Here is a 42116-nt window from a genome sequence, read left to right as displayed (position 1 = left end):
GCCGCCCTGTGGGGCGCCTCCTTCCTGTTCATCCGGATCGGCGTGGTCGATTTCGGCGTCGCGCCGCTGATGGCACTGCGCGTGGGTATCGGCGCGCTGTTTCTCGCGGGCTTCGCGCTGACGCGCTTCAAACCGGCCGATCTCGGCGCCCGGTTGCGCCGCCATGCGTGGCCGCTGTTTGTCGTCGGCGCGCTGAATTCCGGCATCCCGTTCTGCCTGTTTGCGTTCGCCGAACTGACGCTGTCGGCTGGCGTCACGTCGGTGATCAACGCGACCACGCCGCTGTGGGGCGCGCTCGTCGCCTACCTGTGGCTGAAGGACAAGCTGTCTCTGCCGCGCGCGCTCGGTCTCGTCATCGGGTTTGCGGGCGTGCTCACGCTCGTGTGGAACCAGATCGCGAATGCGCACGGCGACACGGGCGCCGGCGCGACCGCGCTCGCCGCCGCGGCCGCCCTCGGCGCGACGCTGCTGTACGGCATCGCGGCCAACTATACGAAACGCAAGCTCAGCGGCGTCGATCCGCTCGTCAACGCGGCCGGCAGCATGATCGGCTCGACCATCCTGCTGCTGCCGTTCGCGATCGCGACGTGGCCGGCCGCGCCGGTCGGCGTGCACGCATGGAGCGCGGTGCTCGCCCTCGGCGTCGCATGCACGGGCATCGCATATTTCATCTTCTTCTACCTGATCGCGCATATCGGGCCGGCCCGCGCGATTACCGTGACGTTCGTGATCCCCGTGTTCGGGCTGCTGTGGGGGGCGCTGTTCCTCGGCGAACACGTGTCGGCCGTGATGATCGAAGGCTGTGCGATCGTGCTCGTCGGCACCGCGCTCGCAACCGGCGTGATCAAGCGGATCCCCGGCGTGCGCCCGCGCGGCGGCGAAGCGGCCTGACGATCGGCGCGCCGGGCGCACGAACTGCCGCCGGCCGCCCGTCACGCGGTAATGCCGGCGGCGAAGCGACGCGGGTGTGCCAACGGGCTGCGAATCGCATCGTGACGCGCGGGCATTCGCCCCATTCGTCTGACGGCGGCGGCCACCGCCGGGATTTCCCGCATCAGCCTGCGCGTCGCGCCGCGGCGACGCACGGTCATGCCGAGGCCCTGTCGCGAGATTGTCATCTGCCGCTGCGGCGCGCTTCGTTTCGCGACGGTCATGCACCGCGCGCATGCACGCGGCGCCCCTCGCTGCACCGCCGGGCACGGGCCGGAATCGCGGTGTACCGTTTGCGTCTGGAGTTACCCTGATACGCGCGCCGCGGCAATCCCGTTACACTCGGAAAACTGATCCGCAGAAGGCGGTCTCGATGCCCCACGTTCTTTTGCGTCCGCCTGCGCATGCGGCTGCATCGGCGTGGCGATGCGCCGCCGCCCCGCCGTCCGCTCCCGGGCACCGTTGACATGAAGTCCACCCGCGACCTGTCGCTCGACGCCCTGCTCGAACGCCTCACGCCGACACCCCAGGGCTGGCTCGCCACCTATCGCACCACGACCTTGCGCAGCGTGTTCCAGCCCGTGCTGTCGATCACGCACAAGCGCGTCGTCGGCTACGAGGCGCTGCTGCGCGTCGTCGACGGGAACGGCACGCTGGTGTCGCCCACCGCGCTGTTCGACAAGACGCGCGGCGACGCCGACGCGCTGCTGCTCGACCGGCTCGCGCGCTGCCTGCACACGGCCAACTTCGTCGCGCAAGGCATCGGCGACGGCTGGCTGTTCCTGAACGTGACGCCGCGCGTGCTCGATACGGGCCTCGTGCAGCGCGAGTTCGTCGAAGCGCTATGCCGGCATTTCGCGCTGCCGCCGAATCGCATCGTGCTGGAAGTGGTCGAGCAGCCGGCGCGCGACGAAGCCGCGCTCGCCCGCACGATCGACATGATCCAGCATCGCGATTTCCTGATCGCGATCGACGACTTCGGCACCGGCTTCTCGAACTTCGACCGCGTGTGGCGCGCACGGCCCGACATCGTGAAGCTCGACCGCTCGCTGGTCGAGCGTTCGACCGGCTCGGCCGACGATCGCCGCATCATGCATCACCTCGTGTCGATGCTGCACCAGGCCGGCGCGATGGTGCTGGCCGAAGGCGTCGAAAGCGACGACGCACTGCAGGCGCTGATGGAAGCCGACATCGATTTCGTGCAGGGTTTCCAGTTCGGCCAGCCCGATGCGTCGATCGCGCACGCGAGCGCGGCGGCGCCCGCGATGCTCGACGCCGCGTGGCGACGCTTCATCGCGCGCCGGCACACGCCGGCGGTCGCCGAACAGCCCGGCTTCGACGCGATCGAACGGCTGGTGCTCGGCGGCGCAGCCGCGTTTTCGGCAAGCGGCAACCTGCACGACGCCGCGCAACGCGTGTTCGCGGTGCCGGCCGCGCGCCGCGTGTTCGTCACGGACGAGACCGGCGAACAGTTCCTGCCGTCGATCGGCGCCCCGCTCGACGACAGCCAGGCGAGCGTCACCCGTCTCGCGCCGCTGTTCCCGGAAACCCACAGCAACTGGTCGCGGCGCCCGTATTTCCAGCGTGCGATCGCCGCGCCGGGACGCGTCGCGCTGATGGGCCCGCACTTCTCGCTGACGGAAGGCCGCGACTGCTATACGGCCGCCGTCGCGATCCGCGCGCAGAGCCGGCTCGTCGTGTTCTGCGTCGATTTCGTGCTCGACAGCGCGGGAACCGTGATGCGCTAGCCGGCGCACTTAGCGCGCGCGTCGCAGGTTCGCCGGCGACTGGCACTGGCCCCTCGCTCGTCAGTCGATCACCTTCCCGCGTCCCGACTTCACCACGCTGCGGCGTGACTTGTGCTCGAGCCGCCGCTCCTTCGACGCGCGCGTCGGCCGCGTGGCGACCCGGGCGCGCGGCGTGTACGCGACGCTGCCGATCAGCGTATCGAGCCGGGCCAGCGCGGCCTCGCGGTTTTTCTCCTGGGTCCGGTATTCCTGCGACTTGATCACGACGATGCCATCGCGGGTGATGCGCTGGTCCGACAGCGCGAGCAACCGCTCCTTGAGGACCGGCGGCAGCGACGACGCGCGAATGTCGAAGCGCAGGTGAATCGCGCTCGATACCTTGTTCACGTTCTGGCCGCCCGCGCCCTGCGCGCGCACGGCCGTCCATTCGACCTCGGCCGGATCGAGCGTGTAGCGGATCATCATCGCGAAGCCTCCGTGCGGCGCCGGGCGAGCGCCTCGTCGACGCGGGCCGCGAGCCCCGAATCGCGCTGCGTGCGCGTCGCGACCGCCTGCGCCAGCACGCGCCGCGGCCCGATTACCTGCACGCGCGTGCGGGCGCGCGTGACGGCCGTATAGACCAGCTCGCGCGTGAGCACCCGGCCGAACGACGCGGGCAACACGAGCGCCGCTTCGTCGAATTCCGAGCCCTGCGACTTGTGCACCGTCAGCGCGAACGCCGTTTCGTGCGGCGGCAGCGCGGCCGGCGACACCGCGCGCGCGGTGCCGTCCGCGCGCCGGAACCACACGCGCAGCACACCGTGTGCGTCGGGCAATGCAATGCCGATGTCGCCGTTGAACAGCCCGAGCGCATAGTCGTTGCGCGTGACCATGATCGGCCGCCCGGTGAACCAGTGCGCACCGACCGCGAGCGGCACGCGCGCCGCATGCCTGACGTGCGCGGCCACCAGCGCATTGACGTGCTCCGCGCCGCGTGAACCGCTGCGGGTCGCGCACAGGATCCGGAACCGGTTGAGCGCGTCGAACAGCGGCAACGGATCGGGCACCGGTGCGGCCAGCGCGTCGCGCAATGCGTCGAGGTATGCGCCGAAGCGCCGGGCGAGCCGCTCGACCGTCGACGACGCCAGCGTGTCGCCCGCATCGTCGTGAAACGATGCGGCCGCCGAATCGTCGGCGGGCAGCGCATCGAGCGCCGCCTGCACGTCGCCGCGGCGGATCGCGAGCGACAGCCGTCCGATCGGCGAATCGAGCCCGAAGCGGTAATTGCGTTCGAGCCACACGACGCAGTCGGCGAGCGGCGCCGCAGCGGGCGCGATGGCGGACGCGGCAGCCGCGGCGGCTTCGCCTGCCGACGGCGATGCAGCAGTCACCGATGCGAGCGCCGCGTCGCCCGCATCGAACGGCGGCAGCTCGACGGCGTCGAGCCACGCGAGTTCGTCGGCCTCGATCCAGGCGGGCGTATCGTCCGATGCGCTGGCATCGAGGAGCGTTGCCGACTCGGTGGGTGGCGGCGGCGCGATGTCGGTCGACGACACTTCATCGTCCTGCGGTTCGTCGTCGAACAGCGATGCCTGCCGCGTATCGACTTTCGACCGAGACGCCGATCTGCGCGAAACAGGAACGGATGCCGATGGCGGCGCCGGTGCCCGTGCGGCAGCGGGCACCGGATTCGCAACGGGAACCGCTGCCGGCGCCGCTTCGTCCGGCACCGGCAACGCGGCGACGAACGCCGCCTCGTCGACGCCCAGCGCCTGCGCGATGCGCGTGCGCGCCGTGGCGGTGAACGCCGGCCGCGCGCTCAGCTCCGCGAATACGGCGCCGGCCTCGACCGCGGCCAGTTGATCCTTGTCGCCCAGCAATACGAGCCGCGCACCCGGCGCGAGCGCGTCGAGCAGATGTGCGGCGAGCGCGACGTCGATCATCGACGCCTCGTCGACGACGATCAGGTCGTACGGCAACGGATTGTCGCGATGATGCCGGAAGCCGGCCGCCCCGCCGCCGCCCAGCAACCGATGCAGCGTGTACGACGTGTCGGGCAGGCGCGCCGCGAGCTCGGGCGGCAGATCGCCGGCACGCGCGTGCAGCGCCTCCTGCATCCGCTGCGCGGCCTTGCCGGTCGGTGCGGCCAGCGCGATGCGCAGCCCCGGATGCGCGTCGAGCAGACAGGCGAGCACGCCGACGACGGTCGTCGTCTTGCCCGTGCCCGGCCCGCCGCTGACGATCGTCACGCGGCCGGTCAGCGCGACGATCGCCGCGACGCGCTGCCAGTCGACTTCGCCGGTAGCCGGCCCGAAGTAACGGGCGAGACTGTCGCGCAACCGGTCGGGCGACAGGCCTTCGTCCGGCGCGGCGACGCCCGCCTGCGCGACGAGCGCATCGGCGAGCCGCCGTTCGTAATCGAAATAGCGCGACAGGTACAGATGATCGTGCCGGTCGACGATCAGCGGCCGTTCGTCGCCGCGTGCCAGCGTGCCGAACGCGACCACGCCGCTCGCGGCAAGCGCCGCGCGGACCTCGTCGAGCGGCGCTTCGTAACGCTGCGCGAGCGCAGCAAGCGCGACGCACACGTGGCCACCGGCGGTCGCGCGGCTCGTCGCGAACGCGGCGCGCGCCGCCCAGCGTGCCGATGCGGACGGCGCACCGGCACGCCGCGCGAGATCGCCGATGCGGCGCGCGAAGCCTTCCGCGAGCGCGATGCCGAAATCGGCCGGCTCGGGCAACCGCGCGACGAGGCCGCCGGTAAATTCGAGCATGTCGTCGGATGCGGTCATGCGCGGCCCCCTTCCATCATCCGGTCGAGTGCGTCGACCAGCGCGCGGGCGGGCCGCCGTGCATGCACGCCCGCCGGTTCGCCGCCGCTGCGCCAGCCGGGCCGCACGCCGCGCACGAACAGGTACAGGTAACCCGCGATGTGCGTGTCGTAGTCGTAATCGGGCAGCCGGCCGCGCAGGTAGCGATGCAGCGCGACCGTATAGAGCAGCGCCTGCAGGTGATACGCGTGATCGGCCATCGCAATGTCGAGCGCGCGCGGGCCATAGGCGTCCGGCGTCGTGCCGAGGTGGTTCGACTTCCAGTCGACGATCCAGAAACGGCCGTCGTGTTCGACGATCATGTCGATGAAACCCTTGATGAAACCGGCGAGCGTGCCCGCCTCCAGTGCAACGTCCGGATAGCCGTGCGCGACCAGCAGCCGGCGCAGCGCCATCAGGTCGAGCGACGGCGCCGGAAACAGGAAACCCATTTCGTCGAGCCGCTTCGCCGGATCGAGATCGACGAGCCGCATGCCCGGCACCAGCTCGGTGTGCACGACGTCGTCGACGAGCCGCGCCATCATCGCCGGCAGGCGCGCGGCAAGCGCCGGCTCGGCCTCGACCGGCCGGTCGTGCAGCGCGCCGAGCGCGGCCTTGTGCCACGACTCGGGCTCCGTGAACCGGCTGAGCTCGAACAGGCGGTGCAGGCATTCGCCGGCCGCCGCGCCGCGCGGGAACACGAGGATGTCGTCATCCGGCGGCTCGGCCGCGACCGTATCGGCCAATATCAGTTCGCCGTCCGGCGTCACCGCGGCCAGCGCATCGTGATCGGGCCGCAGTTCGTCGTCGGGCACGGCCGCGACGCCCGCCTCCTCGCGCGCCATCGATGCGGTCAACGAACTGAAGCTCGCCATCCGCCATGCATCGCGCAGCACGCGCGTCGCATGACGCGCGGCGAGCGTCTGCGATGCGTCGTGCCCGGCCGCGACACGCTCGCGGCGCGCCGGCACGGGCAGCGGCGCGACGCACACGGGGCCGCCGGCGAGCGCGCGCCATGCCGCCTCGAGCGCGGCTTCGTCGGGCGGCTCGTCGAGCCACGCGTCGAACGCATGGCCGGCACCGGCGACGAGCCAGTTGAGCACGCTGCGCCGCGCTTCGCGCGTCGAGCGCGACGACAGGTACGGCCCGGCGACGACATAGCAGCGATACACGGCGCGCGTGAGCGCGACGTAGACGAGCCGTGCGCGTTCCGCGGCCTGCTCGCGCAATGCCTGCCGCGCCGCGTGCGCGGCCGCTTCGTCATCGCACCCGTAATGCAGCACCGCATCGCCCGCCTCGTCGTGATACTCGCGCGCATCGGGCAACGCGGACGACGGCGGCTCACGCAGCGCACCGTCGTTCAGGAACGGACAGAACACGATCGCGTACTCGAGCCCCTTCGACTTGTGCACCGTGACGATCTGCACGAGATTGCGATCGGATTCGAGCCGCAATTGCGCTTCCTCGCCGCCGCCGTCGAGCCGTTGCGCGGCGAGCCAGCGCAGCGTCGGTGCGATGCCGGGCTGCGCGGACGCACGCGCCTGCGTCAACTCGGCCAGATGGTTGATGTCGGTCACGCGGCGCTCGCCGTCCGCGCCGGCCATCAGCCGTTCGGCGATCCGCAGCTCGCGCGTGAACGTGCGCCACATCACCGCGAAGCCGCGTTCGCGCCACAGCAACCGATACCGCGAGAAGCGCTCGACCCAGCTCATCGCATCGGCACTGTCGGCCGCCGACGCGCCGGGTGGCGCGCCGCCGTCGCCCTGCTCCATGCGCCACAGCGCACCGGCATCGAGGCCGAACCAGTCGGAGGCGAGCGCCGCGCGCAAACGCCGCAGGTCGCCCGGCGCATCGATCGCCGCCAGCACGCGTTCGAGCTGCTCGGCGTCGCCGGTCGAGAACACCGACGCCTGCGCGAGCTCGACGCTGCCGATGCCCCACGTCGCCAGCACGCGCTTCACGAGGCTACCCTGCCGGTGCGTCTGCACGAGCACTGCGATATCGCCCGGCGACAACGGCGTGTCGCCCAACCGCACGCGCCCTTCGCGTGCGCCGCGCATCAGCCGCGCGATCTCGGCCGCGCAAGCCTGCGCGGCCTGCGCCTGCGCTTCGCGCTTGAGCAGCGTGCCTTCGCCGCCCGGCAGCGCCCACACCCGGAAATCGCCGGCCGGGCCCGGATCGGTTTCGTCGACGAACGGCGCGCGCACGCGCGTGCCGGCGCGCACCGCGTAGTAGTCGAGCCCGTCGAGCACGAACGCGCGCGGATTCGACAGGAAGAAGCGGTTGCACGCATCGACGATCGCAGGCGTCGAGCGCTGGTTGACCGCGAGCGTGTAGCACGCGCTCGCCCGTGCGCGCGCGGCGAGATAGGTGTGCAGATCGGCCGCGCGGAAACTGTAGATCGCCTGCTTCGGATCGCCGACGAGGAACAGCGGGCCGCCCGGCGCGAAGATCCGGTCGAAGATCGCGAACTGCAACGGATCGGTATCCTGGAACTCGTCGATCAGCGCGGCCGGATAGCGCGCGCGCAGCGTCTCGGCAAGCCACGGATGCGCGTGCAGCGCGTGATACAGGTTCGCGAGCAGATCGTCGAACGACACGACGCGTCGCGTGCGCTTGCGCTCGGCCAGCTCGGCCGGCGCCATGTCGAGCCATTCGGCGATCAGCGCGAGCCAGCGGGCGCGCTGCGCGGCCTCGGCTGCGGCCACGGCCGCTTCGAGCGCGTCGGCCACGTCGAAGAACGCGTGCGCGGGCGTCGTGCCGCCTTTCTTGGTCGCCTTCGTCAGCGCGGTTTGCGTGAGCTTCAGCGCGGCCTTCGGCAGCGCGGCCGTCGCGTCGCCCTGCTCGAAATGCACCGTCCACGCGGCGAGCGCGTCAGCGACCGCGTCCGGCTTGTGCGAGCGTTGATTCAGCACGGGCTGCGCGGCGCGCAGCAACGCATCGATCGCGTCACGCTCGGCCGCCCACATCCGCGCGGCCTCCGCGAAGCATTCGGCTGCGGCCGCTTCCGCCGCTTCGTCCGGCTCGGCCACGCCGTCCCAGCGCAGCGCGGCGAGCGGCTTCTTCAGCCGGCGTGCGAGCTGCGCATCGAGCGCGGCCGGGCCGGCCCCCGATTCGACGAGCCAGGTCGCGAAGCCCGGCCAGCGCGCGGCCGCCGGTTCGACACGCGTGCGCCAGAAATCCGCCGCGAGCTCGAAGCGCAGCGACGCATCGTCGGCCTCCATGTCGAACGCGAACGGCATCGCCGCCGCGAACGGCGCTTCCTGCAGCGCGCGCTGGCAGAACGCGTGGATCGTATGGATCGCGGCTTGGTCGAACGCCCGCAACGCGCGCCGGATTCGCTTCACGGCCGTCTCGGGATCGAGCGCGCCGCCGTCGCCGAGCGTGGTCTCGAGCAGGCGCGCGATGAACGGATCGCCGCCGTCGTCGCCCGTATCGAGCGCATGCGCGAGCTGCGCGAGCCGGCCGCGAATCCGCTCGTGCAGTTCGGCCGTCGCCGCTTTCGTGAAGGTCACGACAAGGATTTCGTCCGCGCCGAGATCCTTTTCGAGCAGCAGGCGCACATACAGCGCGCAGATGTTCCAGGTCTTGCCGGTGCCGGCCGACGCCTCGATCTGATTGACGCCGTCGAGCGGACACGCGAACACGTCGAGTTCGAGCGCCTGCGGCTGCGACACGGCGCTCATGCGACCTCCTTCAGATGCTCGACGAGCGGCTCGAACACGAGCCGCGCGAGCGTGCCGAACGGTTCGTCGAGCGACGGATGCGCGCCACGCCACGCGATCGCGATGGCCGGATCGTCGGCTTCGCTCACGACCCGCTCGTTGATCCACACGCTCGCGGCCTTCGCCTCGCCGTCGGACACCCGCGCCCATGCACTGCGCGGGAAAAACCGCAGCGGCATGCGCCGCCCCGCGCGAAACAGCGCGGCAAGCGGCGCGAGCCGCTCGAGCGGCGCCGCGACGGGCGTCAGCTCGAACGCACCGCCGCTGCCGAACCACAGCGTGCGGCGCGGGCCGCCCGGCTCGATCGCACAGTAGACGAGATGCGCGAGCCACGCGGACAGGTAGTCGCGCGCACTCGGCCGCGCATAGCGATAGATGACCTGCCCGGCCGCCGTCAGCCGGTTCAGCGTGCCGTGTAGTTCGAGCGGCGCACTCACCGCGTCGGCCGCCAGCATCGCGTCGTCGGCGCCGAACAGCGCCTGTTCGGCGTCGGGCCACTTCGGCACGACGGTGAGCGAGAACGGCCGCCGCTCGATGCCGTCGGCCAGCGCACGACGCACGTTCGACGCAAGCTGCGTCATCGAACCGAGCGCCTGGTCGCGCCACACCGCGCCCGTCGCGCCGCCGGGCAGTTCGGGGCTCGCGTCCGCGATGCGCAGCGCGTGATCGTACACGCCGCCGTCGCCCGCTTCGATCAGGAGCGGCAGCACACGTTCGGCCAGCGCGTCGCTGCCGGCAAAATCCAGCGCGAACGGCTCGGTATCGAGCAGTTCGGCCTGCGCGTCGGCCAGCATGATGCCGAGCCGGCCGCGCAGCAATGCGCGTGCCGGATGCCGCCAGAAACGTTCGAATTCGCTGAACGCAACGGGCTCGACCGGTTCGGCCGGCAGCGGCTGCGCGAAGAACGGCTGCTCGCGCGGCCCATCGCGCGATGCTTCGGCGGCCAGCAGCGACGCGAGCGTGGCCCGCTCGGCGTCGTACGAAACGAGTTCGCTGCCCGGCTCGAAATACGCGGCCGCGAACGGTTGCAGCGGATGCTCGACGATGAACGCGCGCCGCGCGGCTTCGACCGCATCCGGTGCGGCGTCGGGCCCGGCCGTGACGAGCGCCAGATGATCGAGCAGCTCGTCGACGAGCGCCGCGGGCGGCAACGGCGCGTTGTCGCGGATGCTGCGGCCCGTATAGGCGATCAGCAACCGGTCGCGGGCAGCCAGCAGCAGGTCGAGGAACAGATTGCGCTCGTCGTCGCGGCGCTGCCGGTCGCCCAGCTTCGGCAGCACGGCCATCAGGTCGAATTCGTCCGCGCGCGCTAGACTCGGCAGCACGCCGTCGTCCATCCCGAGCAGGCAGACGACGCGATACGGCAGCCCGCGCAAGCTCGTCAGCGACGAGAACGTGACGCCGCCCCACGGCACCCCGCCGCGGGCCGGATCGTCGAGCGCCGCGGCGAGCCCCGCGCGGACGACGGCCGCCGGCAACGCCTCGTCGGGCGCGCCCTCCGTCATCGCGGCCAGCATCGCATCGAGCGCGTCGCGCACGCCGGCCAGCGCGTCGGCATACGCGGCGCCCGAATCGAAGAAGCGCGCGAGCGTGTCGGCGAACAGTTCGCTCCAGCCGCGCGGCGTGTGCGACTCCTCGAGCCGCCGCGCGAAGCCGTCGAGATCGTCGGTGAACCGTGCAAGCCGGCCGAGCAGTTCCGCCTCGCTGCCCGTGGCCGCCTCGATCGGCAACCACGCACCGATCGGCGCCGCGCCTTCGGGCATCGCATAGCCGAGAAAGAGCCGCGCGAGCGCATCGGAGAACGTATGGCGCGGCGCGGGCACGGCCGCGTCGTCGCTCGCGCGCGGCGACAGCCCGCGCCGCGCGCCGGCGGCCGCGAGCCAGGTCTGCACCGTTTCGAGCGCGGCCGCGTCGATGTCGTAGCGCGCGGCCACCGCATCCACGCGCAGCCATTCGACCAGCTCCGGCGCGCCGACCTGCCGCTCCGGCAATGCGAGCCAGTCGAGCAGCACGCGCGCGACCGGGTTCGCCTGCGACGGCGGCAAGCCGGTGATCCGGTAAGGCACCCGCGCGCCGCCGGTGCCGGCCGTGCCGAACACCGCGTCGATCAGCGGCCCGGCCGCGGCCAGATCGGCCACCGCGACGAGCACGTCGGACGGCTGCAGGCTCGCATCGGCGTCGAACCACGCGAGCAGCCGGTCGTGCAGCACCTCGAGCTGGCGCGCGAGGCTGTGGCACACATGCACCTCGATCCCGCGCTCGACCGGCGTGTCGCCGGTTTCGGCCTCCGGCTGCAATTCGAGGATCGCGTTCTGCACGCGCGCGAGCCAGGTGGGCGCGGGATTCTCGACGAACCGCGACGCATCGCCCGACGCCGCGCTTTCAGTCAGCTCGTGCAGCATGTGCAATTGCGCCTGTGTCTGCCTGCCCCATTCGGCGAGCAGCGGATGACCGACTTCCTGATAGTCGAGCCGCCCGGCCGCATCGAGCGCCTCGGCATGCGCGGCGGTCACGATGTCGAACCAGAATTCGCGGCACGGGTTCAGCGCATAGACGCGCACGTCGATCCAGCGCGACAGTTCGCGCAACAGCGCGACGTGCAGCGGCGGCATCGTCGGCAGCGCGAACACGCTGACCGATTCGGGCCAGTCGGCGCGCGCAACCGTATCGGCATCGAGATGGCGCGCTTCGACGAGGAAGCGGTGCGCCGGCGGCGTGCCGCTGTCGCTCAGCTCGGCGAGCAGCGCGCGCCACAGCGCGGCCTGCCAGCGCTCGTCGTCGCGCGCGGCATCGCTGATCCCGCGCGGCGCGCCGTCGCCCGCGAGCACCGACTCGCCGGCCTGCCACGCGGCCAGCCATTCGGGGCGATAGGTCAGGTAGTGATCGAGCACGGCCGCGACACGATGGGCCAGCTCGTAGCGCATCGCGTCGTCGGACGCCGACAGATAGGCGGCGAGCCGCGGCGATGCGAGCCACGGCGCACCGTCGGCCGCCTGCGCGAACAGCCGGTAGCAGCGCCACACCAGCCGGTCGGGCGCGAACGGCGAGCGCGCGGGCACCGTCAGCACGCGGCCGATCTGCGCCCACAGCCACTGCGCGAGATAGGTGAACTCGACGTTCGCGCACACGCCATTGCGCGCGGCGATGTCGAGCTCGAGGCGGCGACGCAGCGCCGCGCTCGGCACGATGACCTGTTGCGGCGCCCACGGGCCGTTGCGGGCCGGGAACGCGGCCAGATCCTCGAGCAGCGCGTCGGCCAGCGTTTCGTGACGGTTCGAATAGAAGAGATGGAGCATGAGGCGGGCGTCGGAACCTCGCACCGACGGGGCCGGGCGAACACAATGACCAAGGATAGCAAAGGGCTGCAGCCGCGACCATCGTCCGGAAAGCCAGCTTTTGCGAGCCGCGAAATACGATAGACTCGTCGCCAGTCAATACGCCGCCCCCGGGCGTCTTCGTCTGCCATTCAGCCCATCGATGCGCTATTCGGTCGAAATCAGAAAGTTTTTCTACAGCCAGTACTTTTTCGGCGGCCTGCGGATCGCGGTCGGCGTGTCGCTGCCGGCCGTGTTGTGCCTGATCGTGTTTCACAACCGGGAGCTCGGCTTCACGATCTCGACGGGCGCGCTCGGCGCATGCGTCGTCGACATGCCGGGCCCGCTGAAGTACAAACACAACGAAATGCTCGCGTGCAGCGTGATCGGCTTCCTGGCCGCGCTCGCCACCGGCCTCGCGACACCGAATATCTTCGCGCTGTGGCTCACGATCGTGCCGCTTACGTTCGTGCTGTCGCTGATCGTCGTCTACGGCAACCGCTGGCCGCAGATCAGCTTCGCGACGCTGTTCATGATGGTGATGACGCTCGAGGAGAAGTTCACGCCGCTGCAGGCGTTCGTCAACGCCGGCTGGATTCTCGCGGGCGGCCTCTGGTACACGTACTGGGCCACGCTCGTGTCGCAATGGCAGGCGCGCCGGATCGAGCAGCAGGCGCTGGCCGAAAGCCTGTTCGCGTGCGCCGACTACCTGCTCGCCCGCGCGCAGTTCTACGATCTCGACGCCGATCTCGACGAGTGCTACCGCAATCTCGTCGCCCGGCAGATCACCGCGGTCGAAACGCAGGAAACCGCGCGCGACATCGTGCTGCGCAACCTGCCGAAGCTGCGGCGCGGCAAGCTCGATCCCGGCCGCACGACGATGTACAACCTGTTCATCAACAGCGTCGACCTGCACGAGCTGTTCGTCGGCGCGCACACCGATTACCCGCTGGTGCGCAACACGTTCGGCGGCACGGACCTGATCATTTTCTACCGCGACCTGATCCGCAAGGCCGCCGCCGATCTCGAGGAAATCGGCCTCGCGGTGCTCGAAAACCGCGCGCCCCATTCGCGCATCAGCGTGAAGGCCGAGCTGCGCGCGATCGAGTACGAGATCGAGCTGATGCGCAAGAAGAACTTCGCGGCCACCAACGCGGAAGCGTATGCGGCCGTGCTTGCGACGTTCCGGCGCATCTGGAGCGCGACGCGCCTGATCGACCGGATGCGCCGCAACCTGTCGGGCCACGCCGATCCACAGCAGACCGAACTGAAGATCGACAAGGCGCTCACGCGCTTCCTGCAGCGCCGCCGCATGTCGCCGCTGCTGATTTTCTCGAACCTGAACATGCGTTCGCCGAGCTTTCGCCATGCGCTGCGCGTGACGATCGCCGTGGCGGTCGGCTTCTGGATCGGCCGGCTGCTGCCGCTCACGAACGCCTACTGGATCGTGATGACCACCATCATCATCCTGAAGCCCGGCTACTCGCTGACCAAGCAGCGCAACGCGCAGCGGATCATCGGCACGCTGATCGGCTGCGCGGCGAGCATCGCGCTGATCTACACGGTGAAGGAACCGCACCTGCTGATCGCGATCATGTTCGGATCGATGGTGATGAGTTACAGCCTGCTGCTGTTCAACTACGCGGCGAGCGTCGTGTTCACGTCGTCGTACGTGCTGCTGATGTTCCACCTGCTCGCGCCGGGCAGCATGCGGATCATCGGCGAGCGCGCGATCGACACGGTGGTCGGCTGCATGATCGCGATCGCCGCGAGCCGGCTGTTCCCGTACTGGGAATACCGGCTGATGGGCAAGCTCGTCACCGACATGCTGACGTCCACGCGCAAGTATTTCGAGGCCGTGTGGCGCGCGGGGCGCGGCATGTCGCCGCCGCCGGTGCCGGCCGCCGACGGCGCGGCCGTCGTCGCGGGCGTGGCCGCCGCGGTCGAGGCGCCCGTGACCAGCCTCGACGACGACTACCGCTACCGCCTCGCCCGCAAGGACGTGCACATCGCGTTCGCGAACCTCGGGCAGGCATTCCAGCGGATGATGATCGAGCCGAAGGCGCACCAGCGCTTCGTGCCCGAACTGAACGACCTGCTCGTGCAGACGCACGTGCTCGGCGCGCAGATCACGGCCGCCGCGCCGCTGATCCGCAGCGCATGCGCGGCCGATGGCGGCCTGGTGCACGACGACGCATTGCAGCGCGGTCTCGCCGCCGTGCTCGACAATCTCGAGAAGGCGGAAGCCGGCGAGCCGCCGCCGGCCGATCAGCTCGAAGCGTCGAAGCAAATCACGCGCGATCTCGATGCGATGGTCGTGTCCGCGGAGCAATCCGACGCGGTCGGCGCGGAGCTCACGCACGACCTGAAGGTGCTCGCGCACCAGTGCAAGCAGATGCTCGCGTCGTCGCTGCTGATCCGCAAGGATGCGAGCGTGATCCGCCTGCCCGCCTGACCCCGCATCCCCGCGCCGCCAGGCCGACCCGCGCGCCGCGGATCGGCCACCGGCGCACTCCGGTTCAACGATTCCCCGAAGCATGCCCCACCCGCCCCACCCACTCCACGCGGCCCGCGCATCCGGCGCGCGAGCGCCCCACGCCCCATTCCATTCGCCGCGCCAGTCAGGGAATACCCGATTCCGGTCACCGGGTCCGGCTTGTTATCATTCGTTCACATTCAAGTTGTATAGACAACTTGAGCCAATCGGGCCAGCCCTGCTCGCCCGGTTCGTCGCATAACGATATCGGAGACTCGATGAAAAACTTGCAGCGCCATCTCAGCGCGCGGCACATCCGCTTTCTCGCGCTGGGCTCGGCGATCGGCACGGGCCTGTTCTACGGTTCGGCGTCCGCGATCCAGCTCGCGGGCCCGGCCGTGATCCTCGCGTACGTCCTCGGCGGCGCGGCCGTCTACATGGTGATGCGCGCGCTCGGCGAAATGGCCGTGCGCGAGCCCGTCGCGGGTTCGTTCGGCCACTACGCGACCGAGAACCTCGGCCCGTTCGCGGGCTTCGTCACGGGCTGGACCTATACGCTCGAAATGGTGATCGTCGCGATCGCCGACATCACCGCGTTCGGCATCTACATGGGCTTCTGGTTTCCGGATGTCCCGCAATGGATCTGGGTGCTCGGCGTCGTCGCGATCATCTGCGGGCTGAACCTGTGCCACGTGAAGGTGTTCGGCGAGCTCGAATTCTGGCTGTCGATCATCAAGGTCGGCGCGATCGTCGCGATGATCGGCGGCGGCGTCGCGATCCTGCTCACCGGCATGCACTTCGGCCATTCGGCCGACATGCCGACGTTCGCGAACCTGTGGAATCACGGCGGCTTCTTGCCGAACGGCGTCGGCGGGCTGATCGCGTCGCTGTCGGTCGTGATCTTCGCGTACGGCGGCATCGAGGTGATCGGGATGAGCGCCGGCGAGGCGAAGGACCCGGAACGCGTGATTCCGCGCGCGATCAACGCGGTGCCCGCCCGCATCCTGCTGTTCTACGTGCTGACGATGGTCGTGCTGATGTCGATCAGCCCGTGGACCGGCGTCGGCAGCGACGGCAGCCCGTTCGTCCAGATCTTCTCGGCGCTCGGCGTGAAGTCGGCCGCGACGATCCTGAACCTCGTCGTGATCAGCGCGGCGATCTCGGCGATCAACAGCGACATCTTCGGCGCGGGCCGGATGATGTTCGGGATGGCGCGGCAGGGTCAGGCGCCGCGCGTGCTGATGACGACGTCGCGCCACGGCGTGCCGTGGGTCACGGTGCTCGTGATGGCCGGCGCGCTGCTGGTGGGCGTGCTGCTCAACTACCTGATGCCGAAGGACGTGTTCCTGGTGGTCGCCGCGATCGCGACGTTCGCGACCGTGTGGGTCTGGCTGATGATCCTGCTGTCGCAGGTGGCGATGCGTCGCCGTCTGTCGAGCGCCGAAGTCGCCGCGCTGAAGTTCAAGGTGCCGCTGTGGCCGGTCGCGCCGGCGCTGACGATCGCATTCATGGGCTTCGTGATCGTGATGCTCGGCTGGTTCGACGATACGCGCGTGGCGCTGTATGTCGGCGCGGCGTGGCTCGCGCTGCTCGCGGCCGTGTTCTACGCACGGATCCGCCCGAAATTCGCCGCTGCGTCACGTTGACGCACGGCTGACCTGCGAGTGCGGCGCGCCGGTTCCGGCGCGCTTTCTACTGTCCCGGTTCCGCGCGGCGCCCGTCGCGCGAGAACCGCGGATCGACCCCGTTCGCCTCCCCCGCACGCGCGGCCCGACCGGCCCGCGCCCCGGCACGTCAGTGCGATGCGGCGCTCGCGGCCTCGGCCGGATGGGCCTCGTCGTACGCGTGCTTCTGCGAAATCGCGTTGTATAGGATCGTCCCGATCACGAGCAGCACGGCCACGACGATCAGGATGCTCACGTTGCGGACTGGGTTCTTCTTGCGCTGATCGTTCATGGTCGGTGCGGCTCCGTCAAATTCGTCGAAGCGGGCATTCTACGCGCTTGCGCCCGCGCTGCGCCGCCCGGTGTTCCGATCGCCCGTCCCTGTCCTCCCCGCCGCTTTCCGCAAGCTTTCGTTTGTTAATCGTTCCCATTTCGATCTAGAATCCTGAGTCTTTCATTTTGTAATGTTCCGGATCGCTCGGGCGGCAGGCGCGCCCCGGAACGCTCCCTCGTCCACCTGCCCCACCGGAGTCTTCATGTCGAATCCGCGCACCCGCCTGCTGCCGCTCGCCGGCGCCCTCGCCCTGGCTGCAGCCGCCTTCGCACCGCTTGCCCAGGCGGCCGAGGAAGTGAGCCTGTACACCACCCGCGAGCCGAAGCTGATCCAGCCGCTCATCGACGCGTTCACGAAGCAGAGCGGCGTCAAGGTCAACACGGTGTTCGTGAAGGACGGCCTGCTCGAACGCGTGAAGGCGGAAGGCGCGCAGTCGCCGGCCGACGTGCTGATGACGGTCGACGTCGGCAACCTGCTCGACCTCGTCGACGGCGGCGTCACGCAGCCGGTGCGCTCGAAGGCACTCGACGACGCGATTCCCGCGAACCTGCGCGCCACGAACGGCGACTGGTACGCGCTGTCGCTGCGCGACCGCGTGCTGTACGTCGAAAAAGACCTGAAGGTCGATGCGTTCCGTTACGAGGATCTCGCCGATCCGAAATGGAAGGGCAAGGTCTGCATCCGCTCGGGCCAGCATCCGTACAACACCGCGCTCGTCGCGGCGATGATCGCGCACGACGGCGAGGCCGCAACCGAGACATGGCTGCGCGGCGTGAAGGCGAACCTGGCGCGCAAGGCGACCGGCGGCGACCGCGACGTCGCGCGCGACATCCTCGGCGGAATCTGCGACGTCGGCCTCGCGAACGCTTACTACGTCGGCCACATGAAGCACGCGGAACCGGGCAGCGATGCGCGCAAATGGGGCGACGCGATCAAGGTCGTGCGCCCGACCTTCGCGAACGCGAAGAGCGGCGGCACGCACGTGAACATCAGCGGCGCGACGGTGGCGAAGCATGCGCCGCACAAGGCCAACGCGGTGAAACTGCTCGAATACCTGGTGTCGCCGGAAGCGCAGGCGCTGTATGCGCAGGCGAACTACGAATACCCGGTGCGCGCGAACGTGAAGCTCGACCCGGTGATCGCGAGCTTCGGCACGCTGAAGGTCGATCCGCTGCCGCTGGCGGATATCGCGAAGCATCGCAAGCAGGCAAGCCAGCTCGTCGACAAGGTCGGCTTTGACAACTGACGCCTCGCCCGCCGACGCCTGCCGCGAGCCGCGCGGCCCGCGTCAGTGGCCGCGTCTGCGGCCGCGCGCGGGCAGCCTGTGGCTGCTCGCGGCGCTGACGATCGCCGCGGCGGTCGCGGCGCCGCTCGCGGTGCTCGTGGCCGCCGCGTTCGACGCCGATCTCGCACACTGGCGGCATCTCGCCAAATTCGTGCTGCCGCACGCGCTCGTCAATACGCTGCTGCTGCTCGCCGGCGTCGGCGCGATCGTGTCGATCGTCGGTACGGGCTGCGCATGGCTCGTCACCGCCTACGATTTTCCCGGCCGCCGGATCCTGACCTGGGCGCTGCTGCTGCCGCTCGCGGTCCCCACCTACATCGTCGCGTTCGCGTATCTCGACCTGCTGCATCCGATCGGCCCCGTGCAGGGCGCGATCCGCTGGCTGCTCGGCTTCGACAGCCCGCGCCAGTTCCGCCTGCCCGATTTGCGCTCGCTGCCCGGCGCGATCTTCGTGCTCGGCTTCGTGCTGTATCCCTATGTCTATCTGAGCACGCGCGCGATGTTCGTCACGCAGTCCGCGAGCCTGCTCGAAGCCGCGCGCACGCTCGGCGCGGGCCGCCTCGCGACGTTCTGGCGCGTCGTCGTGCCGCTGGCCCGCCCGGCGATCGCGGTCGGCGTGAGCCTCGCGCTGCTCGAAACGCTGAACGATATCGGCGCGTCGGAATTTCTCGGCGTGCAGACGCTGACCGTGTCCGTCTATACGACGTGGATCACGCGCTCCGATCTCGCCGGCGCCGCGCAGATCGCGCTCGCGATGCTCGCGATCGTCGTCGGCACGATCGCGCTCGAACGCTACGGGCGCCGCCGCCAGCGCTATGCGCACGGCCGGCGCATGCGGCCGATCGCGCCGCGCCGCCTGACCGGCGCGGCCGCGCTGGGCGCCGCCGTGCTCGGCTGGCTGCCCGTCCTGCTCGGCTTCGGCGCACCGGCCGCGTACCTCGCGGTCGAAACGGCCAAGCGGCTGCACCTCGTCGGCGGCGTCTCCGCGCAACTGATGACCGGGCTCGCGAACACGCTGACGATCGCGACCGCCGCCACCGCCACGACGCTCGCGTGCGGGCTCGTCGTCGCGTGGGCCGCCCGCGCACAACGCGACAGCGCCCGTACGGGCCCTGCCCGCCTGTGCGCGCGGATCGCGAGCCTCGGCTACGCGGTGCCGGGCACCGTGCTCGCGATCGGCCTGCTGATTCCGTTCGCGGCGGCCGACCGGCTGTTCGGCGCGGCGCTCGGCCGCGACGGGCTGCTGCTGATGGGCTCGGCCACCGCGCTCGTGATCGCCTATACCGTGCGTTTCCTCGCGATCCCGGCCGGCGGCATCGAGGCCGGCCTCGCGCGCATTCCGCCGTCGCTCGAACAGGCCGCGCGCTCGCTCGGCGAGACGGCCGGCGGCACGCTGCGCCGCGTTCACCTGCCGCTGTTGCGGCCCGCGCTCACGACGAGCGCGCTGCTGGTGTTCGTCGACGCGATGAAGGAATTGCCGGCGACGCTGCTGCTGCGCCCGTTGAATTTCGACACGCTCGCGACCTGGCTGTATGCGGAAGCCGCGCGCGGCACCTATGAAGAAGGCGCGGTCGCCGCGCTCGCGATCGTGCTGGCCGGGCTCGTGCCCGTGATCCTGCTCGCCCGCACCCGCCACAAGATCGGAGCCTGACACCGTGAACCTGCTCGAACTCGACGACCTCTGCATCGCCTACGACACGCCGCACGGCCGCCGCACCGTGGTCGACGGCCTGAGCCTCGCGCTGCCGCGCGGCGACATCGGCTGCCTGCTCGGCGCGTCAGGCTGCGGCAAGACCACCGTCCTGCGCGCGATCGCCGGCTTCGAACCGGTGCGCATGGGACGCATCGTGCTGGACGGCACGCCCGTCGCGGCGCCGTCGCTCGACGTGCCGCCCGAGCGCCGGCGCATCGGCATGATGTTCCAGGATTACGCGCTGTTTCCGCACCTGAGCGCGGCCGACAACGTCGCGTTCGGCCTGCGGCGCCTGCCGAAGGCCGAACGGCGCCTGCGCGTCGCGGAGATGCTCGAACTCGTCGGCCTCGCCGATTCCGGCGATGCGTATCCGCACGAACTGTCGGGCGGCCAGCAGCAGCGCGTCGCCCTCGCGCGCGCACTCGCGCCGTCGCCGGAATTGCTGCTGCTCGACGAGCCGTTCTCGAATCTCGACGTCGATACGCGCGAGCGGCTCGCATTCGAGCTGCGCGACATCCTGAAGCACACGGGCCACACCGCGATCCTGGTCACGCACAATCAGGCGGAAGCGTTCGCGATCGCCGACCGGATCGGCGTGATGAAGGACGGGCAGCTCGCGCAATGGGATACGCCGTATGCGCTGCACCATCATCCGGCCAGCCCGTTCGTCGCGGATTTCGTGCGCCGCGACGCGCTGGCCGACGAACGCGCACGCGCGCTGGCGCGCGGCCGCTGAAGCCGCGCGGCCGGCGCGGCGGGGTGCCCGTCAGGCGGGCTCGGCCAGATCGCGCACGGGCAGCGCGGTCGAATACTTGATCTGCTCCATCGCGAACGACGAGCTGACGTCGAACAGCGGCACCGTGCGAATCAGTTGCTTGTAGACGCGGTCGTAGTCGTCGATGCCGGCCACCACGACGCGCAGCAGGTAATCGGTCTCGCCGCTCATCCGGTAGACCTCGACCACTTCCGGCATGTCGCGCACCGCCTGCGTGAAACGCTGCGCCCATTCCTCGGTGTGCTGGTTCGTGCGGATCGCGACGAACACGGTCGTGCCGACCCCGAGCTTGCGCGGATCGCACAGCGCGACCTGCGCGCGAATCGCGCCGGTTTCCTTCAGCCGCTGCACGCGCTTCCAGCATGGCGTCTGCGACAGGTTCACGCGCTGTGCCAGTTCCGCGATCGGCAGTGTGGCATCCGCCTGCAGCAGCTCCAGCAGCTTGCGATCGATGGCGTCCATTTCTCCATTCCCTCGTCGATAGAAATTTATTCTATTCATCCTGCCCAACGGGGAACAATATGAAAACTGCCGCGGCGCGTCGACCGGTGTAAATACCGATCCGGCACGCAGACGATTCGTCCGCCGCGCCAAACGAAACAGGCGACGCCACCGCCGGAGTGGCATCGCCCGAAATTGACTGCGCGTCGCGGCTCGCACGTCGCGCCGGGCCGGCCGGCGCTCACCGGCCGCCGGCCGTCATGCCGCTCAATACGCGACCGTCGCGATCTCGCGCACGAAGCTGTCCTGCTCGAGTGCGTCGACGAACGCGACCGCGTAGTCTTCCACCGAGATCTTGCTGTTGCCCTGCGCGTCGACGATCAGCTTGCCGACGCCCGTGCGGAACGTGCCGGTGCGCTCGCCCGGCGCGATCAACGCGGCCGGCGCGAAGAAGGTCCAGTCGAGATCGGCGACCGTCTTCAGGTAGTCGAGCGCATCGCGGTGCGCGAGCGCCTGCGCCTTGTACGCCTCCGGGAATCCTTCGGTGTCGACGAGCTGCTTGCCCGGCGCGACTTCGAGCGAACCTGCGCCGCCCACCACGACGAGCCGCTTCAGGCCGGCCTGGCGCGTGCCGGCGACCAGCGCCTTCGCGGCCGCGACGACCTGCGCCGCATCTTCCTGCTTCGGGCCGTACGCGCTGGCGACGACGTCATGGCCCGGCAGCGCGGCCGCGATGCTGGCCGCGTCGAACAGGTCGGCCGCCTTCGCGGTGATGCCTTCGACGGATGCGCGCGGATGGCGCGACAGCGCCGTGACGCGGTGGCCGCGCCGCACGGCTTCCGCCGCGATGCGCGTGCCGATCATGCCGGTGGCGCCGAACAGTGCGATATTCAATGAACGTTGCGTCATATCGATTCTCCAGAAATGAAAATGTGTAACATACTCAATTACATATAAGACCGAAAAAAACGGGGCAAAGCCCCCGTCGTGCCGATCGCCGCGCGTACGCGCCGTCCGGCTTCCCGCCCTGCCTGCCGCCGGATACCCGCGTGGCACCCGGCGCCGGTCACCCGCCGGCGCGCGCCGCCCGTTGCGTGCGCTGCTCCAGATCCAGCATGTCGGCCGTCACGTCGGCCAGCGTGCGCGTGGCGAGCGACGCCTCCATCGCGCGCTGCGCGTCGCCGATATAGCCGGTCAGCGCGCTCTGAATGTGCCGCCCGACGAGACATGCCGGATTCGGCGCCTCGCGATGCAGCGCGAACAGTTGCGCATCGTCGACCGCGCGATACACGTCGAGCAGCGTGATCTCGCCGGGCTCGCGCGCCAGCAGCGCGCCGCCGCCCGCGCCGAGCTGCGACGTGGTCAGGCCTGCGGCCGCCAGCATCGACAGCAGCCGGCGAATCAGCGCCGGATTCGTATTCACGCTGCCCGCGATGATGTCGGACGACAACGGTACGCCTTCCTGCATCGACAGCAAGGCAAGCACGTGAACGGCAAACGCGAACCGGCTGCTGGTATTCATTCCTGACTCACTCGGCGACGCCGGCCCGACCCGCAACCGGCGAAATGTGTAACCATAATAATTACATTTTGCGGATCGTGCAAGCCCGCGTCATTCACCGCTCGCGGGTTTGGCCCCCGCGGCGCTCTGCTGGCTCCACTGCTGGAGTTTCTTGCCGGCTTCGGCGATCTTCGCGCCCGCTTCGGAAGCCGCATGCGCGACGACCGCGGACGCCGCCGCGTCGATCTGCGCCTGCGCGGCCGACGCGAGGCCGCTCGCGGACAACGGCGGCACGGCCGACGCCGCGGACGCGATACCGGCCTTCGCCGCGTTGATCTGCTGGTTGACGGTGCTCGCCACCTGGTCGAGCGCCTTTGCCGCATTGTTCGCGGCGTCGGCGGCCGCGCTCGCGGCCGTATCGGGTTGCGCGACCGGCGTACCGGACTTCTCGCAGCCCGCGAGCAACAGCAGCGCACCGGCGGCCACGGCCGCCAGCACGGACCCGGGCACGCGACGCGCCCGCGATGTCTTCATGTTCATCAGCAATCTCCGGCCGCGCGTTGCACGACCTCGTGGTTGGACCGGTGTCGATGATACCGCCTGTGGAACAGGCCCAATCACGACCCGGCATTAAAAATGCCTTTCAATTTCGGATTCGTCTGATTCAATCGCACGCGCCATGCCTCTAAAGTGGGCACGCTTCGTACGTGTCCCCCACTTTTCCTCGTTATGGCTTTCCTCGTCGACTGGCTCATCGTCCTGGCCGCGCTGCTCGCCGCCACCCTGTTCCTGTGCCTGCGTGCGCCGTCGGCGCGCCGCCTCGCCGAATCGGGGCGTCCGCGCCGCATCGCATGCGCGCGTCTGCTCACGCAGGCCGTGATCGGCTTCTGGACGGCCGCGCTGATCGTCGCGCAAGGCATCCTCGGCGCCGACGGCGACGGCCAGTCGCTCGCGGGCTTCGCGGCGCTCGCGTTCGCCGCGCTCGGGCTGGCGACCGTCGCCGCCTACTGGTCGGCGTGCGCGCTGCGGCTGCGCCGGCCGCCCGCGCTGTTCGCGCGCCACTGACGCGCCAGATCGGTGCGTGACCGCGCACGCCGCGCACCGCTTCGTTCGTCGTACGCACCAGTTCAGCACGCGCCGCACCACGTGCGTGCAGCCGGCACCGCCGTCGCTCGCCCTCGATCACGCCCCGATCCCGTGCGCGATTCACCGGAATGCCGCATCGCGCGGCAACCGGGCACCAATTTCACGCAGTCGTTCACCAGGTTGGCTCGATACTTGCATTCCTTGCCCGTTTTTTGCGCAAGGAAGTAACGGCATGGATGGTCTGAAATCCGGCGTCGACACCCTGTTCCTGTTGATCGGCGCCGTCATGGTGCTCGCGATGCATGCGGGCTTCGCATTTCTCGAACTCGGCACGGTCCGCAAGAAGAACCAGGTCAACGCGCTCGTGAAGATCCTGGTCGACTTCTCGGTGTCGACACTCGCGTATTTCTTCATCGGCTACACGATCGCGTACGGCGTCGAATTCTTCGACGACATCGGCACGCTGTCGCAGCACAACGGCTACGCGCTCGTGCGCTTCTTCTTCCTGCTGACGTTCGCCGCGGCGATCCCGGCGATCGTGTCCGGCGGCATCGCGGAGCGCGCGAAGTTCAACCCGCAGCTCGTCGCGACGCTGATCATCGTCGGCTTCATCTATCCGTTCTTCGAAGGGATCGCGTGGAACGAGCGCTTCGGCGTGCAAGCCTGGCTCACGCACGCGTTCGGCGCGCCGTTCCACGACTTCGCGGGCTCGGTCGTCGTGCATGCGTTCGGCGGCTGGGTCGCGCTGCCGGCCGTGTTGCTGCTCGGCGCGCGCCACGGCCGCTACGCGAAGGACGGCCGGATCGCCGCGCACCCGCCGTCGAACATCCCGTTCCTCGCGCTCGGCGCCTGGGTGCTTGCGGTCGGCTGGTTCGGCTTCAACGTGATGAGCGCGCAGACGCTCGACAAGATCAGCGGCCTCGTCGCGGTGAACTCGCTGATGGCGATGGTCGGCGGCACGCTCGCGGCATGGATGGCCGGCCGCAACGACCCGGGCTTCACGTACAACGGGCCGCTCGCTGGCCTCGTCGCGGTATGCGCGGGCTCCGACGTGATGCACCCGATCGGCGCGCTCGTCACGGGCGCCGCAGCCGGTGCGCTGTTCGTCGCGATGTTCACCTGCGTGCAGAACCGCTGGCGCATCGACGACGTGCTCGGCGTCTGGCCGCTGCACGGGATGTGCGGCGCGCTCGGCGGCATCGCGGCCGGCGTGTTCGGGCAGCCGGCGCTCGGCGGCCTCGGCGGCGTGTCGTTCCTGTCGCAGCTCGTCGGCACGCTCGGCGGCATCGCACTCGCGAGCGCGGGCGGCACGCTCGTCTACGGCGCGCTGAAGGCGACCGTCGGCCTGCGTCTCGACCGCGAAGCCGAATTCGACGGCGCCGACCTGTCGATCCACCGCATCTCGGCCACGCCCGAGCGCGATTGACCCGCTGAACGCCCCCGGACGCGTCATTACGTTTTCAATTCAAAAAACTTTCATCTATCGTCCTTACACTTCCGTCCAGTTTTCAATATGCCTTCGCGGAGCTTGCCGCTCGCCCGCTTCGCGAAGGCCATTCTTCCAACAACCGAAACTGGACTCCACATGCCCGCGTTGCCCAATGCTTCCCGTCGTCAGGCCCTGAAGATCCTCGCCGGCGCGCCGATGCTTCCCCTTTCCGGCCTCGCGCTGCCGGCCCTGCTGACGGGTTGCGGCGGCGACGACGATCCCGCGTCGACGCCGGCCCCGGTCGCCGCTGCCTATACGTCGGCGGCATTCTCGGCGATGGCCGCGCCGACGCTCGACAACGCGGCCGCGATGGCCACGACGACGGTCGGCTCGACGCTGTCGGTGTCGTTCTCGGACGGCTCGTCGCGCAATTTCAAGCTCGCGTACCGGCCGTTCTTCGTGACGGGCGACATGGTGCCGGACGGCAAGGGCGGCACGACGCTCGCGGGCGGCTACTACGACATCAACAACCAGCCGATCATCGATCGCTCGGTCGCCGGCAAGGAGCGCCAGTTCTATTCCGACTGCCCGGACGGCAGCTCGCTCCTGACGCTGAAGAACGCGAACGTGCCGGGCGTGAAGGGCAACACGGTGTTCGCGGTCGTGCAGTTCGAATACACGACGCGCGACCAGGCGAGCGCGTCGCAGTACGGCCAGCTGCCGTCGCCGATCGCCGTGCTCACGCTCGACCAGGACCCGGCCACCGGCGCGCTGAAGGTCGTGAAGTACCACAACGTCGACACGTCGAAGGCGCACGGCCTGTGGATCACCTGCGGCGCGAGCCTGTCGCCGTGGGGCACGCACCTGTCGAGCGAGGAATACGAGCCGGACGCGACGAAGGCCGCGACCGACGCGCAGTTCAAGGCGTTCAGCAAGAACACCTTCGGCGACGAGACGAAGGCGAACCCCTACCACTACGGCCACCTGCCCGAGATCACCGTGAACCCGGACGGCACCGGCACCGTGAAGAAGCACTACTGCCTCGGCCGCATCTCGCACGAGCTGATCCAGGTGATGCCCGACCAGCGCACCGTGATGATGGGCGACGACGCGACCAACGGCGGCCTGTTCATGTTCGTCGCCGACAAGGCGGCCGACCTGTCGGCCGGCACGCTGTACGTCGCGAAGTGGACGCAGACGTCGTCCGCCGGCGCCGGCACCGCGACGCTGACGTGGATCAAGATCGGCCACGCGACCAGCGGCGAGATCGAAACGCTCGCGAACACGCTGAAGGCGTCGGACATCATGGACCTGGTGACCACCGATCCGAACGATGCGAGCTACACGAAGATCCACTTCGGCGGCAAGTTCAACTGGATGCGCGTGAAGCCGGGGATGGAAAAGGCGGCCGCGTTCCTCGAGACGCACCGCTACGCGGCGCTGCTCGGCGGCAGCATGGCGTTCACGAAGCTCGAAGGCACGACCGTGAACGCGAAGGACAAGATCGTCTACACGGCGATGTCGCGGATCGAAACGTCGATGGTCAAGGGCAATGCGGTGTCGCGCGACGTCGCGGTCGACAAGAAGATCGCCGCGGGCGCCGTCTACGCGCTGAACCTGAAGGCCGGCCAGCGCGACACGACGGGCGGCGCGATCGACAGCGAATGGGTGCCGGTCGACATGGGCGCGCCGGCCGCGCTGGTCGGTGAGGACCTCGCCGCGGCCGATGCGCTCGGCAACCTCGCGAACCCGGACAAGATCGCGAACCCCGACAACCTGAAGTTCTCCGAAAAGCTGCGCACGCTGTTCATCGGCGAAGACTCGGGCATGCACGTGAACAACTTCCTGTGGGCCTACAACGTCGACACGAAGTCGCTCGCGCGCGTGCTGTCGTGCCCGGCCGGCGCCGAATCGACGGGCCTGCACGCGGTCGACGAGATCAACGGCTGGACCTACATCATGAGCAACTTCCAGCACGCGGGCGACTGGGAAACGCCGCTGCACGACAAGGTCAAGCCGACGCTCGACCCGCTCGTGCGCGCGAACTACAAGGATCGCTTCGGCGCCAGCGTCGGCTACCTGACGGCCGAGCAGACCAGCATCAAGCTCGCGAAGGACTGACCGCCTCGCGCGAGGGGGCGTTGCGCCCCTGCAGGGCGTCCCTGACCGGGCGTCCCTAACCGGGCGTCCCTAACCGGGCGTCCTTTCTTCATCACCGTTCATTCGTCGGCGCTCCACGCCGTTTCACGCGCGATGCCCACTGCGGGCGTCGCGCTTTTTTTTGCGTGCGGGAAGCGTACAGACGGCGCCCATCGCGCGTGCCAGCACGCGCGAAACTGGCCCGGACGGGCATTTGTGGCGATCAGGAGATAATACGGGCCGACGCGTCCGGGCGGACCGTCGGAAGACAGGCAAAAAAAAGCGCCACGGAGACCGTGGCGCTAAAAAAGTTCTAGCCATTCCGAGGGCCGTGCTAGAACCTGAGAGACTGCGCGAAACATCGTTGCCGGTTAAACTCTTGAAACGATGTTTCGAAAACGTGAGACATTCTTTCCGTTTCCGCCCGACAAGTCAAGCGGTATTTGCACCGGTTCATGCACTTTCCGGCAACGCTCATTTGAGCGTTTTCCTAATAAACCAAGGGTGAACCCGTAAAATCTCATCCAATGACCGGTTCACCCACGGAACATGCATCTTTTGACAATAGTCCTACAATACCAACAAAATTGAAATCGAGTTTCGGAATTAGAGAGAATCCCTCGTGTCGACAACTGTAACCCCTCCCGCGTCGCGGGACCGTGAATCGTCACCCGACGAGATCACCGCCCTCGCCCGCGGCCTCGCCGTGCTGCGCCGTATCGCGGCTGCCGACGCGCCCGTCAGCAACCGCGAACTGACCTAATTGACCGGCATCCCGAAGCCGACCGTCTCGCGCATCACCGCGACGCTCGTCAGCGCCGGCTTCCTGTTCCAGTTGCCCGACAGCGAGCGCTTCGTGCTCACCGCGTCGGTGCTCGAACTGAGCCACGGCTTCCTGCGCAACTTCGACATCCGCGCGCGTTCGCGGCCGTTCATGATCGAGCTGGCCGAACGCACGTCGCTGTCCGTGCACCTCGCGGTGCGCGACCGCCTCGACATGGTCGCGATCGACGTGATCCGCCCGCGCTCGGCCGTGCTCGTCACGCGCCTCGAGATCGGCTCGCGGATGGACATCGCGCGTACGGCCGTCGGCCGCGCGTATCTCGCCGCGCTGGAGGACGACGAGCGTCGCCTGCTGCTCGAATCGCTGCGCACCACCGCCGGCGACGACTGGCCGCACGTGTCCGCTCGCCTCACGCCCGCGCTCGACGAAGCGATGCGCGACGGCCATGCGATCGCGATCGGCGAATGGCGCGAGGGCCTCAATGCGGTCGCGGCCGGTTTCGTCGGCCCGTCGGGTCAACGCTATTCGGTGAATTGCGGCGGCGCGTCGCACCAGTGCCCGCCCGAATGGCTGCAGGAACACGTGGTGCCCGCGCTGCAGGAATGCATCGCGAAAATCACCCGCGAAATCGGCGGCGCGCCGGCCCGGCGCATCGGCGTGTAATCGTTTCGTCATCGCCGTGTCGCGTTCTGTAACGACCGTAACCCGTTGAAAGATAGACCGCTGGACTGTAACGGGGACGGCACGTAGGATCATGCCCATCGTCGCGCCGCATTCGCGGCGCGCACCGCTCTTTTCCCGCGCGGATCGGCGGGGCCCCGGACCGAGCCGGGCCGCCCCGTCCCGTCACCCGCACGCCCACGCGCAGCCCAGCAGTCCGATTTCCGGCACGCCGCGCCGTCTTCCTGACAGAACACGATGGATAACGAACAAAAGCCCACGCCCCCTTCGAAAGACCCCGCGCCCGCCGCCGCACGGCGCCCGCGCCGCACGCTGCTGCTCGGCACCGTCGCGGTCGTCGTCATCGGCGGCCTGCTGTGGTGGCATCCGTGGAACCGCACGCCCGCGGCAGGCAGTTCAGCGCAAGGCGCGGGCGCCAGCGCGGCCGCTGGCAGCCATCGCGGCCGCGGCGGCCCCGCCGCGATGGCGAACGTTCCGCAGCCGGTGCAGGTCGCCACCGCGACGCAGGGCGAAATGCCGATCGTGCTGTCCGCGCTCGGCACCGTCACGCCGCTCGCGAACGTGACGGTGAAGACGCAACTGTCGGGCTATCTGCAATCGGTGTCGTTCCAGGAAGGCCAGATCGTCAAGAAGGGCGACGTGCTCGCGCAGATCGACCCGCGTCCGTACCAGGTCGCGCTCGAGAACGCCGAAGGCACGCATGCGCGCGACGCGGCGCTGCTCGCGACGGCCCGCCTCGACCTGAAGCGCTACCAGACGCTGCTGTCGCAGGACTCGATCGCGTCGCAAACCGTCGATACGCAGGCGTCGCTCGTCAAGCAGTACGAAGGCGCGGTGAAGACCGACCAGGCCGCGATCGATTCCGCGAAACTGAACCTCACGTATGCGCGCATCACGGCGCCGGTGTCGGGCCGCGTCGGCCTGCGCCAGGTCGACCCCGGCAACTACGTGACGCCGGGCGACACCAACGGCATCGTCGTGATCACGCAGTTGCAGCCGATGAGCGTGATCTTCACGACGTCGGAAGACAACCTGCCGCAGATCCTCAAGCAGGTGAACGCGGGCCGGAAGCTGTCGGTCACCGCGTACAACCGCAACAACACCGTGCCGCTCGAGACGGGTTCGCTCGCGACGCTCGACAACCAGATCGACACGAGCACCGGCACGGTCAAGCTGCGCGCGAACTTCGATAACAAGGAAGGCATGCTGTTCCCGAATCAGTTCGTGAACACGCGACTGCTCGTCGACGTGCTGCGCAACGCGACGATCGTGCCGACCTCCGCGGTGCTGACCGGCTCGATCGGCCAGTTCGTGTACGTCGTGAAGCCCGACAACACGGTGACCGTGCGCAAGGTCACGATCGGCCCGGTCGACGGCGAACGCACGAGCATCGTCAGCGGCGTGATGCTCGGCGAGCGCGTGGTGACCGACGGCTCGGACCGCCTGCGCGAAGGCTCGAAGATCTCGATTCCGGCCGACAAGCCGAAAGGCGCCTCGGGCGCGCACGGCGCCGGCGCGGCGTCGGGCGCATCGGCTGCGTCCGGTGCAGCCGGCCATCGCGGCGGACACCGGCACGGCGCGTCGCAAGCCGCGGCCCCCGCGGCCCAGTAACGCGCGGGCCGCTCGATGAATCCATCCCGCCTCTTCATTCTCCGGCCGGTCGGCACCGCCCTCCTGATGGCGGCGATCATGCTGGCCGGCCTCGTCGCGCTGCGCTTTCTGCCGCTCGCCGCGCTGCCCGAGGTCGACTACCCGACGATCCAGGTCCAGACCTTCTACCCGGGCGCGAGCCCGGAGGTGATGACGTCGTCGGTCACCGCGCCGCTCGAACGCCAGTTCGGGCAGATGCCGTCGCTGAACCAGATGTCGTCGCAAAGCTCGGCCGGTGCGTCGGTGATCACGCTGCAGTTCTCGCTCGACCTGCCGCTCGACATCGCCGAACAGGAAGTGCAGGCCGCGATCAACGCGGCCGGCAACCTGCTGCCGTCCGACCTGCCGGCTCCGCCGATCTACGCGAAGGTGAACCCGGCCGATGCACCGGTGCTGACGCTCGCCGTCAAGTCCAAGACGCTGCCGCTCACGCAGGTGCAGGACCTGGCCGACACGCGCCTCGCGATGAAGATCTCGCAGATCGCCGGCGTCGGCCTCGTCAGCCTGTCGGGCGGCAACCGCCCGGCCGTGCGGATCCAGGCGAACCCGACCGCGCTCGCGCAGTACGGGATGAACCTCGACGACCTGCGCACGACGATCTCGAACCTGAACGTCAACACGCCGAAGGGCAACTTCGACGGCCCGACGCGCGCGTACACGATCAACGCGAACGACCAGCTGACGAGCGCCGACCAGTACAACAGCGCGGTGGTCGCGTACAAGAACGGCCGCCCGGTGATGCTGACCGACGTCGCGACGGTCGTCGCCGGCTCGGAGAACACCAAGCTCGGCGCGTGGGTGAATGCGGACCCGGCGATCATCCTGAACGTGCAGCGCCAGCCGGGCGCGAACGTGATCGCGACCGTCGACGCGATCAAGGCGCAGTTGCCGAAGCTGCAGGAAACGCTGCCGGCCGCGCTCGACGTCGAGATCGTCACCGATCGCACGACGATGATCCGCGCGGCCGTGCGCGACGTGCAGTTCGAGCTGCTGCTCGCGGTCGCGCTGGTCGTGCTGGTGATGTACCTGTTCCTCGCGAACGTCTACGCGACGATCATCCCGAGCCTGTCGGTGCCGCTGTCGCTGATCGGCACGCTCGCGGTGATGTACATGGCCGGCTTCTCGCTGAACAACCTGTCGCTGATGGCGCTCACCATCGCGACCGGCTTCGTCGTCGACGATGCGATCGTGATGATCGAGAACATCGCGCGCTACGTCGAGGAAGGCGAATCGGGACTCGAGGCCGCGCTGAAGGGCTCGCGGCAGATCGGCTTCACGATCATCTCGCTGACGGTCTCGCTGATCGCGGTGCTGATCCCGCTGCTGTTCATGGGCGACGTGGTCGGGCGCCTCTTCCACGAATTCGCGATCACGCTCGCGGTGACGATCGTGATCTCGGCGATCGTGTCGCTCACGCTCGTGCCGATGATGTGCGCGAAGCTGCTGCGCCATTCGCCGCCGCCGGAGAGCCACCGCTTCGAGGCGCGCGTGCACCAGGCAATCGACTGGGTGATCGCGCGCTACGCGGTCGCGCTCGAATGGGTGCTGAACCGCCAGCGCTCGACGCTCGTCGTCGCGCTGCTGACGCTCGGGCTGACCGCCCTGCTCTATGTGTTCGTGCCGAAGGGCTTCTTCCCCGCGCAAGACACCGGCGTGATCCAGGCGATCACGCAGGCGCCGCAGTCGATCTCGTACGGCGCGATGGCCGAACGCCAGCAGGCGCTCGCGGCCGAGATCCTGAAGGATCCGAACGTCGACAGCCTCACGTCGTTCATCGGCGTCGACGGCAGCAACATCACGCTGAACAGCGGCCGGATGCTGATCAACCTGAAGGCCCGCGACGAACGCACCGAAACCGCCGCGCAGATCATCCGCGACCTGCAGCAGCGCGTGTCGAACATCACCGGCATCTCGCTGTTCATGCAGCCGGTGCAGGACCTGACGATCGACTCGACGGTCAGCCCGACGCAGTACCAGTTCATGCTGACGAGCCCCAACTCGGAAGAATTCGCGACCTGGGTGCCGAAGCTCGTCGCGCGGCTGCAGCAGGAGCCGTCGCTCGCCGACGTCGCGACCGACCTGCAGAGCAACGGCCAGTCGGTATACATCGAGATCGACCGCGCGAGCGCCGCGCGCTTCGGCATCACGCCGGCGACCGTCGACAACGCGCTGTACGACGCGTTCGGCCAGCGCATCGTGTCGACGATCTTCACGCAGTCGAACCAGTACCGAGTGATTCTCGAATCGGAGCCGAAGGAGCAGCACTACGCGCAATCGCTGAACGACATCTACCTGCCGTCGGCCGGCGGCGGCCAGGTGCCGCTGTCGTCGATCGCGTCGTTCCACGAGCGGCCGTCGCCGCTGCTGGTCGCGCACCTGTCGCAGTTCCCGTCGACGACGATCTCGTTCAACCTCGCACCGGGCGCGTCGCTCGGCGAAGCGGTCAAGGCGATCGAGGCCGCCGAGAAGGACATCGGCCTGCCCGGCTCGTTCCAGACGCGCTTCCAGGGTGCGGCGCTCGCGTTCCAGGCGTCGCTGTCGAACCAGCTGTTCCTGATCCTCGCGGCGGTCGTCACGATGTACATCGTGCTCGGCGTGCTGTACGAGAGCTACATCCACCCGATCACGATCCTGTCGACGCTGCCGTCGGCCGGCGTCGGCGCGCTGCTCGCGCTGATGATCACCGGGCACGACCTCGACATCATCGGGATCATCGGCATCGTGCTGCTGATCGGCATCGTGAAGAAGAACGCGATCATGATGATCGACTTCGCGCTCGAGGCCGAACGCGTCGAAGGCAAGCCGCCGCGCGAGGCGATCTACCAGGCCTGCCTGCTGCGCTTCCGGCCGATCCTGATGACGACGCTCGCCGCGCTGCTCGGCGCGGTGCCGCTGATCGTCGGCTCCGGCGCGGGCTCCGAGCTGCGCCAGCCGCTCGGGATCGCGATCGCCGGCGGCCTGATCGTGTCGCAGGTGCTGACGCTGTTCACGACGCCCGTGATCTACCTCGGCTTCGATTCGCTCGCGCGCCGCGTGCGCGGCTGGTTCGAACGGCACGGGCCAGGCGCCGATGCAGGCAAGCACACGGGCGCATAACCGATGAACCTGTCGCGCCCCTTCATCACCCGCCCCGTCGCGACGACGCTGCTCGCGCTCGGCGTCGCGCTCGCGGGCCTGTTCGCGTTCATCAAGCTGCCGGTGTCGCCGCTGCCGCAGGTCGACTTCCCGACGATCTCGGTGCAGGCGTCGCTGCCGGGCGCGAGCCCGGAAACGGTCGCGACCAGCGTGACGAGCCCGCTCGAGCGGCACCTCGGCTCGATCGCGGACGTCTCCGAAATGACGTCGACGAGCACGGTCGGCAATGCGCGGATCATCCTGCAGTTCGGCCTGAACCGCGACATCGACGGCGCCGCGCGCGACGTGCAGGCCGCGATCAACGCGGCGCGCGCCGACCTGCCCGCCGCGCTGAAGAGCAACCCGACGTACCGCAAGGTCAACCCGGCCGATTCGCCGATCATGATCGTGTCGCTGACGTCGGAGACGTCGTCGCCCGCGAAGCTGTACGACGCCGCGTCCACGGTGCTGCAGCAGTCGCTGTCGCAGATCGACGGGATCGGCCAGGTCACCGTGAGCGGCTCCGCGAACCCGGCCGTGCGCGTCGAGCTCGAACCGCAGTCGCTGTTCCACTACGGGATCGGCCTCGAGGACGTGCGCGCGGCGCTGGCGTCCGCGAACGCCAACGCGCCGAAGGGCGCGATCGAATTCGGCCCGCAGCACTACCAGCTCTACACGAACGACCAGGCGTCCCAGGCGTCGCAATACCGCGACCTTGTCGTCGCCTACCGCAACGGCTCGGCCGTGCGGCTGTCCGACCTATCGGACGTCGTCGATTCGGTCGAGGATCTGCGCAACCTCGGCCTGTCGAACGGCAAGCGCGCGGTGCTCGTGATCCTCTATCGCTCGCCCGGCGCGAACATCATCGACACGATCGACCGCGTGCGCGCGGCGCTGCCGCAGCTCACCGCGTCGCTGCCGGCCGACATCACGGTCACGCCGGTGCTCGACCGCTCGACCACCATCCGCGCATCGCTGAAGGACACCGAGCATACGCTGCTGATCGCGGTCAGCCTCGTCGTGATGGTCGTGTTCCTGTTCCTGCGCAACTGGCGCGCGACGCTGATCCCGAGCGTCGCGGTGCCGATCTCGATCATCGGCACGTTCGGCGCGATGTACCTGCTCGGCTTCTCGATCGACAACCTGTCGCTGATGGCGCTGATCGTCGCGACCGGCTTCGTCGTCGACGATGCGATCGTCGTGCTCGAGAACATCTCGCGGCACATCGAGAACGGCAAGCCGCGGATGCAGGCCGCGTTCGACGGCGCGCGCGAAGTCGGCTTCACGGTGCTGTCGATGAGCATCTCGCTCGTCGCGGTGTTCCTGCCGATCCTGCTGATGGGCGGGATCGTCGGGCGGTTGTTCCGCGAGTTCGCGCTGACACTGTCGCTCGCGATCGCCGTGTCGCTCGCGGTGTCGCTCACGGTCACGCCGATGATGTGCGCGCGCCTGCTGCCCGAACAGCACGACCCGCAAAGCGAGGGCCGCTTCGGGCGTTTCCTCGAACGCGGTTTCGCGCGCCTGCAGCGCGGCTACGAGCGCTCGCTGTCGTGGGCGCTGCGCCGGCCGCTCCTGATCCTGCTGACGCTGTTCGCGACGATCGGGCTGAACGTGTACCTGTACGTCGTCGTGCCGAAGGGCTTCTTCCCGCAGCAGGACACCGGGCTGATGATCGGCGGCATTCGGGCCGACCAGTCCACGTCGTTCCAGGCGATGAAGCTGAAGTTCTCCGAGATGATGCGGATCGTGCAGGCCAACCCGAACGTGAAGAGCGTCGCGGGCTTCACCGGCGGCACGCAAACCAACTCCGGCTTCATGTTCGTCACGCTGAAGGACCGCACCGAGCGCAAGCTGTCGGCCGACCAGGTGATCCAGCAGCTGCGCCCGCGGCTGGCGGACGTGGCCGGCGCGAGCACGTTCCTGCAGGCCGCGCAGGACATTCGCGTCGGCGGCCGGCAGAGCAACGCGCAGTACCAGTTCACGCTGCTCGGCGATTCGACCGCCGACCTGTACAAGTGGGGGCCGCTGCTGACCGAGGCGCTGCAGAAGCGCCCCGAGCTGACCGACGTGAACTCCGACCAGCAGCAAGGCGGCATGGAGGCCATGGTGACGATCGACCGCGCGACGGCCGCGCGGTTCGGCATCAAGCCCGCGCAGATCGACAACACGCTGTACGACGCGTTCGGCCAGCGCCAGGTCTCGACGATCTACAACCCGCTGAACCAGTACCACGTCGTGATGGAAGTCGCGCCGAAATACTGGCAGAGCCCGGAGATGCTGAACCAGGTTTGGATCAGCACGTCGGGCGGCAGCGCGAACGGCTCGCAGACCACCAACGCGGCCGCCGGCACCTTCGTCGCGACCTCGGCCGGCACGTCGAGCGCCGGCACGGCCGCGCAAAGCGCCGCGGCGATCGCGTCCGACTCGGCGCGCAACCAGGCGCTCAACTCGATCGCGGCGAGCGGCAAGTCGAGCGCGTCGTCGGGCGCGTCGGTGTCGACGTCGAAGTCGACGATGATCCCGCTGTCGGCGATCGCGACCTTCGGGCCGAGCACGACGCCGCTGTCGGTCAACCACCAGGGGCTGTTCGTCGCGACGACGATCTCGTTCAACCTGCCGCCGGGCGTGTCGCTGTCGCAGGCGACGCAGGTGATCTACCAGACGATGGCGCAGGTCGGGGTTCCGCCGACGATCGTCGGCAGCTTCCAGGGCACCGCGCAGGCGTTCCAGCAGTCGATGAACGATCAGCCGATCCTGATCCTCGCCGCGCTGCTGGCCGTCTACATCGTGCTCGGGATCCTGTACGAGAGCTACATCCATCCGATCACGATCCTGTCGACGCTGCCGTCGGCCGGCGTCGGCGCGCTGCTCGCGCTGCTGCTGTTCAAGACCGAGTTCAGCATCATCGCGCTGATCGGCGTGATCCTGCTGATCGGCATCGTGAAGAAGAACGCGATCATGATGGTCGACTTCGCGATCGACCAGACGCGCAACCAAGGGAAGTCGTCGTTCGACGCGATCCACGAAGCGTGCCTGCTGCGCTTTCGCCCGATCATGATGACGACGATGGCGGCGCTGCTCGGCGCGCTGCCGCTCGCGTTCGGCAACGGCGACGGCGCCGAATTGCGCGCGCCGCTCGGGATCGCGATCGCCGGCGGCCTGGTCATGTCGCAGGTGCTGACGCTCTATACGACGCCGGTCGTCTACCTGTACATGGACCGGTTCCGCGTATGGGCCGAGAAGCGCCGCAACCGCCGCGGCAATACCGGCGGGCCGGCCGTCGCCGGCGAGTAACGGCGAGTAACGGCAAGTAGCGGCGAGTAGCGGCGAGCGGCCGGACGCGAACGGGGCGGGGCATGTCGTACCGCCCCGCTCCGGCCGTCGGCCCGCGCCGCCGCGAAGGTCGCGCGCAGCCGGCATCCACGCCGGTGGGCCGCGACGACGGCCGACGGCGCTCAGCGGCGCTCGGCCTCGGCCGGATCGGCCAGCGCGTCCGCCAGGCGCCGGGCCGCGTCGTCGATCATTGCCGGTATCCGCCGCCATCGTGCGTCGCCCGGCACATCGAGCGCGACGCCGATCGCGAGCGCCCCGCCCGCATCCACCGGCATCGCGACGATGCCAGCCTCCTGCCACGACGCGCGTTGCCGGCCAAACCGCCGGACGGGCCGACCACCCGTGTCGGCCGCGTCGCTTTGGTCGTCCGCAGCGTCCTCTATCCGCCCCGCGAACCGCGCGCCGACGCGCGTGACGAGGCACGCGGCCCCGTCGGGCGCCGCCTGCGCGAGCACGACGACTTCCGCGCCATCCCGCCCGAGCAACTGCGCGGCGAGCCCGCTGCGCGCACACAACGCGTCCAGCACCGGCTGCGCGTGCGCGACCTCCGGCCGCGCGCCGAGATACGCGGCCGCGACCCGCGCGGCGGCCGGCCCCGGCCGATAGCGGCCGTGCGGATCGACGACCAGAAACGCATGCCGGACCAGCGTCCTCAGCAACCGCGCGATCGAGTTGCGCGGCACGTCGAGCCGCGTCGCCCGGTCCGCGGCGGTCGGGAGCGACGGCCCGGCCGCGACCGCTTCGAGAATCGCGAGCCCGCGCGCGAGCGCCGGCACCCAATGGCGCAACGCGCGGTCATCCATGTCGTGCAAGGTCATACAGGTCCCGTGCGTTGCGCGCATAGCGGCGCGGCGCCATCCCCGACCAGCGATGGAACGCGCGCGCGAACGCCTTCTCCGACGTGTAGCCGACCCGCTCGGCGATCTCGATCAGGCGCAGCTTGCCGTTCGCGAGCTCGCCGCTCGCCAGATACATCCGGTAGGCGGTCAGATGACCGATCGGCGTCTCGCCGACGAGTTCGGCGAAATGCGCGCAAAAGCGCGAACGCGACATGCCGGCCTCGGCCGCGAGGCTCGCGAGCTGCCAGTTGCGCCGCGGGTCGCGATGCATCAGCGCCATCGCGCGGCCGATCTGCGGATCGGTGAGGCCACGCAGCCAGCCCGTGTGATTCGCCGACGATTGCAGATGCGCGCGCAGCAGCTGCACGAACAGCACGTCGGCCAGGCGCGTCGCGGCGACCGCCCAGCCCGGCTGGCACGCCATCGATTCCTGGATGAAGCTCTGCAGCGTGCTCGCGAGCCACGGCGCGACGGCCGCATCGTTGGCGCGCACGTGGATCAGCGTCGGCAACACCGAGAACAGCGGGCTGCGCACGATGTCGCGATACACGACGATCCCCGTATAGAGCTCGCTGGTCGCGCCGCCGCCGCCCGCGACGAACTCGAGCGGCGTATCGAAGCGCGGCCGGATGCCCTTGTCGGCCATCAGCGTGTCGAACGGCACGGGCGGCACGTCGAGCGACGACGCCATCACGTGCTCGTCGCCGTGCGGCAGCAGCACGAAGTCGCCCGGCTCGACGTGCACGGGCGCGGCGCCCGCGACCGCCAGGAAGAACGGGCTGCCCGCGCAGGTGCGAAACGGCGCGCCCGCGACGGCCGGCTTGCGGATCGCCCACGGCGCGCTCAGCGTGAAGCGTCCGGTGACGACCGCATCGGCCCGCAGGTCGGTCAGCACGTCGCTGAGAAGATCGGTCGTCATCGTCGAAGTCTCCGTGGAGCGCGCCGCCGCATCAGAAGCGCTGCTGGATGCCCGCCATCGCGCCGACCTGGTTGCGGCCGGTGCCGACCGTGCCGCCTGCCGCCACCGCCGACGTGCCGAACGCGCTGTTCGTCATGTAACCGACCGACGTATAGACCAGCGTGCGCTTCGACAGGCTGTAATTCGCGCGCCCGACGAACAGGTTCGAGTCGTAGCGGCCGCGCAGCAGATAGCGCACGGCCTGTGCGTCGAATGATAGCGCCGGCGTCGCGTAGACCGTGCCGCCCGCGAAAAAGAGGTCCGACTGGCTGTGGGCCGCGGCCGCCGTGTTGCGGCGGATCCAGCCCGCGCCGAGCTTCGCGATGCCGAGCTTGACGTACGCATCGACGATCGTGCGCGTGTCCGTATAGCCTGGGCTCGACAGCGGCGCCGACGCGCCCGTGCCGCCGTGCATCACGTCGTACGATGCGGCCACGCCGAACTGCGGTGCGTCGTACGCGACCATCATCGTGTATTGCCGGCAGGCGACGGGGTCGCCCGGCACGTTGCCCGCGCAGTTCGTGGCCGACGGGCCGGCCGGGCCCGCCGCATCGCGCCCGGTGCTGTACGTACCGCCGAGCGTCACGCCGCCGAAGTGGCCGAGATAGCCGATCGCGCTGTCGCTGCGCGCGTTCGGCAGATAGCTGTCGAAGCTGGCCATCGAATGAATCGACGGGCCGATCACGTCGGCGTTGAGCAGCACGAGCATCGACATGTTCATCTGCCGCCCGAGCGTGAGCGTGCCGTACGGCGAATCGATGCCGACGTTCGCCTGCCGGCCGAACAGGCGGCCGCCGTAGTTCAGCGCGCCCGAGTTCAGCGCGAAGCCGTTTTCGAGCACGAAGAACGTGCGGTAGCCGCCGCCGAGCGCCTCGACGCCGCGCAACCCGAAGCGCGACGGCACTTCGCCGGTCAGCGACGGCATGCCGGCGACCGCGCCGCCGCCGGCCGCATGGTTGTAGTACTGCACGCCGGTGTCGACGATGCCGTACAGCGTCACGCTGCCCTGCGCCTGCGCGCCCGGCGATGCGGCGGCGGCCGCGAACGAGACGGCCGTCGCGGCCGTGCGAAAGGTTTTCATCGAAGTCTCCAGACCAATCGTGTAGTTATGCTTGCTATTGACCGGCGACGCGCGGGGCGCCGCCGGCCGGTGGGGGATATCGGGTCGTTCAGGTCGCGAGCGGCGTATCGAACGGCATCGAACGCGGCCGCTCGCCGGTCGCGCGCCAGATCGCATCCGCCACCGCCGGCGCGACGGGCGGCAACGCGACCTCGCCGCAGCCTTGCGGATCGCGGTCGCTGTCGACGATCACCACCTCGATCTTCGGCATCGCGGCCAGGCCGAGCAGCGGATAGTCGGCGAAATTGCGCTGCACGACCGCGCCGTGCTCGAACGTGATTTCGCTCCTGAACGTGTTGGTGAGCGCAAAGCCGACGCCGCCCTCGACCATCTCGCGAATCAGCAGCGGATTGATCGCGCGGCCGCAGTCGATCCCGCACACGATCCGCTCGAGCCTCACGCTGCCGCGCGTCACGCGCACCTCGGCGACCGCCGCGACGTACGTGCTGAACGCGCCGCCGCGCCCGGTGTACAGCGAATACGCGACCCCGCGCGACAGGCCGGCCGGCGCGCGGCCGAACCAGTTCGCGCGCGCGGCCGTCGCATCGAGCACGCGCAGCGCGAGCGCATCGTGCTTCAGCAACGCGCGCCGGTATTGCACCGGGTCGGCCCGCACCGTATGCGCGAGCTCGTTCACGAAGCTTTCGAGGAAGAACACGGTCGACGTGCTGCCGACGCTGCGCATGAAGCTGACCGGGATCGGCTGCATCACCGTGACGGAATCGACCAGCAGGTTCGGCACGTCGTAGCAAAGGTCGTACAGGCCGTCGAGCATCGTCTCGTCCCAGCCGCCCGCCTTGTCGTAGCGGTCGCGCTTGATCGCCGCATACAGCGAATGGCCGGCGACGCGCGCATGCAGCGCGACCGGCAGGCCGTCGCGGCCGAGCGCCGCGCGAAACCGCGCGGACGCGCACGGCCGGTAGAAGCCGTGACGGATGTCGTCCTCGCGCGAGCGGATCACCTTCACGGGCCGCCCGACCGCCTTCGACGCGACGGCCGCATGCACGACGAAATCGGGCACGTACTTGCGGCCGAAGCTGCCGCCGAGAAACGTCGTGTTGACGATCACGCGCTCGGCCGGCACGCCGAACAGCGCCGACAGCGTCCAGCGCACCTTGTCCTGCCCCTGGATCGGCCCCCAGACCTCGATCTCGCCGGCCCGCACATGCACGGTCGCATTGACGGGCTCCATCGTCGCGTGAACGATGTACGGCGTGTGGTAGTCGGCTTCGACGACGTTGCCGGACTCGGCGAGATGGCGCCCGGGCTCGCCGACCTGCGTCGCGACCACCGCGTGCTCCGCCTGCAGCGCGCCCTTGCGCTGCGCGAGGATCGTCGTGCTGTCGAATGCCGGCGTCGGGCCCGCGTCCCACACGATGTCCGCCGCGTCGCACGCCTTCTTCGCCTGCCAGTAGGTCTGCGCGACGACGATCACCGCGTCCTTCGCGACCACGACGTCCGCCACGCCCGGCATCGCGCGCAATGCGTCGCGGTTCTTCACGGCGCTCGGCTTGCCGTTCAGCGTCGGCGCCATCGTCAGCGCGCCGACCAGCATGTCGGGCACCTGCACGTCGATGCCGAAGATCGCGCTGCCGTCGACCTTCGCGGGCACGTCGAGCTTGTGCAGCGGACGGCCGATCAGCGTGTGCGCGGAAGCCGGTTTCAGGCGCGGCTGCGGATCGTGCGGCAGCCTGGCCGCGTCGTCGACGAGCGCGCCGTACGACAGCGAACGCCCGCTCGGCGGATGGATGACGCGGCCGTCGCGCGTCACGCACTGCGTGTCGCGCACGCCGAGCCGCGCGGCGCCGGCCCGCAGGAACGCCGAGCGCGCCTGCGCCCCCGCGATCCGCAACCGCGTGTAGAACATCGTCGCCGACATCGATGCGCCGACGAATTGCTGCGGCGCCTCGTTCGCGGCATCGATCCGGTACGCGTCGCGTCCCGTGACGAACTCGACCGTCACGCTGCGCCAGTCGGCATCCATCTCGTCGGCCAGCACCTGCGGCAGCCCGGTATGGACGCCCTGCCCGACTTCCGCCTGCGACAAGCCGATGATCGTCCGGCCGTCCGCGTCGACGCGAACCCAGTCGTTGATCTCGCGAAAGCGCGCGCCGTCGCCGGCCGCCTGCACGACGTCGCCGAATGCCAGCGGCAGCAGCAGGCTGCCCGCCAGCGCGACGCCGCCCTTCAGGAACACGCGTCGCGCCGCGTTCGGCACGGGCTGCGCCCGCACCGCGTCAGCCGGCCGCGACATGGATCGCCTCGCGAATGCGTTGATAGGTCGCGCAGCGGCACAGGTTCGTGACGG

The 42116-nt window shown here is 69.4% G+C and carries 28 protein-coding genes and 1 pseudogene (1 of these 29 only partly in view); 14 read left to right on the top strand and 15 right to left on the bottom strand.

All coding sequences use genetic code 11. The features are described 5' to 3' along the window. The coding region (locus DTA15_RS13975) for a DMT family transporter (protein ID WP_146774345.1) at positions 1-891 on the top strand (891 nt) is incomplete at its 5' end. A 41-nt stretch (positions 892-932) separates the two neighbouring features. Here the strand turns inward: DTA15_RS13975 and DTA15_RS38565 are convergent. Further along, the gene (locus DTA15_RS38565; protein WP_006483715.1) at positions 933-1154 is read right to left on the bottom strand and encodes a hypothetical protein; all 222 of its coding nucleotides are present in this window, start codon (positions 1152-1154) and stop codon (positions 933-935) included. A 243-nt stretch (positions 1155-1397) separates the two neighbouring features. Between DTA15_RS38565 and DTA15_RS13965 the strand changes: the two genes are divergently transcribed. Beyond that, on the top strand, positions 1398-2678 hold the full coding sequence (locus DTA15_RS13965) for a sensor domain-containing phosphodiesterase (RefSeq protein WP_006483719.1): 1281 nt from the start codon (positions 1398-1400) through the stop codon (positions 2676-2678). 60 nt (positions 2679-2738) lie between these two features. Here the strand turns inward: DTA15_RS13965 and arfB are convergent, their stop codons facing one another. Genes arfB through recC form a run of 4 tightly spaced genes read right to left on the bottom strand, consistent with a single transcriptional unit; the run spans position 2739 to position 12488 of the window. Next, positions 2739-3143: an alternative ribosome rescue aminoacyl-tRNA hydrolase ArfB gene (arfB, locus tag DTA15_RS13960; protein WP_006483724.1), complete on the bottom strand. Its 405-nt coding sequence runs from the start codon at positions 3141-3143 to the stop codon at positions 2739-2741. After that, positions 3140-5449, bottom strand: a complete 2310-nt coding sequence (locus DTA15_RS13955) for an AAA family ATPase (RefSeq protein ID WP_006483714.1) — start codon at positions 5447-5449, stop codon at positions 3140-3142. The genes arfB and DTA15_RS13955 overlap by 4 nt, the downstream gene beginning before the upstream one ends. After that, on the bottom strand, positions 5446-9153 hold the full coding sequence (recB, locus tag DTA15_RS13950) for an exodeoxyribonuclease V subunit beta (RefSeq protein WP_012492449.1): 3708 nt from the start codon (positions 9151-9153) through the stop codon (positions 5446-5448). Before recB ends, DTA15_RS13955 begins: the two co-directional genes overlap by 4 nt. Then, a complete protein-coding gene (gene recC / locus DTA15_RS13945; protein WP_020979904.1) occupies positions 9150-12488 on the bottom strand; it encodes an exodeoxyribonuclease V subunit gamma in 3339 nt (1112 codons plus the stop codon). The genes recB and recC overlap by 4 nt, the downstream gene beginning before the upstream one ends. A gap of 181 nt (positions 12489-12669) precedes the next feature. Between recC and DTA15_RS13940 the strand changes: the two genes are divergently transcribed. Further along, the gene (locus DTA15_RS13940; protein WP_006493074.1) at positions 12670-14961 is read left to right on the top strand and encodes an FUSC family protein; all 2292 of its coding nucleotides are present in this window, start codon (positions 12670-12672) and stop codon (positions 14959-14961) included. 299 nt (positions 14962-15260) lie between these two features. Beyond that, positions 15261-16628 carry an amino acid permease gene (locus tag DTA15_RS13935; RefSeq protein ID WP_006497673.1) on the top strand — a complete coding sequence of 456 codons (1368 nt, stop codon included), beginning with the start codon at positions 15261-15263 and terminating at the stop codon, positions 16626-16628. A gap of 148 nt (positions 16629-16776) precedes the next feature. On the opposite strand, the gene DTA15_RS13930 is transcribed toward DTA15_RS13935, so the two are convergent. After that, a complete protein-coding gene (locus DTA15_RS13930) occupies positions 16777-16938 on the bottom strand; it encodes a hypothetical protein (RefSeq protein WP_006476417.1) in 162 nt (53 codons plus the stop codon). A 244-nt stretch (positions 16939-17182) separates the two neighbouring features. Between DTA15_RS13930 and DTA15_RS13925 the strand changes: the two genes are divergently transcribed. From DTA15_RS13925 to DTA15_RS13915, 3 genes are read left to right on the top strand one after another with little or no spacing between them, the layout of a single operon-like run. Beyond that, positions 17183-18226, top strand: a complete 1044-nt coding sequence (locus DTA15_RS13925; protein WP_006490794.1) for a Fe(3+) ABC transporter substrate-binding protein — start codon at positions 17183-17185, stop codon at positions 18224-18226. After that, a complete protein-coding gene (locus DTA15_RS13920) occupies positions 18216-19916 on the top strand; it encodes an ABC transporter permease (RefSeq protein ID WP_012492447.1) in 1701 nt (566 codons plus the stop codon). The genes DTA15_RS13925 and DTA15_RS13920 overlap by 11 nt, the downstream gene beginning before the upstream one ends. A 4-nt stretch (positions 19917-19920) precedes the next feature. After that, a complete protein-coding gene (locus tag DTA15_RS13915; protein ID WP_006490633.1) occupies positions 19921-20694 on the top strand; it encodes an ABC transporter ATP-binding protein in 774 nt (257 codons plus the stop codon). Positions 20695-20724: 30 nt separating this feature from the next. Here DTA15_RS13915 and DTA15_RS13910 read toward each other — a convergent pair whose 3' ends face one another. From DTA15_RS13910 to DTA15_RS13895, 4 genes are all read right to left on the bottom strand, one after another. Further along, positions 20725-21195 carry an Lrp/AsnC family transcriptional regulator gene (locus DTA15_RS13910; RefSeq protein WP_006484401.1) on the bottom strand — a complete coding sequence of 157 codons (471 nt, stop codon included), beginning with the start codon at positions 21193-21195 and terminating at the stop codon, positions 20725-20727. A gap of 246 nt (positions 21196-21441) precedes the next feature. Further along, on the bottom strand, positions 21442-22083 hold the full coding sequence (locus DTA15_RS13905; protein WP_006484404.1) for an NAD(P)-dependent oxidoreductase: 642 nt from the start codon (positions 22081-22083) through the stop codon (positions 21442-21444). Between the two features lie 157 nt (positions 22084-22240). Next, positions 22241-22696: an Rrf2 family transcriptional regulator gene (locus DTA15_RS13900; RefSeq protein WP_006484400.1), complete on the bottom strand. Its 456-nt coding sequence runs from the start codon at positions 22694-22696 to the stop codon at positions 22241-22243. 90 nt (positions 22697-22786) lie between these two features. Continuing rightward, entirely contained in the window at positions 22787-23215 is a 429-nt protein-coding gene (locus DTA15_RS13895; RefSeq protein ID WP_006484403.1) for a BCAL1086 family glycoprotein, read from the bottom strand. 189 nt (positions 23216-23404) lie between these two features. Between DTA15_RS13895 and DTA15_RS13890 the strand changes: the two genes are divergently transcribed. The 7 genes and pseudogenes from DTA15_RS13890 (at position 23405) to DTA15_RS13860 (ending at position 36852) form a co-directional block, all read left to right on the top strand. Beyond that, positions 23405-23740 carry a hypothetical protein gene (locus DTA15_RS13890; protein WP_006493329.1) on the top strand — a complete coding sequence of 112 codons (336 nt, stop codon included), beginning with the start codon at positions 23405-23407 and terminating at the stop codon, positions 23738-23740. Positions 23741-23993: 253 nt separating this feature from the next. Beyond that, positions 23994-25187 carry an ammonium transporter gene (locus DTA15_RS13885; protein ID WP_006483862.1) on the top strand — a complete coding sequence of 398 codons (1194 nt, stop codon included), beginning with the start codon at positions 23994-23996 and terminating at the stop codon, positions 25185-25187. Between the two features lie 159 nt (positions 25188-25346). Then, on the top strand, positions 25347-27311 hold the full coding sequence (locus DTA15_RS13880) for a PhoX family protein (RefSeq protein WP_006483863.1): 1965 nt from the start codon (positions 25347-25349) through the stop codon (positions 27309-27311). A gap of 640 nt (positions 27312-27951) precedes the next feature. Beyond that, a pseudogene (locus tag DTA15_RS13875) lies at positions 27952-28776 on the top strand (IclR family transcriptional regulator). A gap of 255 nt (positions 28777-29031) precedes the next feature. Then, on the top strand, positions 29032-30405 hold the full coding sequence (locus tag DTA15_RS13870; RefSeq protein ID WP_006493330.1) for an MdtA/MuxA family multidrug efflux RND transporter periplasmic adaptor subunit: 1374 nt from the start codon (positions 29032-29034) through the stop codon (positions 30403-30405). A gap of 15 nt (positions 30406-30420) precedes the next feature. Beyond that, positions 30421-33540 carry an MdtB/MuxB family multidrug efflux RND transporter permease subunit gene (locus DTA15_RS13865; RefSeq protein WP_006490734.1) on the top strand — a complete coding sequence of 1040 codons (3120 nt, stop codon included), beginning with the start codon at positions 30421-30423 and terminating at the stop codon, positions 33538-33540. A gap of 3 nt (positions 33541-33543) precedes the next feature. After that, a complete protein-coding gene (locus tag DTA15_RS13860; RefSeq protein WP_006490735.1) occupies positions 33544-36852 on the top strand; it encodes an efflux RND transporter permease subunit in 3309 nt (1102 codons plus the stop codon). Between the two features lie 161 nt (positions 36853-37013). Here DTA15_RS13860 and DTA15_RS13855 read toward each other — a convergent pair whose 3' ends face one another. The 5 genes from DTA15_RS13855 to DTA15_RS13835 all read right to left on the bottom strand — a co-directional run. Further along, the gene (locus DTA15_RS13855; RefSeq protein WP_012492446.1) at positions 37014-37709 is read right to left on the bottom strand and encodes a helix-turn-helix domain-containing protein; all 696 of its coding nucleotides are present in this window, start codon (positions 37707-37709) and stop codon (positions 37014-37016) included. Further along, positions 37687-38649: an AraC family transcriptional regulator gene (locus DTA15_RS13850; RefSeq protein ID WP_006491252.1), complete on the bottom strand. Its 963-nt coding sequence runs from the start codon at positions 38647-38649 to the stop codon at positions 37687-37689. The genes DTA15_RS13855 and DTA15_RS13850 overlap by 23 nt, the downstream gene beginning before the upstream one ends. Positions 38650-38680: 31 nt before the next feature. Further along, complete coding sequence (locus tag DTA15_RS13845; RefSeq protein ID WP_006491251.1) at positions 38681-39769, bottom strand: porin; 1089 nt, start codon at positions 39767-39769, stop codon at positions 38681-38683. An 88-nt stretch (positions 39770-39857) separates the two neighbouring features. Next, positions 39858-42062, bottom strand: a complete 2205-nt coding sequence (locus DTA15_RS13840; protein WP_006491244.1) for a xanthine dehydrogenase family protein molybdopterin-binding subunit — start codon at positions 42060-42062, stop codon at positions 39858-39860. Then, positions 42046-42116, bottom strand: the 3' end of a protein-coding gene (locus DTA15_RS13835) for a (2Fe-2S)-binding protein (protein ID WP_006491242.1). It continues 370 nt past the right edge of the window; only the last 71 of its 441 coding nucleotides appear in the window; its start codon lies off the right edge, out of view; its stop codon occupies positions 42046-42048. Before DTA15_RS13835 ends, DTA15_RS13840 begins: the two co-directional genes overlap by 17 nt.

Source organism: Burkholderia cenocepacia, from assembly GCF_900446215.1.
Taxonomy (GTDB): domain Bacteria; phylum Pseudomonadota; class Gammaproteobacteria; order Burkholderiales; family Burkholderiaceae; genus Burkholderia; species Burkholderia cenocepacia.
Note: the sequence above shows the minus strand (reverse complement) of the source record. Positions and strands in the feature narration are given on the sequence as shown.

Bases quoted from the DNA above. Each gene is read 5' to 3' on its own strand.
- DTA15_RS38565 (WP_006483715.1), bottom strand. From the start codon at position 1,154: ATGACCGTCGCGAAACGAAGCGCGCCGCAGCGGCAGATGACAATCTCG.
- DTA15_RS13965 (WP_006483719.1), top strand. From the start codon at position 1,398: ATGAAGTCCACCCGCGACCTGTCGCTCGACGCCCTGCTCGAACGCCTC.
- arfB (WP_006483724.1), bottom strand. From the start codon at position 3,143: ATGATGATCCGCTACACGCTCGATCCGGCCGAGGTCGAATGGACGGCC.
- DTA15_RS13955 (WP_006483714.1), bottom strand. From the start codon at position 5,449: ATGACCGCATCCGACGACATGCTCGAATTTACCGGCGGCCTCGTCGCG.
- recB (WP_012492449.1), bottom strand. From the start codon at position 9,153: ATGAGCGCCGTGTCGCAGCCGCAGGCGCTCGAACTCGACGTGTTCGCG.
- recC (WP_020979904.1), bottom strand. From the start codon at position 12,488: ATGCTCCATCTCTTCTATTCGAACCGTCACGAAACGCTGGCCGACGCG.
- DTA15_RS13940 (WP_006493074.1), top strand. From the start codon at position 12,670: ATGCGCTATTCGGTCGAAATCAGAAAGTTTTTCTACAGCCAGTACTTT.
- DTA15_RS13935 (WP_006497673.1), top strand. From the start codon at position 15,261: ATGAAAAACTTGCAGCGCCATCTCAGCGCGCGGCACATCCGCTTTCTC.
- DTA15_RS13930 (WP_006476417.1), bottom strand. From the start codon at position 16,938: ATGAACGATCAGCGCAAGAAGAACCCAGTCCGCAACGTGAGCATCCTG.
- DTA15_RS13925 (WP_006490794.1), top strand. From the start codon at position 17,183: ATGTCGAATCCGCGCACCCGCCTGCTGCCGCTCGCCGGCGCCCTCGCC.
- DTA15_RS13910 (WP_006484401.1), bottom strand. From the start codon at position 21,195: ATGGACGCCATCGATCGCAAGCTGCTGGAGCTGCTGCAGGCGGATGCC.
- DTA15_RS13905 (WP_006484404.1), bottom strand. From the start codon at position 22,083: ATGACGCAACGTTCATTGAATATCGCACTGTTCGGCGCCACCGGCATG.
- DTA15_RS13900 (WP_006484400.1), bottom strand. From the start codon at position 22,696: ATGAATACCAGCAGCCGGTTCGCGTTTGCCGTTCACGTGCTTGCCTTG.
- DTA15_RS13895 (WP_006484403.1), bottom strand. From the start codon at position 23,215: ATGAACATGAAGACATCGCGGGCGCGTCGCGTGCCCGGGTCCGTGCTG.
- DTA15_RS13890 (WP_006493329.1), top strand. From the start codon at position 23,405: ATGGCTTTCCTCGTCGACTGGCTCATCGTCCTGGCCGCGCTGCTCGCC.
- DTA15_RS13885 (WP_006483862.1), top strand. From the start codon at position 23,994: ATGGATGGTCTGAAATCCGGCGTCGACACCCTGTTCCTGTTGATCGGC.
- DTA15_RS13880 (WP_006483863.1), top strand. From the start codon at position 25,347: ATGCCCGCGTTGCCCAATGCTTCCCGTCGTCAGGCCCTGAAGATCCTC.
- DTA15_RS13870 (WP_006493330.1), top strand. From the start codon at position 29,032: ATGGATAACGAACAAAAGCCCACGCCCCCTTCGAAAGACCCCGCGCCC.
- DTA15_RS13865 (WP_006490734.1), top strand. From the start codon at position 30,421: ATGAATCCATCCCGCCTCTTCATTCTCCGGCCGGTCGGCACCGCCCTC.
- DTA15_RS13860 (WP_006490735.1), top strand. From the start codon at position 33,544: ATGAACCTGTCGCGCCCCTTCATCACCCGCCCCGTCGCGACGACGCTG.
- DTA15_RS13855 (WP_012492446.1), bottom strand. From the start codon at position 37,709: ATGACCTTGCACGACATGGATGACCGCGCGTTGCGCCATTGGGTGCCG.
- DTA15_RS13850 (WP_006491252.1), bottom strand. From the start codon at position 38,649: ATGACGACCGATCTTCTCAGCGACGTGCTGACCGACCTGCGGGCCGAT.
- DTA15_RS13845 (WP_006491251.1), bottom strand. From the start codon at position 39,769: ATGAAAACCTTTCGCACGGCCGCGACGGCCGTCTCGTTCGCGGCCGCC.
- DTA15_RS13840 (WP_006491244.1), bottom strand. From the start codon at position 42,062: ATGTCGCGGCCGGCTGACGCGGTGCGGGCGCAGCCCGTGCCGAACGCG.